We start from the raw sequence: 55,937 nt of genomic DNA, 5'->3' as shown, positions 1-55,937 counted from the left end.
CGAGAGCCGCGCAGAACACCAGCGCGAACATCAGCACCGTGGCCTCGGCAACCGAGGAACTGACGGGATCGATTCAGGAAATCGCCTCGCTGGTCGGCAAGTCGGCCCAGATCGCTCAAACGGCGGTTGGCGAGGCGCAACGGACCAATCAATTGGTTCAGGGTCTTGCCGACGCGGTGGGCAAGATCGGCGACGTGGTCAATCTCATCAACAACATCGCTTCCCAGACCAACCTCCTGGCGCTGAACGCCACCATCGAGGCGGCGCGGGCGGGGGATGCGGGCAAGGGATTCGCCGTGGTGGCCGGCGAGGTGAAGAATCTCGCCAATCAGACCGCCAGGGCGACCAAGGAAATCTCCTCGCAGATCTCGGCGGTTCAAAACGCCACGCATGACGCGGTGAACGCAATTCAAAGCATCGGCAACACGATCGGCGACATTAACGAAATCTCGACCTCCGTCGCCTCGGCGGTGGAACAGCAGAGCGCGGCGACGCAGGAGATCGCGCGCAACATCGAGGGAGCCTCGCAAGGCAGCGTCCAGGTCAATGAGACGATCGTCGCCGTGGGGGGGCTCGCCGGGAAAACCGACACGACGGCGAAGGAACTGTCCTCGGCGGTCGTGATGCTGTCCACTCAAGCAACACGGCTCTCCGATCAGGTGGAGCAGTTCCTTGTGAAAATTCGCGTCGGGTAATTCGTGGAGGAATATCTCGCCCTCGTGGCGATCGCTTGGCGAACGGCACGCAGATCAAGGCGGCAAACGTTAGAATGGCGATCATCGCCCAGGCATCGTTGATGGCTTCGGTCAGCGAGGCTTTTTCGACCAGAACCCGCACGATTTCCTGCGTATCGGCATTGAGCGGTTCGGTCCAATGGGCGGCGAAATATTGAAGCGGAAGACCGACGAACTTGGCCGTCGCCATATCGCCCGCGCGCAATCGTTCGATGATTTCGCCGCTATGCAGGACCGAACGGCTGTAAATGACGGTGTCGATCAAGGCAAGACCGATGGCGCCGCCGAGATTGCGCATCAGGTTGAACAGGCCGCTCGCATCGGGCACGCGGCTCGCCTCCAGGCTGCCGAGGGCCAGCCGGGTCGGCGGCAACAGGCAGAACATGATGGCCAGACCTCGGATGATCTGGGGCCAGAGCATCCCGGCATAGTCGGTTTGCGGCGTTTGCCCCGCGCTGAGCCCGAGACCGGCGGCAAATAACGCAAAGCCGGCCATCGTCAGCAAACGGGCGTCGAGGTGCCGCTCGAGCATGACGGCAACCGGTGCGATCAGGAGCTGCGCCACGCCGGTCACCAGCATGGTCGTGCCGATCTCCAACGCATCATGGTCGCGCACGAAGGCGAGAAAGACCGGCATGAGATAGACCGAGCCGAACAGCCCGATTCCCAGCACGAAACTCAACAGGCAGCCGATGGTGAAACTTCGATCGCCAAAGCTGTGGAGATCGACGATGGGATGGGTCGCGCGGATGGTACGTCGCACGAAGCCGGCCGAACCGGCCAGGCTGAGAACCAGCAACCCCTGCACGAGGCCGGAGGTCCAGCCCCGGTGCGGCGCCTCCTTGAGGGCTATTTCCAGCGCCGTCAAGGTGATCGCGATCAGCATCAGCGACGGAAAATCCAGTGTTCGGGCTTCTCTCAGCCGCCCCGGCGTTTTCGGCAGCAGGAAACCGGCAAGGACGGCAGAGAGGATGCCGGGGACGACATTGATCAGGAACAGCCAATGCCAGGAATAAGTGTCGGTGATCCAACCGCCCACCACCGGACCCACGGTCGGCGCCAGGACCGCCAGCACGCCGGCCAGCATGGTGGCGAGATCCTGGCGCTTTACCGAAAAAAGAAGGAAAACAGCCGAGAAGACGGACGGAATGAGAGTCCCGCCGGAAAATCCCTGCAATACCCGCCAGGAAATCAATAGGGCGAAGCTGTCGCTGGCGGCGCAACCCAGGGAGGCCAGCGAAAAAATGGCGATGGCCAAAACGAACAGCCAGCGCATGCCGAGCAGCCGCGTCAGAAAGCCGGTGAGCGGAATCGCCACCACTTCGGCGATAAGATAGGCGGTCTGGATCCAACTCATCCGGTCCGGCGCGATGGCCAGGGCGCCCTGAATCGTCGGCAGCGACGTCGCCACCACCTGAACGTCGAGAATCGCCATGAACATGCCGATGCACATGGTCGCAAAACCGATCCAGGTTTTCGTCATCGGCCTTGGCGCCAATCCGACATTCCCCACCGGCATCAGGCGCCACGCTCCGACAGCGCGGCATTCTCCGCCCGGATGCGGATGGCCAAAATGACGGCATTCGCCACCGAAAAGACCAGCGCGTACCAGAACAAACCCAGACAGAGCGGCAGGATGGCGATCTCGCCGATCACCACGAGATAATTGGGATGAGACAGAAAGCGATAAGGGCCGCGCGTCACCAGCGGAGCACCGGGAAGAATGATGATGCGCGTCGTCCAGCGCCCCGCCAGGGTCGTCAGCACCCACACCCTCAGCCCCTGCAAGACGACAAAGATTGCCAGCCAGCCGGGATTGAGGGGGCGCGCCCAGCCGAACAGCCATAAACCCGCGAGCCAGGAGGCATGCAGCAGAACGATCAGCGGATAGTGCCCCGATGCGGCCTCGAACGCCCCTCTTGCCACAAGAGCCGCCGTATTGCGCCGGGCGAGCCAAAGTTCGGCCAACCGCTCCGCCGTGACAAGGACCAACAGGAGGGCTGCGGCCGTCATGCGGCCTTCTTGAGAGAGACGCAACTCGCGGTGAAGCCCGGCCCCATCGCGGTCAATAATGTCCGGGCGGGAAGCCCGGCCCGCATGATGCGCTCCAGAACGAAGAATGCGGTCGGGGCCGACATATTGCCATATTCCACCAGGATGTCGCGCTCGTGGTCGAGAGCCCCCTGCCCCAGCGAGAAGGCACGCTCCAACGCGGTGAGGACCTTGGTGCCGCCGGGATGGAAGGCGAAGCGGTCGATATCGCCGAACCCCAACCCGGCCCGGTCGAGAATTCCGTTTACAGCCGGGGCCATATGCTCTTCCGCGAAGGGCGGTATGGCGCGATCGAAAATGACCCCGAATCCTTGAGGATCGATCGACCAGCCCATGATGCCGAGGGTGTCGGGCCAAGTGTGCTGGCCGCTCATTTCAATGTCGGCAATGCCTGTTTCGCCGGCCCGCAGCACGCAGGCCGCGGCACCGTCGCCGAACAGCGCGGTGGCGACGATGTTCGCCTTGGTCAGTTCATCGAGGCGAAACGACAGCGTGCACAGTTCGAGCGCGACCAGCAGCACGGTGCTGCCGGGACGGGATTGAGCGAGGCGGGACGCCAGTGAGAGCCCGGAAACGCCCCCGGCACAACCGAGGCCGAATACCGGCACCCGCTCGACGTCGGCGCGGAAACCCATGCGACCGGCGACCCGGGCTTCGAGGCTGGGCGTCGCGATGCCAGTCGACGAAACCGTGACCACCGTGTCGACCTCCGCCGCGCCGATGCCGGCGGCATCGAGCGCCTTGGTTGCCGCATCGACGAATAAACGGCAGCCACCATCCAGATAGGCTTCGCTTCGCTCGGGCCAACCCAACGGTTCGAAATACCATTCGAGGGGCCGCACCGCGTAGCGCCGCATAATTCGGGCGGTCTTGAATACCTTTGCCAAACGTTCGAAATCATTGAACCGAGCGGCGAATTCCCGCTGCGCCGCGGCGGCGACATCGACCTGCTCGAAGCAAAAAGGCGGCACGGCGGTCGCAACGGATAAAAGCTTGGCGGACTGGGGCATGAACGCACCTGCATGAGAGGACGTTTATTGTTCCGGCGATTGGAGACATTTCCTTAAAACCAGCCTGGCGACGACCCGCCGATGTGACCGCGAGATGGCAGGTCACGGGAGTTCACGAGCTTTCCGATGGAGCACTGTGAATGGACCAGGCTTGGTCGTGATCGGCCGGACAGAACATATGAATGGGAGGCTAGGCGCAGGCGGAGCTTCAGGGGAAGGCTCGGAATCTACTCAGAGGGACGCGGGTGGCGGAAGCTGGGAGACCCTCCTTTGGGCAGGATGACTTTGGCGGTAGAGTGAGCGCGTCGGCCGGCGACAGCGCCCGTTTTGCCCGTCCGCCCCGGCGCGCCGCGCGCGATCATGATTTCCACAGGTAAAGGCGACGACGGGGGAAGACCAAAACCACGAGGAGAGGGATACGCCATGAATTTCGAATTTGCGACGGCCGGCCGGATTGTCTTCGGCATGGGAACCGTCAAAGATGTCGGACGCATGGCGGCGTCCATGGGACGCCGCGCTCTGCTGGTCACCGGCGCCGCGACCGAGCGGACGGCGCCGCTCCTGGCAAGCCTCACCCCGCATGGGATCCAGGCGATTCGCTTTGCCGTGCCCCACGAGCCTTCCATCGAAACGGTCGAGCGGGGCGTCGCCTTGGCCAGGATGGAAGGCTGTGACATGGTGATCGGCTTTGGCGGCGGCAGCCCCCTGGATGCCGGCAAGGCGATCGCCGCCATGCTGAGCAATCCGGGGGAGGTCCTGGATTATCTGGAAATCATCGGAAAAGGACGCGCCCTGTCGCAGGCGCCGCTGCCCTTTATCGCCATCCCGACCACCGCCGGAACCGGGGCCGAGGTGACGAGGAACGCGGTTCTAAGCTCCCCCATCCACAGAATGAAGGTCAGCCTGCGCAGCCCGCTGATGCTGCCCCGTCTGGTCGTCGTCGATCCGGAATTGACCTTGAGCGTCCCGCCGGCCGTCACCGCCGCCACCGGACTGGATGCCCTGACCCAGGTCATCGAGCCGTTCCTCTCGAACGCGGCCAATCCCATCACCGACGGGTTCTGCCGCGAGGGCATGGCCCGGACGGCGCGGTCCCTGCGCAAGGCCTTTGCCGACGGCAGCGACGCCGCCGCCCGCGAGGACATGGCCATGACCAGTCTTTTGGGCGGTCTTGCGCTGGCCAACGCGAAACTGGGCGCCGTGCATGGGTTCGCCGGCACCTTGGGCGGGATGTTTGAAGCGCCGCACGGCGCGGTTTGCGCCGCCCTGCTGCCCCATGCGATGTCGGTGAATGTCAAGGCCCTGCTCACCCGCGATCCTTCCAATCCCGTCTTGGCGCGCCATGACGAGGTGGCCCGGATTCTGACCGGCAAGGCGGGCGCGACCGCCGTCGACGGCGTGGCCTGGATCCGCGAGCTCTGCGCCGACCTGAGGGTGCCCGGCCTGGCCGCCTACGGCCTTCGCTCCGACCATTTCGAGACGGTCATTGCGAAAGCCGCCGGCGCCAGCAGCATGAAGGGCAACCCGATCCTCCTGAACGCGAAGGAAATGGCCGAGATTCTGAGCCGAGCCCTGTGAGCCCCCCGACACGCGGATTAACGTGAAAAATCAGACAGTTGCCCAGCGTTTGCGGCGCTGGTGCGGCATTCGCGCATTGACGACGCCGCACGCCGGTTTCAGGCAGCCCTCGGATGGACCGTGGCCAGCGGCGCGACCTCGCGCACGGTTCGCCACGACGGGGCTTTACTACCCTATCACCTTTCGCAGCGCCTCATTGATCCGCGATTGCCATCCCGGGCCACCGGACCATCATCCATATCCGGGTGCGTTTCATAAAGGATCAGATACGGCCCTTCGACGAGGACGCGCGCAGAAGGGCTGATGTCGCGGCAACGCGGCCCAAGCCGAGGGTGATCAAGCAACTCCTTCGTTCTGGTTTCAATGCGATCATAGACCCTCTCGGCCGCCAACGGATCGTCGAGGCCGATAACCACGTAGATATCGAGCAAATCCCGCTGCGCCTGGGGCGAGCGGAACAATTCAACCGGCAACGTCCGGTTCTTTCCTCGCTTCCTGCAATCGCCGCTGCGCCTCCAGCCTCAGCGCATCAAAACTCAATAGCTCAGCGGGGCCACTGGCCTTCCCCTCACCCCATAACTGACGAAGACGCTTGATATCCTCCTGTCGCAATTCGCGCTTGAATTGCCAGTCCCGGATGGCGTCCCGGACAACCTCGCTGGTCGTCGCATATTCCCCAGCATCGACGGCGGCCCGAATGCAAGCAAGCTGCTCGCCGGTCAGGGCAATACTGACTTTTTGGACATCGGGCATAGCGAATCTCCAAATCTCTAACTTGGGCAAATCTTACTACTTAGTAGCAAGATTTGCCCAAGAAAAGCGCTTGGCCTCCGTCGTCCCGCTGGATTTCGGTGCCCAATGAAATCACCGCAAAGCGATGGCCACGAACGAATTTCACGTCAAATATAACGTTTCCATTTTGGAAAAAAACTATAGTTTATGCTGCTATTTCAACAAATTCCGAGCATCCATCACGTCACCATGCCCCACTCCGACTCCATCACGCGTTTCCAGCGCGATGTCTGCAAGAACCGGTTCATGGCGGGCCAACTGCGTTTGCGACAGGCAGAGACGTGCACTGTCTGCTTCAGAACGATGGGTTCAAAGGGCCTCGTCATCCACCATATGGATTACGCCCACGAGTGCACATGGACGAACACGATTGTCGTCACCGTAGCCAAGGGCAAGAGATCCATCCCGGATTGTCAAAGCTGCCATGCGGATGACATGCGGAGATTCAATTCGTGCCGCCGCCGACTTCAACTTCTGCATGGCCGATGTCATTTCGAATATCACCGAGGCCAGAAGGCCCTGCGTCCTATAACCTAATCAATTCCACCGCCGCCGTTTTCTTCAACGACAGGAACTTTGTTAAAGAGGCGATCGTATTACCCGAAGTTTCGTCGGCAACCTCCTTCTCCTGCCAAATGCGATGCGCCGCGTCCTTGAGATTCTACAACCTCGCGCCATCGTCGCTGGCCTATGACCGATTGCCGGAGGCATTGAGGAAGGGCCAGCCCACCCCGTCACGCAGCGGGCGGCTTCCTGCTCGCGCGGCTCGCCACGGACAAGGATCTTCAGGGGCGAGGCCTTGGCGGCCAGCTCTTGCTCGCCGCTGGAAAACGCTGCCTGCGTGTCGCGGCTGAAAGCGGCGGAATCATGATGGTGATCGATGCCAAAAACGCGCGGGCGGCTGAATGGTATGAGGGTTATGGAGCGCTGCGGCTTGAGGATACGCCGCTGACGCTCGTGCTGTCGCTCAAGACGGTACGAGCGATCCTTGATGAGGTCGGTAAGCTCTGAACGCGGCCCAGCGGCGCGACCTCGCGCGCGGCCGATAGTCGCTCCGGAGCGACCATGCTGCTTGGAAAGGACATTTAATCCCTGCTCCGTTACTGGAAAAACACATTGCCGTCGAGGACAGGCGCCTGCCGTTTCCCGAAAAATCAATGACTTATACATCTCATGGCGCTGGCCGAATTCACCATAGCGCCATAGAACACACAAAAATATGATGTGCAGACAATGACTTAGCGGCATCCCCGGCAGGGATGGCGCCACTGCTTCATCTTGCCTTACACCGGCTTTGATCGATCCACCGCCCCACTCACGCCCCCTTACGCTCTCCTCCCCCTTCCCGGTTTCCTGATTCGTCACCACTCTCCTCGCCTGTTTCCTTCCGACCGGCTTGCCGTTGCTGCCCGTCCAGCCTACATTTATGTCAATCTTTGACATAGGAGATCCCCCTTGGCGACCAATGTCCATCTCACCCCAGAATTGGAACGCTTCGCCCATGAATGCGTCGAGGGCGGACGCTACAACAATGTGAGCGAGGTCGTGCGTTCGGCCTTGCGTCTGCTGCAAGAGGCGGAAGATCGCCGCCGACAGTTCCAGACGATGTTGCAGACCGCCGAGGCGGAAGCCGACCGCGAGGGCACGGTCACCGTCGAGAGCATTCTGGCGGAGGTTGACGGTATCATCGGCGCGGCCGAACAATGAGCGCTGCGGTTCTGTCGCCGGCCGCGCGGCGCGATCTGCTGGCCGCCGTGCGCTGGATCGCCAAGGACAACCCCGCCGCCGCGCGCGCCTTGCGCGACGGGATCGTCAAAGCGGCGGAACGCATCGGCGAGCACATCCATCTCGGCAGTTTGCGGCCCGAACTGGCGGGGGAGCCCTATCGCTTCGTGACGCTGACCGGTTTTCCCTACGTCATCGTCTACAATGCCGCGCGCCAGCCGCCGTTGATCGTACGCATCCTGCACGGCGCCCGCGATCTGCCCGAGATGTTGCGAGGGACGTGACGGACGATTTATTTCGCTACGCTTCAGTATCAGCAACACCGAACCAATCGCCGACAGAACCCGTCCTCGCGCTGCATCCGCGCGCCATCGCGCTCTACTTTATTGATATAGAGCCGGATGATTTTTGACGGTATCGCATAGCGATTCCGTCAAAAATCATCCGGCTCTAAGCGAACGGACCAGTGACGCGCCTATCGCGGCACCAGAGCGGCACCGGTCGATCAACTGGCCGGCGGCCCGGACTCTGCCAACAACCGCGTCACCTCCGCCTTGAGAACCGGAAGATCATGATTCACGACGTCCCACACCAGGATCAAGTCAACGCTCCAATAGCCGTGGATCAGGCGATTGCGAAAGGCAATGATACGTGCTCAAGGGATATGTCCGTTTTCACGAATTGCCGGGGAAAGTCGGGTGGCCGCTTCGCCGATGATTTCGAAATTGCGGATAACCGCATCCTGCACCATTCGCTCCGCCAAGAAAGCGTCCCTGCCGCCCGAAACATAGGCTTCGATCGCAGCGATGCTATCGGCGATATGGGCAAGGTACGGTCGATTGGATTTCACAACAGACGAGCCTCGGCCTCGATATATGGACGGAAATGAGGACTGAGGCCACGCTCGGATACCAAATCGACCCGCCTGCCCAGCAACTGGGGCGAGACCAGGTGGATCCATTCTTTCAGTAGGATCGCCGGCACGCGATCCCACTATTGTTACGGGCAGATGCGGCGGAGGGCGTCGTCATCAAGCAAGTCTATAATCGTCAGCGACTGCACGCCGCGCTCGACGACCAACCGCCGTTCGCATGAAAGCCAAGGATCGTGAACACTTTATTCCTCATCATCACTTGGCTTGCATGGAGGATCCGCTTCCGGGCAGTCACAGTTGTCGGTGGAAGCATCATCGCCATCTTGTTCAAGGAAACGTGGCCAATTCTCCCAACTATCCTCGACCTTCGGAACATGATCAGACCATCGCCGCCAAGACTCTTCGCCAAACTCGTCGGCATCATGATCGTCCTGATCACGCGTTTCGGCATAGTCTTGAAGAAGATCGCAAATTCGCAGGGCCTTCTCCCGAAGTTCGCCCTCAATATCCTCCTCTCGACCTTCCAAAATGGCGCCCACCTCAAAACGATCAAGAATATCGCTTTCGACGGACCTCCCTTTTGCTCCGCCGATTGCCTGGTCCTGGCGTTTCCATGCCGCCAGCAAAACCCCAGTCACGGTCACCGGAATTCCGTCGGACACCGCGCCAGGATGCTCGTCGATCTCCTTCAAAATCGGAGCCAAAGGGGATTTCTTGCCGATCCAGTTCATATAGGCGATCGCCGCGTCATCCTGTATGGAATCATCGCCCAAGAAATCGTCTTTGTCGGCTCCAAACTTGCCGGTCCAGTCAGCGGGATTGTCAATGTCGCCGTCTGGGTCCAATGCTTCAATCTGCCGGAGAGCGGGAGTCCGCATCTGGTAGGCGCCCAGCGCCCGGCCATCCTTATGGACTTTGCGATAGTTGCCCTCGGGACTTCCGGATTCCAAAGCCCGCAACCCCGCAAAAAGGCCGGACGCAAGGATCTCCTCATCAGTTGGCATTCTTTAACTCCCCGACCCCCGATTGGTCCTCGCGTCCGACCCTTTCCTGCCAACCGTCCGTGTCATAAGGGACCAAGGGCTGCCGAGGCCTCCCTTTTGCCTCGGTAACATGTCCCAAAAGACTGCTGACGATTCGCCGAAAGGCATTGCAATTGGGATGTTTCCGATTGTTTGGATGCGATTTGTGCCTTTGAATTTCAAGCATAAAACCCAATTCGATACTGCTATCGAGATCGTCCTGATCCAAGCCTGCCTGGCGGAAAACCTCCGGGAAGATGCGCCGCGCCTCTGCGACGACCTCGCGAAACGTTGCCGGTGGGGCGGCGCATATTTCGGCCATTGCTTCCACAGTCCCCACTTGCATGGCCATCGATTGGGCCTTGTCTCTGGGAGTTCTCTCGTCGGGTTCATTTTCCGCCAACGCCATTGCGGGGAAAGTGACCAGGAAGCCGACAAACAGGCAGGTCCGGGCGGCAAACCAATCTCCCTTAAGGAACGAGCGCATGTCGGGCCTTTATTTGGACGTGACGATTCTCGCACATAATTTTCCATATATTTTCCAATATGGCAACAATTGCGCGAAAAATCAGCCAGCCCCCGCACCGCAACCGACGTTCAATGTCATGAAAAAGCCCGCCAATTCATTGAATCGACGGGCTTAATGATGGTAGCGGAGGAGGGCGCCGGCCAAGGCAGTCCGGTGATGGAGCGATGGTGTTGAACGTTCAGGACAGAGTCGAGAGATCCCGCCGACCGTCTGCAACACGAACGATTTGGTGAAGCCGTCTTCTCGTACACCTTGAAGACACACAATTGACGGAATCGACGGAGTGATGTTATTTTAGACGTGTAGAATTTCGAGAGGAAGCCGCCATGCCCCGCGCCGCCATCGATGACAACAAGAGGATGAGCCTGCGGGTTTCGCCGGAGGTAAAATCGCGGATCGCGCGCGCGGCGGCGCTTAAGCATGCCGATCTGACAAATTTTGTGACGCAGGCAGCGCTTCGTGAAGCCGATGCCGTCATTGCCGAGGCCGAACGCATCACCTTCTCCGAGCGTGACTGGATGCGTGTTATGGACCTGCTGGAAAACCCGCCGCCGCCGAATGACAGGCTCCGCGCCGCGGCCAAGGCGCTGCCGAAGACGATATGACACTTCCCGATTGGCATGAAGAGCCGATCAGCAAATCGCATGATCGGAAGAGTTTCGATTGCGGCGATGCCGATCTAAACGGATTTCTCCAGAAACACGCCCGCCAGAATCACGAAAACGGTAGCGCCAAAACGTTCTGTGCGATTGACGATGCGAACCCGGCGCTGGTACTCGGCTTCTACAGCCTTGCGCCATCGTCGCTGGCCTATGACCGATTGCCGGACGCATTGAGGAAGGGCCAGCCCCGTCACGCCGCGGGCGGCTTCCTGCTTGCGCGGCTCGCCACGGACAAGGATCTTCAGGGGCGAGGCCTTGGCGGCCAGCTCCTGCTCGCCGCTGGAAAACGCTGCCTGCGTGTCGCGGATGAAAGCGGCGGCATCATGATGGTGATCGATGCCAAAAACGCGCGGGCCGCCGAATGGTATGAGGGTTATGGAGCGCTGCGACTTGAGGATACGCCGCTGACGCTCGTGCTGTCGCTTAAGACGGTACGAGCGATCCTTGAGGAGGTCGGTAAGCTCTGAACCGTGGCAGCCGCAACGATAACCTCGCGCGCGGCCGGTAGAGGGCCGCAGCGGCGGGCAGCGAGACGGAATGCCGCCACCTATGGGTGGCAGACCGAGCCGGGCACATGGCCCTCCTGTGCGCCGCCGAGGTGGCTGCCGAGGTGGGGCGAGGTCGGCGAACGAGGCGATGGACCGCCCACCGCCGTGCTGCCTCTGACAGTCTCCGATTCACCCTTCTCGCAATCGGCATCGAGTCGGGCGACGCCGCCCGGACGGTGCGGCGCCTAGTCCGGCGCTATAAAGCCGAGGCCCGGCGGGGCTGGGAGGAAGGGCGATGAGCAGACGGCAATACGAAGCCCGGCGCCAGTTGCTAGGCGGCAGGACAATCGCAATCTAGGTCAAAGACATCACCTGTTCACCCGGCTGGTGCGAGTGGACGCTAGTACTCACTCGCCATTCGGCGTCCCACATCGTGAAAGGCACGGTCATGGTCAATTACAGCGTTCACCCGCTTGATGGCGGTTTCGAGAGAGAATGGCGGGCAGGCGAACACCTTAGAGACTTGGAGATCGAAATCTCTCACGTTTTCGAGCGACAGGCTAATGCCGTCCCCTTCGATCTCGATCCGAATCCGCCGCACCACGTCATAAATGTGTGCCGGCCACCCGAGACTTTTTTCGGGATGCGCATCGGAATTCTCGTGGGGGAAATTTGCTACAATCTTCGAAGCGCCCTGGATTATCTCATTTTTGAGTTGGCCAAACTGGATTCCGGTTCCGTGCAGAGCGGCACGCAGTTTCCGATTATGGACGCGAAAAAGGACTTCGATAGACGCGGCAAAACTGCCTTTCTCAAAGGCATCAACGCCAGCCATATAGCCGCAATCGAGGGTTTGCAGCCGTACATGGGATGCAACTGGACTGGCAGCCTCCGCGACTTCTCCAACGAGGACAAGCATCGGCAATTCGTTGTTGGCGGTGGCCAAACTCGGATTACCGTTTGGTCGGCTCTCGATACCGATTTGTCCAAAATTAGAGGAATGACTTATGACCGTACAGCAGTGCATCCAGCCACCGGCGCGAACGTGCCAGTGAAGGTGCACGTCGCCGGAACGGTAGCGTTCGATAATGGATTGCCGATCCTTGAGACGCTCCAAGAACTTAAACGCAATGTTGCAGACTGTCTTGCTGACTTCAAGCCTGAGTTCTAGCAGAAAGAACGTGGCGCATCTCCGCGCGTCAATCATATTGGGCGCAATCTCAATCTCACATCGCGCCCAACAGAGCTGATGAACCGATCTTAGAAGAGGTGGCTGCAGACTCTCAATTGGCCGCTTCGAGTCATGAGCCGTCACTCACCACGTTTTCAAGTGTGCAACCAAAAGCGGATACGCCGCCGGCTGCCTCACGGCCTCGCTGTAGTTGGCGGCACACAAGCGAATGTGATCTCGTCGACCGATCCCCCAGGCAAAATGACACTGCCGCGCTCGACCTGGATAACCGCGATTTTCTGGTACTTGGCACATATCTCACCGGCCTTGACCTGTACCGCTCTTGCCGAAATGACGACATGGTCATAGCGGATGGCGCCCCCGTTCGCGTCCTCTGACTCGACATTGTACGAGCCTCCCCAAACAGCCACGCAGCCTGAGAGCGCGAAGGACACAATTATCGGGTTGATGACGCCAAACCTGTTGCGCATTTTCACTTCCTCCACAGCCTTTCTATCGCGGCCGTTTTCCTCTGCCCAGCCCGTCTCATCGCCGTCTGGTCGAGGTTGTCGTAGTGGTCCGTCACCTCGAACACGAGGCCCTTAAACAACTCATGTGGGACTAAATTAGCACCGCCTAGCGGCTGCCGTCATCTTTGGCTAGTGGGACAACCGAGCCTCCGTCTCGGCAACAAACTGTATCACGCCTAAACCACCGCCCGGTCCCCGTTCTGACCCGACACTGGGGCACCCAGGCCGTCCAGGACGGTCGTCAACAGCGGCCTATCCCGCTCCGCCGCGAGCGGCGGCAGAGCGCGGCGCATGTAATCCAATGCCGCCGGGTTGGACCGGAGCAGCGCCAGTAGGACGCCGCCGAGGACGATCTTTCGCCGCGCGTCCACCTTCCGATCCGCCGACGCCGTCCGGGCGACGGCGGCCTGCTCGACGGCCTTCTGGCGGCGTTTGACCTCCGCAAGTCGGGCTTCGAGTTTCGCCCGCCGCGCCTCCAGTTCTTCGACCTGCCCCATCGTCGCCTCCCTTGCCTGATCGAGCATTGATGTAGGCCCAACCAGGCGCCGCAAAAGTCGCTTGTGCACTCTCTGTTTTTGTCCACATGAGCCTCAGGGAAAAGGGCTGGCCGACCCAGAGCCGGGCCAGCAAAAAAACCCGAAGGGCGCACACTTAGCATTGCCGGGGCAATGCGTGCGTCGGGGAGACCCCGAACCCCCCGGCGGCCGTGGGCCGCCAATCGGGGGAAACCCCCGAACCCCAGGACGGGAGAACGGACGATGGCAGCGCAGCGGGAACGGTGGCAAGTGGTCAGTGCGATCTACCACTGCAAAGTGCGGAGCCTCAGCAGAGCCGCCGGCCAGTCGGCCGTACCCGCCAGCGCCTACCGGCGCTGCGCCAACATGACGGACGAGAGGACCGGCCAGCCGGCACCCTATGCCCGCAAGCGCGGACACCTGGCGGGCGGCCTGGTCGGCTGGGATGGCGAGGCCGAGGGACTGTGGAACACCGCCGAGGCGGCCGAGAAACGGCGCGACGCCAAAGTGGCGCGCGAGGTCGTCGTCGCCCTCCCGGCCGGCCTGCCGCTCGCCGACCAGGAGGCCCTTGTTCGTGGTTTCGCCGAGGCCCTGGCCCGGCGCCATGGCATCGCCGTCCAATGGGACATCCACGCGCCGTCCAGGGCGGGCGACCAGCGCAATGTGCATGCACACCTCCTCCTCACCACGCGCCGCGTGGTCGCTGGCCGACGGCTCAGCGAGAAGACGCGCGAGTTGGACGTCAAGCAGACCAGCGGACAGCACCTCCGCGCTTGGCGCCGGGACTGGGAGGGGCTTGTCAACGCCGCTTTGGAGCGGGCCGGCTCGACGAAGCGTGTTGATTGTCGCAGCCACGCCCAGCGCCACCAGGACGAGGGCCGAACTGGCCCGGCGCCGGAGCCCATGACGCACCTCGGGCCGGCGCGGACAGCGTTGGAGCGGCGCGGCCGGCGGACCAGGGCCGGCGCCCGCAACGACCGCCTGGCCGAGGCGGCGCGGCTGGAAAAGCAGCTTGCCGGCCTCGACCGCCAGCTTACCCACCTGCGCCGCCAGGACCGGCCGAGCCGGGCACGGTGGCACCTTGGCCGGGCGGCGGGCGCCACAGGCCGCCTTGCTGCCTGGTCGACCGGCGCGACGGTGGCGACGGTCCTGCGCCTGGCCGGGGTCCGTGTCCGCCGGCCCCGGTTGCCGACTAGGGCGGCGGGTACGCTAGTCTCCTCGAGCGCCGGCCTGGCTGCCGAGGCTGGCCGAGCCGTCGCCCGGGCCATCCGCCGTTGGCGGGCCCGGCGCCAAGTGCCTCCGGAGGTGCGCGCCTGGTGGCGTGCTGTCGTCCGCCAGCAGGCGACGGCGGACACGGACGCCCTCCGCCGCGAGGCGTTCCGGGCCCTGGCCTCGCGCTACCCCGACCACGGTGCGCGCATGGGCGCCCTGCGTGCCGCATCGGCAGCGTTGCCCAGACGGTGGCGCCTGCGATTGGCGGAGGCGGATCAGGCGGCCAAGGCCGCCCGGCTGGCCGCCGTGAGCCGGCCGGCGACGGCGGTTGACCGCGCGGCCGATGCCCTGGCCGCCGCCGCGCGGGGTCGCGCGCCGACCATGCCATCGACCGGTCCGACCGTCCCATCGACCGGCCGGACCATGCCGACCGTCCCATCGACCATGCCATCGACCGGTCCGACCGTCCCATCGACCGGCCGGACCATGCCGACCGTCCGACGGCGGGCGGATCGACCAGACGACTGGCCGCGACCGGTCGCGCGGCCGGTCGATGCCGCCCGCCGTCGAGGGAAGACCAAGGCCGACGGCTCCAAGGGCGATGAGGCCCGGTGAGCCGAACCAACATCCACAACAACAGAGGGAGGAAGAAATGATGATCTACAACAGGCGGGGGGCGAGCGCTCCAGAATACGCCGTCCTGCTCGGCTTGGTGCTCGTCGCCGTCGCCGGCGTGGCCGCATCCGTCGGCGGTCGGACGGTCGGCCTGCTCGGAATCGGCGGCTCGCATGTCGCCGTCGCGTCCTCAGTTGCCGATCAGCCGTCCGACCAGGCCGGCGGCAAGACAGCGTTGCGGGCGCCGGTCTGGGACACACCCCAGACGCTCGGCACGATCAGCCAGTATGCGCCGTTCGCACTCGACCAGGGCGCGATCAAAACCCTGGTCGCGACCGATCCACAGGGCGGGGCGATCACCTACGCGGCGCCTGCCATGCCCGCCGCCCTGGCTCTGGCGGCGACCGGCACGATCACCGGGACCCCGACCCAACTCGGGGCCCAGAGCTTTACGGCGACGGCGACGAATGCCGCCGGCCTGTCGGCCAGCCGGTCGTTCACGCTGACGATCTCGAACCCACAGCGATACAACTACGGCTCCTCCGTGCTGACCGACGGCCAGACAGACTACATCTGGTCGTGCAGCAACCAGCAGCCGAGCGTGATCCAGGACAGCATCTTCTACACCGTCGCGCCGTCCGGGGAGGTCCCGGCCACCCTACCGACCTCCGTCGCTGTGGCGCCGTCGTCGGCCGCGCCGTGGGGCTCCTTCCACCTGTGCGACCCCAGCGTGGTCCGGGGGTCGTTCAGCTACTTCGGCACGCCGTACAGGTACGCTATGTTCGCCACCGGGACCCCGCTCAACGCCTCGACCGACAACAGCGTGGGAGTGGCCTACGCCAACGACCCGGCCGGGCCGTGGACCGTCGCCCCGACGCCTGTCGTCGCCAACCCCTACGCGACATCGGCATGGGGCGAGGGTCAGCCAAGCGTGGTCTACGCAAGCGGCAGCAATGTGCTGCTGACATGGACGGACGGCAGCCCGACCCTGACGCGGACGGAGGCGGCATGGATCACGCTGTCCAGCCAGGCCGGCGACAGCGGGCCGGGCTGGTCGATGACGGTGCCATGGGCCATCAGCGGTGGCGGCCTCCGCATGACGACCGCAGCCGGCGACTACTTGCACGACGCCGACATGTCCTATGACCCGGCGTCCGGCCTGGTCTACGCGGCCCGGCCGGTCGGGCCCTATCCGACAGCCGGATCGACGCAAGTCGAGAGCGCCGTCGAGGTGGATAGCCTGCCGCTCGCGAATTTCCTGGCCGGCAACGGCACCTGGAGCAGGGTCGGCGCCACCATCACTTCCGCGCAGTCGGGCGCAGGGCGCAACGACAACCCCGCGCTCGTCCGGAACATGGATGGAACTTTGCCCGCCGGGGCAGTCGGCCTCGTGGACACAACGGCGGCCGACTGTATCAGCCCAGCCATTGCAGGATGCTGGCCGGCCTCGCTGTGGACTTACCGGCTATGGCTGACCAGCGTTTCACGGTGATTGCGAGGACAGGATGCACGACAACGACACGCACGATGACGATGACGGGCAGGCCGGGCCGCCGTGGTCCAGGCCAAAGGCGGCGCTGGCCGAACAAGAGGCAGCCAAACGGGACGAGGCGGCCCGACTGGGCGTCGTAGCGATCAGGGTGGCGGAGATGCGCGACACCCTGTTGCCGGCGGGGAAGCGATTGGAAGCCGCTAGACGCCTCCTGCGGGGCGACCTGGTGGGCCTTCTAACGGCCGACGAGAGGGCCTACGCCGAGGCCGTCGTCGCAAACTTCTGCCGACCGCCCCTGCCCGTGCCGGCGCCTGTTGGACGCAAGAGGCCGAAGGTCTAAAGAGAGACGGCCGGATCGGGTTGGGTCTCGTCGTCCCTCCGATGCACAACCCGCTACGCCGCGCGGTGCCCGCCCGGCCGCCTTCGTGGTCGTCGGCTCGCGCCACGCTGCGGCGCCGCTATACTGAGCCTCCTCTACACGCTCCTCTGCGCCCGCCCCGCGACTTGCACACGGGTCGGGCCGGAATCCCACTATGGCCGCGTCTGGCCTCGCTTTGGCCCCAGGCGGGCGGCAGGCTTCGCGGGTATCCTTCTGCCCGTCCCTGACGGGCCGGGGATTGCTTGGCAGGACGCGAACAACAGCGAGGTGGCCGCGAGGACCATCGCGCGGCGGAAAAGCCTGGATCAGCGGAGGCGGCGGAAAAAGAGGCTTCCGCAGGGCTGTGCCCTGCACCCCTTGACCTGTCAAACATCCCGTCAAAAATTTCCGCATTCGCATTTGACAGGAAAAAAGCCAGCCAACCCATTGGATTGACTGGCTTAATTTGGTAGCGGAGGAGGGACTTGAACCCCCGACACGCGGATTATGATTCCGCTGCTCTAACCAGCTGAGCTACTCCGCCATAAAGTTCGGAAGGCGGTTTTTATCGGTTTGGGGCCGGCAAGTCAAGGCACCTGTTCAGAGATTCTGTGGGTTTCCGTCGCGGCGGATCCACCCGCCCCCCAGCACGCGCTCACCATCGTAGAACACGCAAGCCTGACCGGGGGCGACGCCTTCCTCGGGGTGCAGGAAGCGGACGTCGGCGCTGCCCGCCGGTCCCAGGCGCAGCATGGCCGGCACCGGTTCGCGAGTGGAGCGGATCTTTACCTGGACCGCCCATTCCCTTGCTTCGGCTTCGGCTTCGGCTTCGGCTTCGACTTCGGCCTCGCCCAGCCAGTTGACGCCGGACAAGGCGACGGCGCTCCGGCCCAGGGCCTCCTTGGGGCCGACGACGACGCGGCGGGCGGCGGCTTCCAGGCGGATCACGTAAAGGGGGGGGCCGCCGCCGAGTTTCAGGCCCCGCCGCTGGCCGACCGTATAATGGATGATGCCCTCGTGCCGGCCCAGCACCCGGCCGTCGACATGAACGATGTCGCCGGCTTCGATGGCGCCGGGGCGCAGCCGCTCGACCAAGCCGGCATAATCGCCGTCGGGAACGAAACAGATGTCCTGGCTGTCGGGCTTGACCGCCACCGGCAGCTCGAAGCGCCGGGCGATGGCCCGCGTCTCGTCCTTGCTGCCCATGGATCCCAGGGGAAAGCGCAGGAAGTCGAGCTGGTCGCGGGTGGTGGCGAACAGGAAATAGCTCTGGTCGCGGCCATGGTCGGCGCCGCGCAGCATATGAACGCCGGAGGGCGTCTCCTCGCGGCGGACGTAATGGCCGGTGGCCAGGGCCTCGGCCCCCAGATCGCGGGCAATGCCGAACAGATCGCGGAATTTCACCGTCTGATTGCACAAGACGCAAGGGATCGGCGTTTCGCCGGCGACATAGGAGTCGGCGAAACGCTCGATCACGTCCTGGCGGAAAGTGCTTTCATAATCGACCACGTAATGGGGAATGCCCAGCCGGTCGGCGACCCGGCGGGCGTCGTGAATATCCTTGCCCGCGCAGCAACTGTTGGCGCGGCCGACCGCCTGGCCATGGTCGTAGAGCTGGAGGGTGACGCCGACGACGTCCCAGCCCTCCTCCTTCAGCAGGGCGGCGGTGGCCGAGGAATCGACCCCTCCCGACATGGCGACGACGATGCGCCGGCCCATTACATCTTCTCCATGCGATAAAGGGCGCGCCGGGTCCGGGAATGGAACTCGCGCCGCCATAAAACGGCCACCACGGCCAGGGTCGCCAGGACGAAGGCCAGCGGATGGATGAACCAGCCCAGGCTCGCCAGGGCGAAATAATATCCCCGCAGTCCCTGGTTGAAGCTGCGCGCCCCCAACTGACTGATCCGCGCCGCCCCCGCCGCGAACGACGCCTTTTCCTCGTCCGCCGCGTCGGGACGGGGGGCCGCCCCCAGCAGGATCGTGCAATAGGTGAACTGCCGCAGGCTCCAGGTGAACTTGAAGAAGCTGTATATGAAAATCAACCCCAGCAGCAACAGTTTCGCCTCGAACAGGTCCTTGCTGACCGTCGAGACGAAAGGAATGCCCTCGATGGTGGCGTAGGTATGATCGACCGCGCTGGCCATCGCCGCGACGCCGCCCAGAATCAGCACGGTGGCCGAGGCGAAAAAGGCGACGCTGCGCATCACATTGGCAAGCAGCGTTCCGTCGACGATGCGGTTCTCCCGATCGACCATCCTGCGCATCCAGGCCAGGCGCTGGCCATTGACCGCCCCCGTCAGGCTGATCTTCGAAAGCCTGGAATAATCGACGACGTAACCAAACGCCTGCCACAGGAAGAACGAGAGCACCGGCGCAACCACATCGAGGGTGGAGGCATTCAAGGTCAGGTTCAAAGACATGAGAAAAACGTTCATTGGGCCAAGGTCAGACCCATCTCCCAAAAATCGGTTTCCAGCCGGACGGCCTGGCGGAACACCCTCAACAGGCCCTCATAGCGGCCGGGACCGCCCCGGGCCGCCATCAGACGGTCGATCTGCGCCACCTGCGCGCCGGCCAGGGCCTGATAGTCGGCCCCCGCATAGGCGTCGATCCATTGGCGATAGGGATTTCCGGCCAGACCGGATCCGGCGGCCTTCCTCAGACGCGCTCCGATCTCGGCATAGCCGATGATGCAGGGAGCCAGGGCCACATGCAGATCGAGCAGGTCGCCCGCCACCCCCCTGTCGAGGACGAAACGGGTATAGGCCAGGGTCGCGCGGGCCTCGGCCAGACCTGCCATTTCGGCCTTGGTGATGCCCCAGTCGTGGCAATATTTCACATGCAGGCCCATCTCATCGAGGATGCCGGCCATGCCGGCGGCGGCTTGGCGCATATCCTCCAGGGTCTCGCTTTTATAGACGGCCAGGCCATAGGCCCGGGCGAACTGGATCAGGAACAGATAGTCCTGACCCAGGTAATGCCGGAAACAGTCCTCGGGCAGGGAACCGTCACCCAGGCGGTGCACGAAGCCATGCCCGACGAAGGCCTCCCAATCGACGGCCGCGTCGGAGCGCAAACGGGAGAACAGTGTCTGCCGGGGGGACATGTCGCTAGTCCCGTTCGTCGATCCAGGCCATCTGGATGGCCTCGAGCAATCCTTCATTGGACGCCGCCGGATCGTCGTCAAAGCCGGGCAAGGCGCAAACCCAGCGATGCAGATCGGCGAAACGCAGATTGACGTTGTCCGTCTCGGGATGCGCCTCCTCCAGCGCGATCGCGATGTCCCTGCTATCGGTCCAGCGCATGCCGGGTCTCCCCTTTGCCTGCCGCCCCTACTTGTCGACCATCATGTTGCGCGTCGCCGCGGGAAGAGTCACCTCCAGACCGTCGAACGCCGCCTTCATGATGATCTGACAGCCGAGACGCGAGGTCTGGCTGAGACCGAAGGCCAGGTCGAGCATGTCCTCCTCGTCGTCGCTGGCCGCCGGCAATTTGTCGAACCACTCCGGCGCCACGATGACATGACAGGTCGAACAGGCCAGCGAACCCTCGCAGGCGCCTTCCAATTCGATCTTGTTGCGATGGGCGATCTCGAGAATGGACAAACCTTCCGGCGCCTCCACTTCGTGGCGGGTTCCGTTAGGCTCGATAAAAGTCATCTTCGGCATAAAAGCCTCTCTCCTTAATCCGGCTTCTGTTCCCCGCCCAGGCTTTCGCCGAGACGCTCGATGGTCTGTCCGGCCAGGGCCTCGCGGATACCGCGATCCATGCGGCGTTCCGCAAAGGTCTTGGTCGCGGCCTCAAGCGACGCGGCCGCGGCCTGGACGCTATCGCGGTCGCCGTCCCGAACGGCGGTCTCGACCTCTTCCAAGGCGGTATGAATGACGGCCTGCTCGTCGGCCGACAGCAGTTCGCCGTCGGCGGCCAGGGCGGCGCGCACCGCCAGCAGCGAGCGGACCGCCTCGACGCGGGCCTCGGCCAGCAGGCGGGTCTCCATGTCCTCGCGGGCATGTTCGAGGGAATCGCGCAGCATGGTCGCCATCTCGTCGTCGGTCAGCCCGTAGGAGGGCTTGACCGAAACCTCCTGCTCGATGCCGGTGACGGCTTCCTTCGCGCTCACCGTCAGCAGACCGTCGGCATCCACCGCGAAGGTCACGCGGATGCGCGCGGCCCCCGCCGCCATCGCCGGAATGCCCGACAACACGAAGCGGGCCAGCGACCGGCATTGATCGACCATTTCCCGCTCGCCCTGGACGACATGGATCAGCATGGCGTCCTGGCCGTCCTGATAGGTGGTGAACTCCTGGGCCATCGCCACCGGAATCGAGGTATTGCGGGGAATCACCTTCTCGACGATGCCCCCCATGGTCTCGATCCCCAGGCTGAGCGGCGTGACGTCCAGCAGAAGGGTATCGGATCCGACGGTCAGGGCCTCGGCCTGCAAGGCGGCGCCGACCGCCACCACCTCGTCGGGATTGATGTCGGCCAGGGGTTCGCGGCCGAAGAATTCGGCGACGCGGCGCCGCACCAGCGGCACCCGGGTCGAACCGCCGACCAGCACCACCCCCTTGATATCCTCGACGCCGATGCCGGCATCGACCAGCACGCCGCGGCAGATGGAGATGGTCCGTTCGACGAAGGGCTTGGCCAGGGTTTCGAAGGTGGCCAGATCCAGGCGATGCCGGCTGGTCTTGCCGTCGATCTCGATCATCCATTCGCCCCAGGGGCTGGCCGACAGGCATTCCTTGGCCATGCGGGCCGTCGCCAGCGCCTGTTTCACCTCGGCCGAGGTGATGGTGACATCGCCCAGGGTCTTGGCCCGTTCGGCCAGGAACGCCTCGGCGATGGCATGATCGAAGTCGTCGCCGCCCAAGGCGGCGTCGCCGCCGGTGGCGCGCACCTGGAAGACACCCTTCTCCATGCGCAACAGCGAAATATCGAACGTGCCGCCGCCCAGATCATAGACCGCGTAAAGCCCCTCGGCCTGATTATCCAGGCCATAGGCCAGGGCCGCCGCCGTCGGTTCATTGACCAGGCGCAGCACATCGAGCCCGGCCAGACGGGCGGCATCCTTGGTGGCGCTGCGCGCCGCGTCGTCGAAATAGGCGGGCACTGTGACCACCGCGCGGCCGACCGGCTGGCCCAGCGCCGCTTCGGCGCGATCCTTCACGGCACGCAGAATATCGGCCGATACCTCGACCGGGGTCAGCGTCCGCCCCGACACCTTGAGGCGGACCATGCCGCCGTCGGCGGCCGTGTCCAGTTCGAAGGGCAACGTCCCGGCCAGGGATTTGACGTCGGTGACGCCGCGGCCCATCAAGCGTTTGACGGAGCTGATCACCGTCTGGGGATTGTCCAGCAGTTCGCGGCGCGCCTCGACGCCCACGATCACCGTCCCATCCATGCCATAGGCGACCACCGAGGGAATAAGCCCTCCCCCCTTCTCGTCACGCAGGACCGAGGCTTCCCCCCCTTCCGCGACGGCGACGACCGAATTGGTGGTGCCAAGATCGATCCCGACCGCGGCGCCCTTGTCCTCGGCATGCGGAAACGGCGTTTCTCCCGGTTCGTTGATCTGCAACAGCATCAGATGCCAGGCCTCGTCATACGGATTTTGCGGGAGCGGGCCTCCTCGGCCAGCTTGCCCAGATATTTCATGCGGGTCGTCAGCTTGCCGGCGACGTCCAGGTCCTGCTCGGCGAAGGCGCGGGCCAGATCGGTCTCGCACTGCGCCATTTCACCCTCGGCCTGCGCGGCCAGCACGGCCACCTCGTCCGGGGTGTCGGCCTCGGCCAGGGCTTCGCGCATTTCCATGGCCTCCATCAGCAGCTCCGGATCGGTCACCGTGGCGGCCTGGTCGACGTCGACGACGCGCCCGGCCAGCCGCAGCAGGTAGGCCGCCCGTTTCAACGGGTCCTTCAAGGTCTCGTAGGCGTCGTTGAGCGCCGTCGCCTGGGCCTGCGACAAGGCCCGTTCCTTGGGCGCCCGGGTGGCGAAGCGGTCGGGATGCAAACGCCGCTGGAAACCGAAATACTGACGGTCCAGCTCGGCCGGATCGAGGCTATAGGCGCGGCGAAGGCCCAGCCGGGTGAAATGGTCGACGTCGCCGGGCGGCTGCACCGCCCCGCAGGTCGAACAGAACAGGGCCCGGGGAGAAATCGGTCCCTTGCAGGACCAGCACGGCACGATCGCGCCGGAGGAACTGGATTGGTCGAACTCGTTCATAAAACCTGCCCGCTTTCGGGAGACCGCCGCCAGTCCGGCGGACGCGGCCTGGCGACGGAAAATTTCCTCAAAGGATCAGACGTGGAAGGACTCGCCGCAACCGCATCGGCCCTTTTCGTTGGGATTGCGGAAGACGAAGCCGGATTGCAGCTTTTCCTCGACGAAATCCATCTCGGTGCCCAGGATGAACATGGTGGCCTTGGGGTCGATCAACACGGTCACCCCCCGGGTCTCCACCACTTCGTCCATCGGACCCTTTTCTTCGGCGAATTCAAGGGTATAGGACAACCCAGAGCATCCCTTCGTGCGCACGCCGATGCGGATTCCCAGCGTCGGCTTGTCGCGCCCGGAGACCATCGCCTTGACACGCTCGACGGCGGCATCGCTCAAGGTCAAAGGAGCCATACGTTCAGCCATGCTTCCATCACCTCTTCCAAAAACCGCCCGTCACTGGGCGGCGTCTTCTTCCAGACCGTTCTTCTTCTTATAGTCGGCGATGGCAGCCTTGATAGCATCCTCCGCCAACACCGAACAATGGATTTTGACCGGCGGCAGGGCCAAATGCTGCGCGATCTCCGTGTTCTTGATCTTTGCCGCCTCGTCCAGCGTCTTGCCCTTCACCCATTCGGTGACCAGTGAGGACGACGCGATGGCCGAACCGCAGCCGAAGGTCTTGAACTTGGCATCCTCGATGATGCCCTCGGCGCTCACCTTGATCTGCAGCTTCATCACGTCGCCGCAGGCCGGCGCTCCGACGAGGCCGGTGCCGACGCCGCCGTCGCTCTTCTGAAACGAGCCCACGTTGCGCGGGTGCTCGTAGTGGTCGATGACCTTCTCGCTGTAAGACATGAAGTCCTCCGTCAAAACTCTTGGAAAACCACCGGACGGCGCCCGGAGGCGGCTTTTGTCAATGATCGGCCCACTGGATCGATTTAATGTCGATCCCTTCCTGATGCATCTCCCACAGCGGACTTAATTCGCGCAGGCGGCTCACCGCCTCGACGATGTGTCCGATGGCGTAGTCGATTTCCTTCTCGGTGGTGAAGCGCCCGATGCCGATCCGGAGGCTGGTATGGGCCATTTCGGCGTCCAGCCCCAAGGCGCGCAGCACATAGGACGGCTCCAGCGATGCCGAGGTGCAGGCCGAACCCGATGACACCGCGATGTCCTTGACCCCCATCATCAGGCCCTCGCCTTCGACGAAGGCGAAGCTGATGTTGAGATTGCCGGGAATGCGCAGTTCCGCGTCACCGTTCAGATAGACCTCGGGCAGGCGTTCGCGCACGCCCTTCAGCAGGCGCTCGCGCAGGGCCGTGAGGCGCTTGGCCTCGGCCGGCATCTCCTCGCGGGCGATGCGGCAAGCCTCGCCGAAACCGACGCAGAGCGGCGTGGCCAGGGTGCCCGAGCGCATGCCGCGCTCCTGCCCGCCGCCGTCGATCAGTGACTGCAGGCGAACGCGGGGCCGGCGGCGCACGTAGAGCGCGCCGATACCCTTGGGTCCGTAGATCTTATGCGCCGAAATGCTCATCAGATCGATGTTCATCGCATTGACGTCGAGCGGGATCTTGCCCACCGCCTGCGCCCCGTCGGTGTGGAAGAAGACGCCCTTCTTGCGGCAGATCGCGCCGATTTCGGCCAGCGGCTGGATGACACCGATCTCGTTGTTGACGGCCATCACCGAGACCATCACCGTCTTGTCGGTGATCGCGGCCTCCAACTCGTCGAGCCTGATCAGGCCGTTCTTCTGCACCGGCAGATAGGTCACCTGGAACCCATCCTGCTCAAGATGGCGGCAGGAATCCAGCACGCATTTGTGCTCGGTCACCACGGTGACGATGTGGTTCTTCTTTTCGCGGTAGAAATAGGCCACGCCCTTGAGGGCGAGATTGTTCGATTCCGTCGCCCCCGAGGTGAAGACGATCTCCTTCGGATCGGCCCCGATGATGGTGGCGATCTCTTCCCGCGCCTTCTCGACCGCCTCTTCGGCTTCCCAACCGTAATAATGGTTGCGGGAGTGGGGATTGCCGAAACGTTCCGTGAAATAGGGCAGCATCGCCTCGACGACGCGCGGATCACATGGAGTCGTCGCCTGGTAATCGAGATAAATCGGCTGCGTCAACCCGCTGTTCTGCGTGCCCTGAATTGCCGTCATGTCACTCATCCTCGCCTCTCCGGCGGCATGGAACGCCGCCAATCATTCCCGTGTGTCTCATGCGACCCTCGCTTGCCGATCCCCCGCCCCGAGGCGCTGGATCATCGAACCAAAGGCTTCCAGGAAACAATCCACATCCTGTTCCTCGCTGGCCCAGCCCAGACTGACCCGGATCGCCGAGCCGGCCAGATCGTCCTCGCCCATCGCCGTCAGCACATGGCTGGGCGCCACCTTGCCCGAACTGCAGGCCGAACCGGTGCTGACCGCGACACCGGCCAGATCGAGCCCCATCAGAAGCGTCTGCGCCGACACTCCCCGCACCGCCAGGCAGGCGGTATTGGGAAGCCTGGGCGCTCCGGCACCGATCACCACCAGTCCCGGCGCCTGCTCGCCGGCAGCTTTTTCCAATCGGTCCCGCAAGCGGGCCAGCCGCCCGGCCTCGTCCGTCTCGGCCATGACCGCCTGGGCGGCCGCGCCGAAACCGGCGATGCCCGGCAGATTTTCAGTCCCCGAGCGCCGCCGCCCCTCCTGACCGCCACCGGCGAGCAGAGGCCGCAATTCGGCGTCCGGATCGGCCAGGAGCAAGGCCCCCACCCCTGTCGGACCACCCAGCTTATGGGCCGACAGGGCAAGGGAATCGACCCCCAGCGCGCCAATGTCCACGGACGTCTTGCCCACCGCCTGCACCGCGTCGCAATGGACGAGGGCGCCATGGGCCCTGGCCAGACGCACGACTTCGGCGATCGGCTGGACCACCCCGGTTTCGTTGTTGGCCAGCATCACCGCGACCAGGGCGGGCTCGGAATCGGCCGCCAGGGCACGCTCGAGAGCGGCCAGATCGATCACCCCGGAACGCAGCACGCCGACCGTCTCGCCGGGCCGGGCCTTCAATACCGAAGGATGTTCGATGGCGGAGGCCAGAAACCGCCGCCGGTTCCAGCCGGTGATCGCCAGGGCGTTGGCCTCGGTCCCACCGGAGGTGAAAATCACACCGCGCGGGTCCGCCTCCAGAAGGGCGGCCACCGTTTCCCGGGCTTCCTCGACCAGACCGCGGGCGGCCCGGCCGAAGGCATGCACCGAAGAGGGATTGCCCGGAACGCCCATGGCACGCAACGCCGCCTCGCTGGCGCAGGCCCTCACCGGCGCCGTGGCGTTGTAGTCCAAATAGGCGGCGAGAGAAGTCATCCGTCTGGTCCGTCCCTCTTCCAAGTCCCCGCGGGGGGCTTACTGCGCCGCGGCGATGCTGCCGCCGGCGGCCGGCGTCCCGTGGAATACGCCGCTGCTGCCCAGAAGGCGGCGGTCGACCACATCGCCCAGGGAGACCGAACTCAGATAGAGATAGATCTGGTTACCCAGTTCCTCCCACAGATCATGAGTGAGGCAGCGGCCCTTGTGGTTGTGGCAACCGGCCGGCGAACCGGGGGTGCAGCGGGTCGTCTGGATCGGCTCGTCGACGGCCAGGATGATGTCCGACACGCGGGTCTGCGGGGCCGGACGAGCCAGCAGGTAACCGCCGCCGGGTCCGCGCACGCTCTTGACCAGACCGCCCTTGCGCAGCTTTCCGAAAAGCTGTTCCAGGTAGGACAGGGAAATTTCCTGGCGATCGGCGATATCGGCAAGAGCCACCGGGCTGCCATTGCTGTTGCAAGCCAGATCGACCATTGCCATGACGGCATAGCGTCCTTTGGTGCTCAGTTTCACGTCATTTCACTCCCACAGATCAAGTTAAACTACGCGCACTCTTGCGCGGCGAATCGGTCGTATCGCGCAATTTCTCCGAAGGCGGCAAAGCCGGTGCGGACTTCCGCCCCGGCTTGGTCTTCTGACCCTCCAAGGCGTTAATCTGGCTGCGCAGCCCAACGATTTCCTGATGCAAGCCGTCGATGATCCTCAGCAGCGGATCGGGAAGCTCGGCGTCGCATCCATATGCCAGAAACTCGTGTTCCTTGCCGCGGGGCTCGACCATCCGCGCCGGAATGCCCACCATGGTCACTCCCGCCGGCACGTCGTTCAACACCACGGCATTGGCGCCGATCCGGGCCCCTTCGCCGACGACGATCGGCCCAAGAACCTGAGCCCCCGAACCGACGATCACGCCGTCGGCCAGAGTCGGATGGCGCTTGCCCTTGTGCAGCGAGGTGCCGCCCAGGGTCACCCCCTGATAAAGAGTGACGTCGCTGCCGACAACGGCCGTCTCGCCGATGACCACTCCCGTCCCGTGATCGATGAAAAGCCGCTCGCCGATCTCGGCGCCGGGATGGATCTCGATCCCGCTCAGCATTTTCCCGACATGGGAGGTAAAGCGACCGAAAAGATGAAGCCCTCGCCTCCAGAACCAATGCGCCACGCGATGAAACAACAGCGCATGCAACCCGGGATAGCAGAGTAAAATCTCAAGGTTCGAGCGCGCCGCGGGATCACGGAGACGAATAGATGCAATTTCTTCCCGAAGTCTCTTGAAAACCATAGTCATCAATATGTTATTGTACGCGGCATACGCACAGGGGGTTCCGGGGCATCCGCTCCGGGTGACCAGCGCTCGACGGTGAATATAAGATGCCCGACAATGCTGGTCAAGATTGACCAAGCGCGAAGGTCAGTTTGTTTTACATTAATTCATACCGGGTTGGTCAGGTTTGGCCAAGACGGTCAAAGATGGATCCGACACAACACAATGCCCGAAGTCATTTTTAACGGACCGGATGGACGGCTGGAAGGCCGCTACCACCACGGCAAGCAGCCCAATGCGCCCATCGCGCTGCTGCTTCACCCCCAGCCCCAGCATGGCGGCACCATGAACAACAAGGTTGTTTATGCCATGTACCATGCCTTCGTGCGCCGGGGATTTTCGACTCTGCGCTTCAATTTCCGAGGTGTCGGTCGGTCACAAGGCCGTTTCGACAACGGTCAGGGCGAACTTTCCGACGCCGCCTCCGCCCTGGATTGGATGCAGTCCTTCAACCCCAACGCCGCGAGCTGCTGGGTCGGCGGTTTTTCGTTCGGCGCCTGGATCGGCATGCAATTGCTGATGCGCCGGCCGGAAATCGACGGATTCGTCTCGGTGGCCCCGCCGGCCAACGTCTACGATTTCACCTTCCTGGCGCCCTGCCCGTCGTCCGGCCTGATCGTTCACGGCACCCAGGACGATCTGGTGCCCGAGGCCAGCGTCGCCAAGCTTGCCACCAAATTGTCGAGCCAGCGCAACATCACGGTCAATTATCGGACCATCGCGGGTGCCAACCATACCTTCGGCACCAAGCTCGATGAATTGAACGTGACGCTCGACGACTATCTGGCCGGCATCTCGCTCGAACGCAGTCTGGCCGCCGCCGGTTAAACCGCACCCGGCCGGTGCAGGCGGCCGCCGCCCAGAGGCCGGGCGGCTCCGGTGGTGCCCGGCCAGGTCAAGGGCAGGCCTTTCAGGCTGCGCACCGCCAGGAAGGCGAAGGCCTGCGCCTCGAGCGCGTCGCCGTCCCAGCCGACCGCATCGACCGGCTTGACCGGAGCCGGCAGGCATCGGCGCAACCCGGCCATGATAACGGGATTGTGCCGGCCGCCGCCGCAGACCAGCCATGTCGCCGGGGGCGCCGGGAAATGCGCCTGGGCCAGTTCCACCGCTGCCACGCTGAAGGCGCTCAAGGTCGCCGCCCCGTCGCTTGCCGACAGACCCTCGACCAGGGCTCCGGCGATTTTCGCGAAATCATCGCGGTCCAGGGACTTGGGCGGCAGCCTGGTGAAATAGGGATGCGCGCGGAACGCCCGCAGGGCTTCCTCGTCGACCGTTCCATCCGCCGCCAGCGCCCCGTCCACATCCACCGCCCGCCCGGTATGGCGCAAAGCCCAATCGTCGATCAAGGCGTTGCCCGGTCCGGTATCGAAAGCCAGCAGGCCGCCATCCACGCCGATCCAGGTCACATTGCCGACCCCTCCCAGATTGAGCACGGCCAGCGGACGGGCCAACCCCTCCGCCAGAGCGGCGTGGTAGACCGGCACCAGGGGCGCCCCCTGCCCGCCGGCCGCCACATCCTCCGAGCGGAAATCGTTGACGACGGAGAGCTCCAACCGCTCGGCCAGCAGGGCGCCGTCCCCGATCTGCCAGGTCCGCCCCTGCTCCGGCCGGTGCAGGATGGTATGGCCATGGAATCCGACCACCGCCACCTCGGCGCGGGAGGTTCCGCTTTCGGCCAGCAGATCCCGGACGACCTCGGCATGAAACAGGGTCACGTCCCGCTCGACCTCGGCCACCGGACCGACGCCCCCCAGTATCCCCCGCAAGCGTTGGCGCAAGGGTGCCGGATAAGGACGGGTCAGGCTGGGGCCGAACTCAGCGACACGCTCGCCGTCGGTGCGGATCAAAGCGGCATCGACCCCATCGAGAGACGTGCCGGACATCAGGCCGAGACTGAGCAGAAGCGACGACAACGAGCGGACCTCCGGAGCGAAAATCAATGCGTTTTCTCATGACAAAAGGTGCTCCCGTTGTACGTCAATGGCAATCGTGCTAAACGGGCCACCCCGGCATCAAAGACCCGGAAACCGAATATCAGCTCAGGCGATTTCCCATGACGACCCTTCGCTCCGATTTCCTGCACACCATCACCGAGCGCGGATTTTTCAATCAATGCACCGATCTCGATGGGCTCGACAGCCGGTTGAGCGCGGGAACGGTGACCGCCTATATCGGTTTCGACTGTACCGCCGATTCCCTGCATGTGGGCAGCCTGCTTCCCATCATGCTGCTCCGCCATTTGCAGAAGAGCGGGCACAAGCCGATCGTATTGATGGGCGGCGGCACGACCCGGGTCGGCGATCCCTCCGGCAAGGACGAGGCGCGCAAGCTGCTCTCCGACGACGATATCGCCCGCAACATGGCCGGTATCAAACAGGTGTTCGGCAAGTTCCTGACCTTTGGCGATGGCCCGACCGATGCCGTGATGGTCAATAATGCCGATTGGCTCGACCAGATCAACTACATCGCCTTCCTGCGCGATTTCGGCCGGCATTTCTCGGTCAATCGCATGATGAGCTTCGATTCGGTGAAATTGCGCCTTGAACGCGAGCAGCCGCTCAGCTTCCTCGAATTCAATTACATGATCCTGCAGGCTTACGATTTCCTTGAACTGTCGCGCCGGCTGGGATGCGCCCTGCAGATGGGCGGCTCGGACCAGTGGGGCAACATCGTCAATGGGGTGGAATTGGGCCGCCGCGTCGACGCCCGCGATCTGTTCGGGCTCACCGTGCCGCTGATGACCACGGCCTCGGGCGCCAAGATGGGCAAAACCGCGCAAGGCGCCGTCTGGCTCAACGCCGAACGCCTGTCGGCCTGGGATTACTGGCAATTCTGGCGCAATACCGAGGACGCCGACGTCGGCCGTTTCCTGAAATTGTTCACCGAACTGCCGATCGACGAGATCAACCGGTTGGCCGACCTGGAAGGCGCCGAGATCAACGAGGCGAAGAAGATCCTGGCCAATGAGGCGACGCGTCTGGCCCATGGCGCCGCCGCCGCCGCCCAGGCCGCGGAAACCGCGAAACGCACCTTCGAGGAAGGCGCCGCGGCCGACAGCCTGCCGACGGTCGCCATCCCCGCGGCGGAGTTGACGACGGGCATTCCGGCCTTCGCCCTGTTTGCCCGCGCCGGGCTTGCCGCATCGAACGGCGAAGCCCGGCGTCTGATCAAGGGCGGCGGCGCCAAGATCAACGACGACGCCGTCGGTAGTGAAACCGACCTGATCGGGACGCCCCATCTGAAGGACGGGGTAATCAAGCTGTCGGCGGGCAAGAAACGCCACGTCCTGATCAAGGCCGAATAATACCAAGTCTCGATGAGGATGCCTCATCGAGACTTGGTCTGGCCCATTAAGGGCCCGCGAGCTTATGCGAGCGAAAGCCCAGGGTTTCGGAGAAACCCGCCCGGCGATTGAGGGCTCGGTGATCGGGGCCGATCACCGAGAGTTGGTATAAGACTCTATTTGAGGTCGAGATGCGCGCCGTCGCAGAACGGCGGCTTCGACGTCTGCTTACAGGCGCAGAAGCGGACCTTCATCGCGCCACTGGGCGTATAGGCCATCGGCGTCAGACCCGTCCCGGCATGGGAGCCGTCGCAAAGCGGCTGGGTTTTACTGCGCCCGCACCGGCACCAGTAATAGGTTTCCCCGGCGGTGAGCTCCATGACGATGGGCCCCTTTCCCGCGACGATCGGCTTTTCCACCATAACGGCACCTCCTTGTCATTCAACCGCGGACGCTCCCGCGCCGTCCGGTCAGCTTGCCCCTGCAAGACGCCGCAAAGCCAAGATAAAATCTTAATATTTCAAATAATTGGCATTGACGGGGAACGAGCGGGTCGCAGGGCCGGGGCCGGCTTAAGCGCCTATTTGTCCTTGGGACGGACTTCCGTCTCGCTGCCGTTGTCGAAGATGTCGAACAGCTTGCGCAGCATCCCCGGCGTCAGGGCGGACAGGGGATTGACGACGACGGTGGGATCCTTGGACGGACCGTTCATCGAATAATTCATCGCGAAGACCCCGCCCCCCTTCTCGCCCGAGAACAGCGACCCCAGCACGGGGATATTGCCCAACGCGCTGTTGAGCGCGTAGATCGGCACCACGGTGCCCTCGAGGGCCATCATATCGGCGTCGAGATCGACCTGACCCTTGACGGTCAGTCCGAGGGCCGTCCCGGCGGCGCGGGCGTCATGCAGGGCCAGAACCCCGTCGGTGAGGGTAAAGGGTAAATCCAGCGTGGAAAAAGGGATGCCGCTTCCCTGCAGCAGATCGACGATTCCCGTCAGCGCCGCCACGGTCAGCAGCCTGGCCAGGGCCGGGGCCTTGACCAGTTGGAAATCGCTGACCGTCAACACCCCTTTGAGAGGCTGGCGGGGATCGGCATCGTCGTAGGACCCTTCGACCAACAGTTGCCCGCCCAGCATATTATCGAAGATGTCGAAATTCTTGAACACCGCCCCGGCATCGCCGCTGGTCATCTTGAGCGAGCGGCGATTGGCGCCGGCCGGCTGGATTTCCACGTGCAGGGGCTGTCCGCCCCCAACCGTGCCATCGATGCGAATCCGGCGCCAGTCGCGGCGGTCGCGCGTCATCGCGGCCGAAACGTTCCTGAGCACCCCCTCGTCGGAGACCCACACCTGGGCGAACTTGGCCTGAATGGCCAACGGCAACTGGTCTTCCCGCAGGGGCTGCTCGCGATGCTGCTTGGGGGTCGTCACTTTCTTGTCGGTCTGATGGTCGGACGGATCGCCAGACACGATCTCCCGCGCGTCGAAACTGTTTCCCGACAGGTCGAAAGCGGGACCTTCGCCCTGGCGCAGCGTCACCGTCGCCTGCACATCGGTGCGCGCGAATTTCACCTTGTCGAGGAAAATCTTGCGCAACTGCCCCTTTTCGAAACTACCCTGCCCGGACACGTCGAGGCCGTTGGAACTGCCCAGAGAAAAATGCGGCATGTCGCTCAAGAGACCATCGGTCAGGCGCAATTGCGCCGATGCGTGCCCCCCGACAAAAGCCTTCTTTTCCCAGTTCAATCCCGTCAATTGCATGGTCGCTTCGGTCAGGTTGGCCTGCACCTCGATGTCGCCGCGCCCCGATTCGTACATGATCGCGGTGAGGTCCACCGGCACCGGTCCGGCCAGGAAGGGCGGCTGGAACGGATCGGCGTCCAACCCGACGAGGCGCCGCTCGGCGTCCCCAAGCACCGCCGAGACCTGATAGCGGCTGCGGAAAGGCGAGCCCCTGCTGAAATTTTCCCGCCACCGGATATCGGCGGGCATTCCGCCCAGCAGGGCCTTGCCGGAAACGTCCATCCCCTTGGGATCGATGTCGAGAGAAAGCGCCCCCTCGCTGAGGTCGAGGCCGAGGGCGACGTCGGGCAGGCCGAAATGGCTGGTCTGCGCCTGCGCCCTCACCTTCATCTGATCGAAGGTCAGCTTCTCCAGCAGAGGAAATTTAAGAGCCAGCGACGTCATCGCGTCGCCTTTCACTTTGGTGGGCTGGACGCCCAGCGCCTGAGCCCAGGACAGCGGCTTGCTATCGATCAGGCGCAGCGCGTCCTCCACCGGCCCGGTCACCTTGAGCGAGATATCGGCGAACTGGTCCGGGGCCGACAGCCCTCCCAGGATGACCTTGCCCTCCGGCACCTTGAGGCCGAACACCTCACCGCTTTTGACGTCGATGGTGAAGGTATCGGCGTTGAAAGTGGCATGGGCGTTGACGTTGGCGATCGGCGGCATGGGATGCAGGTACTGCACCGTCACCCCTTCGGGCACCACTTCACCGTCCAGACGATCGATGCTGAGATCATCGAAACTTTGGCCGGCCAGGCGGTGGGCGCTCAGATTGGCGGAGGCGACACGGACACGGCCCCGCGACAGATTGGCCAGGATCCAAGTGCGGGGATTGGGCGCGACCACAGGCGGCCAGGCGCCCTTCAGCGTGTCGAGCGGCATGTCGTCGACATGCGCCTGCGCCTCGACGCGGCTGGCGCCCCCGATATCGTCGACCCGGCCGGTCAAACTGATCAGCGGCCCGCCCATGTCGACCCGCAGTTCGTCCAGCACCAGGGAATTCAAGCCGTCGACCAGGGCTCCCTTGAAGGCGACGGATTGGACCGGCCAGGAAACCCCCAACTGGGAGGAAGCGTCGATCACCCCCTCGCCGCCGACCAGATCGAAGCGGATGTCGCGCAAACCCTGATCGATGGAGTACCGCAAGGCGACCGTGCCGCCGGTGGGCAGGTGCAAACCGGCAATCGGCTGGAGGGCGGGCGCCAGAGACGCCAGCAGGGAGGGCCGGATGCCGCCGAAGGACAAGGTGGCGTCGACGGCCTGATCGGTTGCGTTGAAAAAACCGTCGGCGTCGAACCTCGCCTGGTCACCGGCCAATTGCAGATCGATCCGGGCATGGCCCGCGATACCCCGCTGGTCGCGGTTGAAGCGCAGATCGGCCCGCGGCGCATGCCAGCGGACTCCGAGAATCTCGTCATCGACGGCAAGGTCGCCGTCAACGACTTCGATTCGTTGAAGCTGCCCGCCGGGATCGCTGCCGCCCGGCGGCTCCAGCAGGACATGGAAGGCTTCGAGGATCGCCGGAGACGATTTGGTGCCGGTCTCCTCGTCATCGCCCATGCCGAACTGAATCTGCCCCTGTGCGTCGCGCCGCAGGCGGATGACGGGATGGCGCAGGCGCACCCAGCGCGGCGCGATCTGGCCGCGCATCAGCGAAGGGCCGGAGAGCGAGACCTGCAATTCCGGGACGGCGGCGATCACTTCCCGCTCTCCCGAGATGGCGCGCACGTTCACGGCGCGGATCTCGATGGTCCGCGTCTCCTTGTTCCAGGCAAGGACGGTCTTTTCCAGCTTGACGGCGAAACCGCCGTCGGGGGCGCTCAACGCATCCTCGATATAAGGTGTGAGAAGCGAGAGATTGAGGGGAGCTTCGGACAGCCGGTAACCGAACCAGGCCACGAAGACCACGACGGACGCACCGACGGCGCCGAGAAGCTGGAATAGACTTCTAACGGTGCCGTGCACCACCCTTCGCGACCTCCCCGGAGTAAGCTTGACGTTTGGCCGAGCTTTGCACCAGTCTGGGAAAAAATACAATGTTTGGATGACGCCCGTTGCCTTTCATCATCAAATCAGAGCGCCTGCCCGATCCCGCCGATCCAGCGATGGCTGAACGCAACCGGGAACGTTGGCTGGAAGACGCCGCCCAATGGGAGGACGCGGCGCTCGTCGCCTTCGCCAGAAACCTCGCCGACGATCCGGCCCGGCGGCGCCTGCTGGATGCCGTTTTCGGCAACAGTCCCTACCTCACCCAAAGCCTGATCCGGGAACCGGATGTCCTGCGCCGTTTCCTGTCCGACGGGCCGGATCCCACGTTCGAAGCCGTTCTCGGCACCTTGACGGCGGACAACGAAGGCGCGGAGGATACGCCAGCGGTAATGGATCGCCTGCGTATCGCCAAACGGCGCGCGGCACTGATCATCGGGCTCGCCGACATCTGCGAGCTATGGCCGCTGGAGGCCATCACCGGCGCCCTGACCCGGTTGGCCGACGCCACCCTGTCCCATGCCACCCGCCATCTGCTGGGCCGGGCCCATGGCGCCGGCGAAATCGTCCTGCCCCATCCGGACGCGCCCGACCGGGACTGCGGACTGGTGATCCTGGGCATGGGGAAGCTGGGAGCGGGCGAGCTCAATTATTCGAGCGACGTCGATCTGATCATCCTCTACGAGGAAGGCAAGGTCGCCTACCAGGGCCGCCGCACGGTGCAGGAGTTCTTCGTAAGGCTGTCGCGGGATCTGGTCCGCCTGATGGAGGAACTCACCGGCGAGGGCTACGTCTTCCGTACGGATCTGCGTCTGCGCCCCGATCCCGGATCGACCCCGCTTGCCATTTCCTTGGAGGCCGCGGAAACCTACTACGAGGGATTCGGCCAGAACTGGGAGCGGGCGGCGATGATCAAGGCCCGGCCCGTCGCCGGCGACCTGGAGATGGGCCGCGAATTCGTCAAATTCCTTCGCCCGTTCATCTGGCGCCGACATCTCGATTTCGCCGCCATCCAGGACATCCATTCGATCAAACGGCAGATCAACGCCCACAAAGGCGGCGGACGAATCGCCGTGGCCGGCCATAACATCAAACTGGGCCGCGGCGGGATCCGTGAAATCGAATTCTTCGCGCAAACCCAGCAATTGATTTGGGGTGGCCGCCAATCCGACCTCAGGACGCCCAAAACCACCGACGCGCTCACCGCTCTCGCCGCGGCTGGCCATGTCGACCCGGCCGCCGCCGGTGAACTGATCGAAGCCTACGGATTTCTGCGCCGATTGGAACACCGGCTGCAGATGATCGACGATCAGCAGACCCAAACCCTGCCGGAAGATCGCGAAAAACTGCGGGCTCTCGGTGTTTTCCTGGGTTTTGGCGGATTTGAGGGCTTCGCCGAGGCACTGACCGGAACCTTGCGCACGGTGGAAAGCCATTATGCCCACCTGTTCGAGGACGCGCCGCCCTTGTCAGCCGAGGGCAATCTGGTCTTCACCGGTGGGGAAAGCGATCCGGAAACGCTGAAAACCATCACCGGCCTCGGCTTCACCCAGTCGGAAGCGATCTGTTCCGTCATCCGGGGCTGGCATCATGGACGGGTGCGGGCGACCCGCAGCACCCGGGCGCGTGAAATGCTGACCGAACTGACGCCGGCCCTGCTGGCGGCGCTCGCCCGCACGGCGGACCCGGACGCCGCCTTTCACCGCTTCGACGGCTTCCTGTCGCGCCTGCCCGCCGGGGTGCCCCTCTTCGCCCTGTTCTCCGCCAATCCCAGCCTGCTCGATCTGGTGGCCGAGATCATGGGCGATGCGCCTCGCCTGGCCGAATGGCTGTCGGCCAACACCACCCTGCTCGACAGCGTGCTCACCAGCGGCTTCTTCGATGCGCCTCCGCCCCGCGCGATCCTCGTCGAGGAGGCGTCCCGGGTTTTCGACCAGTCTGCGGACTATCAGGAAATGCTCGACGTGGCGCGGCGCTGGGTCAACGAGCAGAAATTCCGCATCGGCGTCCAGACCCTGCGCAATCTCCTCGATCCCCAGCAGGCCGGACGCCATCTGTCCGATCTGGCGGACGCCGCCCTGGCCACCATACAGCCCCGCGTCGAAGCGGAATTCGCCCTGCAATACGGCCGCGTCCCCGGCCGCGGCATGGCCATCGTCGCCATGGGCAAGATGGGCAGCCGGGAAATGACCGCGACATCGGATCTCGATCTGATCCTGGTCTATGACATGGAAGACGATCTGGACCAGTCGGACGGCGTCAAGCAACTCACGCCCAGCGCCTATTACGCCCGCCTGACCCAGCGGATCATCAACGCGCTGACCGCCAAGACCGGTGAAGGCGCCCTGTACGAAGTCGATATGCGGCTGCGTCCCTCCGGCAACGCCGGCCCCATCGCCACCAGCCTCTCCGCCTTCGCCCAATACCACGCCAACATGGCCTGGACGTGGGAGCATCTGGCACTGACCCGCGCACGGGTGATCACGGGCAACGATTCCCTGCGCGGCGCCATCGAGGAGGTCATCCGCCAGACGCTGGAAAGCCGCCGAGATCCGGTCAAGCTGCTGGTCGATGTGGCGGATATGCGCCTGCGGATCGCCCGCGAACACAAGGCGGATTCGCCCTGGGAGGTCAAACATCTGCGGGGCGGCCTGGTCGATATCGAATTCATCGCCCAATATCTTCAACTGCGCTGGGGCGCCGATCATCCCTCCCTGATCCGCACCAACACGGACGACGTGCTGGCCGAAGCGTTGCGCTTAAATCTCCTGCCCCGGGACCAGGGCGAGCTGCTGCGCGACGCGCTCCGTCTGTGGTCGGCCATCCAGCAAGTCCTGCGCCAAAGCATCGAAGGTCGTTTCGACGAGGAAAAGGCCCCGGGTCGTTTGAAGGAAGTACTGGTACGGGCGACCGGGAGCACCCATTTCGAGGGTCTGCGCGTTCTCATGGACGAGCGGGCCCGGCAGGTTATGGGCCTTTACGAACAACTGATCGATACTCCCGTCGGGGCCTTGCGCACGGCCCTGGGGGAGAATGCGGACCTGAAGGACAAGGAGTCTTCATAAAATGACCATCGACGTCGGTTCCAACGCCCCGGATTTCACCCTACCCACCGACGGCGGCGGCAGCCTCGCCTTGTCGGCTCTGCGGGGCCGGAAGGTCATTCTTTATTTCTATCCGAAGGACGATACGCCGGGCTGCACCAAGGAGGCCTGCGCCTTTCAATCGGCGCAACCCGATTTCTCCGGCGCCAACGCCGTTGTCGTCGGCATCTCCAAGGACGACCAGAAGAGCCACGACAAATTCAAGACCAAATACAGCCTGGCCTTCACCCTGGTTTCCGACACCGAAGGCAAGGTCTGCGAGGACTTCGGCGTCTGGGTCGAAAAAACAAACTACGGCAAGAAATACATGGGCATCGAGCGTTCCACCTTCCTGATCGATGAAAAAGGCGTGGTGCGCAAGATCTGGCGCAAGGTCAAGGTCGACGGACATGCCGAGCAGGTGCTGGCCGAAGCCAAGGCACTGTGACCTGGACGAGCCTTGCCGAAGCCGCCGTGGCCGTGCTGGCCACGGCGGAACCGGCGGGAAAAGTCGAACTGACGGAAATGGCGGCGACGGCATGGCGGGCGGAGACGATCCGATCCTTGGGAGCCGTTCGTCCACCCGATCGGCCCGCCCGGCCGGCCCGGCCGCAGACCCTGCCGCCGAACCGCATGCCCAAGCGGCGTCTGGGCGGCGCCGGGGGCAGGATCGCCATGCTGCATGCCCTGGCCCATATCGAACTGAACGCCATCGACTTGGCTTGGGATATCATCGCCCGTTTCGCCACCCCCGATCTTCCCAGGGCGTTCCTTGACGACTGGGTCGTCGTCGCCCAGGAAGAAGCAAGGCATTTCACCGCCCTCGACGAGCTTCTTGGTGAATTGGGGTCCGCCTATGGAGCCCTGCCCGCCCATGACGGCCTCTGGGAGGCGGCGCAAAAGACATCCGATGATCTGCTCGCCCGGCTGGCGATCGTTCCGATGACATTGGAGGCCAGGGCGCTGGACACGGCGCCGGCCACCATCGCCCGTCTCGCCGCGGCGGGGGAGACGGCCATCGTCTCCGTGCTGGAAAAGATCCTGGAAGACGAGATATCCCACGTGGAAGCGGGCGTCCGGTGGTTCCGCCACCTGTGCGAAACCACCGGATTGGATCCGGCCCGTCATTACCAGGCCATCGCCGGAGCCCATTTCACCAAGGGCCTGAAGGCCCCCTTCAACCGTGCCGCCTGCGACCGGGCCGGGTTTCCGCCGGCCTATTACGAACCGCTGGCCGTGGATTGAGCGTGGTTCGTCACGGCACCTTGAATTCGAATTTGTGGCATTGGCTGCAGTAATTTTCCGACTTTTCATGCTCGTGATGGCAGATATTGCAATCGCTGTTCTTGCCATAGTGCGGCGAATTATGGGGATTCGTCGGCTTGAGCTGAGCCGTGGCCGCTGAAACCGTTTCGCCGTCATGGCATGTCAGACATTTCTTCGCGCTGACCTCTTCCGGCTTTTTCGGATCGGCGTGGCACTTCGCGCAGGTCACGCCATTCAATTGATGAATGTGCGACAACGGAAGCTTTCCGCTCAGACTTTCCGGAGTCTTCTGTTCATGACACTTCAGGCAATCGGCCATTTTCTGACCGGTCGTCGATTTGTGCCTGGCCGGTAATGGATTGGTCGCGCCATGGCAGGCCTGACAGTCGGCCGCCGCCGCTCCGGGGAGCTGCTTCGGCGCGGCGGCGTTTTGGGCCGAGGCCGGGGACGCGGCCAGGACACCGATGAGCCCCGCCAGCAGGATGGCCGCAAAACCGGCGAGCCAGCGGCTCCGGCTCTTGGAAACAATCTCGTTCATTGAATTTCTCGCGCAGAATGGGGGCCGGTCCCGGAAGGCAGAGACACCCCCTGCCTTCCTTTCGGAAACGGAACCGCCGGGGGACTTTCATCACCCGGCATCAGCCTTCCGAATGGTCAGGACCAGGGTTTCTCGGCCGCCGCGTTCCGGCCGGCGATACGGCCAAAAACAAGGCAGGTCGGTCCGGAGACCGTGCCCAATCGAACGGCGCCATGGACGCCGCCGACCGACTCACCCGCCGCATAAAAGCCAGGGATGGGCTGGTCGCTGGCGATATCGGTGACCTGCGACAGGGCGTTCACATTGACGCCGCCCATGGTGTAGTGAACCTTCGGCAGCAGGCGCTGCACATAAAGCGGGGCCGTGCCGAGCGGTTTGGCTTCCTTGTTGAGGTAACGGTTGAATTCCTCGTCCTTTCCCTGGGCAAGGTAGCGGTTGTAGTCCTCGATGGTTTTCTTGAGCGCATCGGCTGGGATGCTGTAGGCCTGGGCGATTTCATCCCAGGTGTTGAATTGACGGACCACCCCGCGCTCGATCAAGGCCGGCAGCAGGTTCTTCACGCCGCCCTGCAGATTGGCGTCGGCGATGGCGATGCAATTCTGCCCCTTGTTGATGAAGCTCATGATGATGTCGGCCCGGAGCTTGCGGTTGGCCAACTCGCTGATGAACCGCTTGCCCGTCGTGGTATTGACCCAAACGCCGAACATCGCGGCACCTTCCTGGGCGAAATGCGGTCCCAGGCCAAAGCCCTTTTCGTCGGGGCTGCCCCAGGGGCCCACTTGAATCCAGCTCAACTGGATCGGCGTGGCCCCGATCCGCAGCGCCTCGCGCAGCAATTCCGAGGTGGCGCCGGGATGGTTGGTGCAATCCATGCTGCCGGTCAGTTTCGGATCCTGCATCAGACGGAAAGGCACATCCTGGCCGAAGCCTCCATGCGCTAGGACAACCGCCTTTCTCGCCCGGATGGTCACGACCTTGCCGCTGTTCGCGTTGGGGAACGAATATCCCGTCCGCACTTCAAGCCCCTTGACCCGGCCGTCCACGCCGTCGCGCAGGATCTTCTGCACATAGACCCGCGTGCGGACGGGCACGCCGATGCCGTCGAGCTTCGCCAACATCGCCTTGATGACATCGGCGCCGCTTTCCGACGGGGTCATGTAGGTACGGGGAACCGAATGTCCGCCTTCCTGCATGAGGTGGTCGGTATATTGGACACCGAATTCGTCGATAGTCCATTTCACGACCGGCCATGATTGTTCCGCGACGATCTTGACCAGTTCCGGATGGTTGAGGCCCAGCCCTTCGCGCACCATGTCGGTGGCCAGCAATTCCGGCGAATCGGTCAACCCCTGCGCCTGCTGAAGCGGCGAGCCGGCAGCGGCGAAGCCGCCGCCATTGATGATCGAATTGCCGCCCGGGGTCCGCATCTTCTCGAGAATGACCACCGAGGACCCGGCGTTCTTCGCCTCGTAGGCCGCGGCCAAACCGGCGAAGCCGCTGCCGATGACCACCACGTCGTAAGTCTCGTCCCATTTCTGGGAAGACGTCGCGTTCCAACAAGACAGCGGGGCTTCTTTGGCAACCGCGGAAGCCGCCAAACCGCCGACCGCGGCGCCACCGGCGACCACCTTTCCCGCCGCCGCCAAAAACCCTCTTCTGCTCGTTTTTTTCATATCGTCGCTCATAAGACGCCTCTCCATTTCTGATGAACACCCGGCCCGCGTTCCGTTCTCGGAGGAAATGGCTCCATCAGCGCCCTCGAAGGGCCCGAGTGCGCCAGGCCACCCCCGGCCACAAATAAAAAACAGACAAGCAATCTATATTTAAAAAAGATATCGACGCCCGATCTGCTGTTTTAAATAATTATATGTTTTGAGTATTCGAATAATCAGCCACGCGCATGACCTCGCTTTTCTCTACCTTCACCCTGGCACGAGAATAGCCATTCGAAAATTGTGTATTTTCCGGCGAAGTGATCGGTATTCCCGATGAAGGCCTTGCCGATTTCCGAAATAGGAGGGGCCCCCTCATGTCGGAGGGGCGGCGGCGCTTCCTTTCGATCGATCAAATCATGACAGGAAGGCTGCCCCATCGGGGTTTCCGATGAATCAATCGGAAAATACCTGGTTTCGTCCCAAAATCGTTCATGCCATTATACACATATAATAATTATGGCTATTCGTCGGGCCGCTTGGGGAAGAGGCGTGACGAAATAGAAACAGGGGGGTGGGAAACTATGTCCAAGACAGCGATTCTCGCGATTTCATCTAATAATAGAAAATCATTAGATGAACGTGCCAATACGAGAAATTTTCGTTATTCTGCTCCGCCCTGTTATAATTTGCGGAGACACCATACGAAAACTGATGCCCCTTAAAAGGTACGGCCTCTTCCATCGTGCCCCGGCCATCTGACGATCCGATCGGCTGCCGACACGCATCCTTGGATTTTCTGAGGATGCATTTGAAAGAAACCCGTCTGACGCTGCACCGCCGCTTTCCGCCGCGGTGCCGAAATCTCGTCGGTCATGGAGCGCATCCATGGAACCCAGAGTCCTGCTACCTCGATTGTCCTTGAGAAAGATCGCCTGCTTCGTGGCGACCGCCGACGCGGGCAGCGTAAGCGCCGCCGCCCAACGGCTCGGTCTTTCGCAAGCTGGATTGTCGGAAGCGCTGAGCGATCTTGAAAAGGATCTCGGCATCAACCTGTTCATTCGCCAAAAGGCGAAGGGCGTGACGATCACCTGCGCCGGCCAGCAGATCCTGCCGGAAGCCAGGCAGCTCGTCCGTCAAGTCGAGGAATTCCAGGCCCTGACGCGGGGATCCGGCACGCATTTGAGCGGCGAGTTGACCATCGGCTGCTTCCACACCTTCCTGCCGATCCTGGCCCCCGCTTTGCTGACGGAATTTACCGCCCGGCATCCCAATGTGAAGGTTCGCTTCGTCGAAGATACACAGCGCAACCTCGAACATTCGATGCTGGCGGGAACCATCGACATGTCGATCCTCTACGACATCGATGTCGGACCGGATTTCGAACGGCAGCATCTTTATTATTCGGAAGCATACGTTCTTCTCTCCCCTCAGCACCGCCTGGCGAATTCGACCGATCCGGTCGATCTATCGCTTCTGGTGGACGACCCCTACATCCAACTCGACGGATTGCCGGGACGCAACGATCACGTCTTTTCCACCCTGGGCATGAAACCGCAAATCGCCCATCGCTCGACCAATTTCGAAATGATCCGCGCCCTCGTCGCCCGCAACCACGGCTATGCCGTGCTCATTCAACGACCGAAGCACTGTTGCACCTACGAGGGACTCCCCCTGGTCATCAGGCCGATCGCCAATCCGGTCCCTCCGATCGCGGCGATTCTCGGCTGGCCCAGCAATATTCACCTCCCCCGTCGAGGCCGGGCCTTTATTAATTTTTGCCTGGAGTTCTTCAAAGAAAAAGAACATCGATAACTCCGATGAAGTAATCGGAAAATACTATATTTTACAATATAGACATACATGTCATCGTTCTCAGACAATAACACTCAAGTCATTAGAAGGTGATTTGAGGTATACGTCAGGGAGCAATGCCTCACATGCATAAACTAAAAACATTATTAATTGGAAGCACCGCAATCACGTGCATCCTTTCCTTGCCGGCAATGGCGAGTGAAGCCGATTTGCTGAAGAAGATCGATGCGCTGGAAGCGCATATTCAGGAAATGCAGAACACCCAACGCCAACTGAGAAAGGAACTCGTCGAGCAGTCTGAAGCAAACGCCGCCGCCCGGGCCGCCGTCGGCAGGATCGAGGCGATCGAAAAGAAGGCCGCCAACGATCAGGCAACAGCCTCGGCGGAAGTCAAGGCCGCCGTCGCCAAGGCGGAAGCCGTCCAGAAGACATCGTTCGCCGGTGACATTCCCGGCTCCTTCAAAATCCCGGGAACCGAGACGTCGATCAAGCTGGGCGGCGCCGTGAAGATCGATATCGCCGACGACCTGTCGAACAGCCTGGGCGGCTCTGCCACCGACTGGAACGGCATCGGTTTCAAGGGCTCATCGACGTCGCATCGCGGCGGACAGGTGCAGTTCACCGCGCGGCAATCCAGACTGTCACTGGAAACCTATACGCCGAGCGAAGTCCTGGGGCCGGTCAAGGCCTTCTTCGAAAGCGACTTCTACGGCGGCGGCGGCTCCTATCAGGGCACCGTCGTCGGCCCCAACCGCAGGGACACCAATTCGGCCTATTTCCGCATCCGCCAAGCCTATGTCGAGGCCAGCGACGTCCTGGTCGGGCAAACCTGGTCGACCTTCATGGATATGGCCTCCAGTCCGGAAACCCTGGATATCGGCGGCCCGCCCGGCTTCAACAACGGCATCCGCCAACCCATGGTCCGCTATTCGAAAAAGGCCGGGCCGGGCAAGCTTTATCTGGCCGTCGAAAGCCCCGACGGCGACTTCCAGGGCGCCAATCAGGCTCAGTTCGCCACGGGTGCCAGCGTCCCCAGCACCAATAGCATCGATGTGGCGCCCGACGTGGTGGTGAAATACGAATACAAAGCCGACTGGGGTCAGTTGACCACCTCGGCGGTCGGACGTTGGCAGACCGCGAGCGCCGGCGGTGGAACCGTGGTCGGCTCCTTCAACGGTCGCGCCGACGCCTTTGGATACGGCGCCCTGTTCGGCGGCCTGGTGCGGCCGGTCGAAGGCGCAAAGAGCGGCGTTCAGTTCCAGGTGCTGGGCGGCAACGGAATCGGCCGCTATATGGCGCCGACGACGTCGACCAATTACGAATATGGCGCGGTGGTCGACCAGAAGAACAAATCCCTCGAATCCCTGTTCGCCTGGGGCGCGGGCGGCGGACCGAAGATCTACTGGGCCGACCAATGGCGCAGTTCGTTCATCTATGGACACTCCCACGTCAGCAATTATCACGGATTGCTGCCGACCTCGTCGCTCAAGAATCTGGACGGATTTGTCGCCAACCTTTTGTGGAGCCCGTTCCGCAATCCGGCGTCCTACATCGGCCTGGAATACACCTACGCCCACGTGGAGAACTATACGATCCCCACGGCGGCCCTCAGCAACAAGGGGGATGCCAACCGCTTGCAGGTCAGCGTTCAGTACGCCTTCTAGCATCCGAGAACATACATTTTCTCCTCTCCCGCCAGAGGCGGGAGAGGAGCTCATCTGAATGTCCACGGACCCTATCAGATTGAATCGCGCTCGTTAGCGTTTGAGCGACAGGACCTGACCTCGGCCGACACCGGAGATGGCACCGCATGGATCCTGCCGGGACATGTCATTTCAGATGACATGTCCCGGTGGCGTCGCGACGAAAAAATCTTCACGGCAATCGGGCGTTGCCGCGATGCAGGATCATGGTCTTGGCTCCGCCCAGTTGATCGACGATCAGCAAGACCTTCTCCTCCGGCTGGGATTGCCCGCAGCCCAGAGCCTTGCGGATATTCCTGCTGAAATAGTCGAGCCCGGCCGGCAGATAGATGCAGGGCTGGTTGATCGCATCGACCAGCGCTTCCCGGGCAACGGCGTCGTCCAGGATTTCGGTACTGGTGCGCAAGGCCGGACAAGGTTTCAGGTAGGGAAGGAAAAAGGGCACGTACAGCACCCATTGACGGCATACCGATGTGCTGTTGACACCGAGCGCCACACTGCACTCACCGGCAGCCACCGGCGAAGCCAGTTCGCGGGCGGTGCATAACCGGGGGGCGCCGCGAGGAATCCCCCCCTCTTCGGCGGCGACCAGAGAATGCCCCGTCTTCAGCCAATGCTGCAGGAAGGCGTTCCGGACGCTTTCCTCCATTCCGACCTGCTCGGCAATGAACAGATCGGCCACGCCATCGGCGAGCAGACCGACACAGGTTCCCCAGAATCCGACGAGACAGGCCGCGAAAAACACCACACGCCGCCGGCTTTCCCGGACCTTCAAGACATAGGCGAGACTGAAACTGGCGCTCCCCAGAAGCAGGGCCATCACCATGGAGAAGAAAACGACCGACGTCATTCGCCCTCCCTTCACCCACAAAGTCGAGGGTCAAATTCCACCTTAAATAGAATAACCCAAACCGGCTTTCAGGTCACGAGACTCGATTGCCCCGCCGATTTCCTTTCCGGCATTCTCAGGCGCGGGACCGCTGGCAGGACCTCCATGAATTAGGTGGCGACGGAGGGGTCTTGCCCCCCTTCAAGCGAGAGTATCCTGTACCAGCCATTCTCCGCGCAGAGTTTCGCGGAGTGCCTGCTTGATGATCGCGGCCAGATGCATGGCCGTAGGACCGATATCTTTGTCGGCCCGGTAGAGCACAAGACCGAGCGACGGCAATTCCGGAAGCCCGTAAGATCGCGGATCGAGCAACCGCACGGATGGCGGCGGCCCGACCGGCGTTCGCAGCGCGATGCCGAGACCGGCGGCGGTCGCGGCCCAAAGCCCGCCAAGACTCGGGCTGACGAAGGCGATACGCCAGGCAAGGCTTTGCCGGTCGAGATGTTCGCAAGCGATGGTGCGCAGAAGGCATGGCGCCTCAAGCGCGGCGAGCGGCAGCGGTTCTCCGCTCTCCCGTCGCCATACCGGATCGCCGTCCGCCGCGCCCAGCCAGCATAGCGGCAAGGCCGCGATCCGTTCGACCGTAGCGGGTGCGCCGCCGCCGTCCCAGGCGAGCGCGAGATCGAGATGCCCGGAGGCGATCTTGTCTTTGAGTTCACTGTTGCGCGCGATCCTCCCCTCGATCCTGACCTTGGGATGGGCACGGGCGAAACGGCCGAGCACCTGGGGCAGCACCGTTTCGCCGAAATCCTCCTGGAGCCCGAGCCGAATCCAGCCTTCAAGCTCGACGCCTCGCAAGGCGCTCACCGCCTCGTCGTTCAGTTCCAGCAGGCGCCGGGCATAGGACAGCAGCGCTTCTCCACCATCGGTCAGCGTCAGTCCGCGACCCAATCTGCGCACCAAGGCCACACCGGTCTGTTCCTCCAGCTTCTTGAGTTGCGCGCTCACCGCCGAGGTGGAGCGGCCCAGCCGATCGGCGGCACGGGCGAACGATCCGGCGTCCATGCCGGTGACGAAGCTGCGCAGAGCGTCCATGTCGAGGTTGGTCAGGCGCATCACAATTATCCAAAATATCAGGACTAATAATCCTGAATAATCTGATTTTCAGGACAATGGTGCCGTTCCATCATGGGCGTGTCAATCAGGTTCATGGAGGCCATCATGCCTTTCACCCGAGTATCCCTGCTCGCAGGGAAGTCTCCCGACTATCTCGCCGCCGTTTCCGATAGTCTCGATCGCGCCCTCGTTGAGGGTTTCGAGGTACCGGAAAAGGATCGGTTCGCCGTCATTCATCAACACCGGCCCGAAGAGCTGATTTTTGACCGCACCTACCGAGGCGGGCCGCGTTCGGACGATTTCGTCCTTTTCCACGTGACGACGGGCAAAGCACGATCGGATGAAGCCAAGCGGGGGTTCTACCGACGACTGGTCGAACGCCTTGCCCAAGCGCCGGGTATCAGGCCGGAGGATGTGATGGTGGTGATCGCCAACTCGACCTTCGAGGACTGGTCCTTCGCCTCCGGCATTTCCGCGGCGGTGTCGGTGGAGGAGAACGGCCGATGAGCAATCCTTTCGAGATGAGCTCGGCCTGCCCGTCGCGCATGACCATAAAGCGTGCCGGAGACGGCATCGCACGCGCACCGGAGGGCTTGGCGAGTGGCCCATTCCTCGTGCAGATGCTGCTGTCGAGCCGTACCGAGGGCGAGATGACCGCCATGCGCGCCTTCATCGAACCCGGAGTGGCCACGCATTGGCACAGCCATCCGCTCGGGCAGCTGCTGTTCGTGCTGGATGGCGTCGGTCTCGTCCAGCACGACGGCGGCGACGTGATCGAAGTCCGTGCCGGAGACTGTGTCTGGTTCCCTGCGGGCGAACGCCATTGGCACGGCGCGAGCCTGATCAGCCCCTTCAGCTATGTCAGCGTCCAACCGGTGAAAGATGGTACCGCAGTGACCTGGTTCGAGCCGGTTGATACCACGGGAGATCACCCATGATCGCCATGCAATACAGCTTCGTGCTGCCGGCCGACTACGACATGGCGATCATCGAGCGGCGCATTCGCGACAAGGGGCACCTGCTCGACAGGTTCCCGCGATTGCGTTTCAAGGCGTACCTCTCCGCCCGCAAGCGGGACGACGGCTTCACCAGCGCGGAAAACCTCTACGCACCGTTCTATCTTTGGAACGAACCGGAAGGACTCAACGCGTTTCTGACGAGCCCCGGCTTTGCCGTGCTGGCCCGGGATTTCGGCTGGCCAGTCGTCCGGACATGGGTGGTTTCGCACGCCGAACTCGGCCCCGAGCTTGGCGAAGCACGGTTCGCAAGCCGGGAGATCGTGCCGATCCCGCCCTATTCCGATCTGGCGTCATTCCAGAGAAACGCCGTCACCGATGCCCAAACGGCGGTTCGGGCCGGCGCGCTCGCGGCGGTCGCGGCCTTCGACCCCACGGCCTGGACGATGGTGCGATTTCGGCTTTGGCGTGCCTTGCCGGAAGGACAGGAACATCGGAGTCAAGACCACCAGACTTATCGGGTAGGGCACGTCTCCTTGCCCTGAGGCCCTTAGGCTCTGGGCCGAAACAATCGCTCCAGAGCCTAAGGGTTTATATGATGCCTGCGCCTCCGGCTTCGGCCGGCTCATGCGCCGCTCGGGCTGGCGCATTGAGCGCCCGCGCCATCGTTGGCGCGAAGCCAAGGGTTTCGGAGAAACCCGCCCGGCGATTGAGGGCTCGGTGATCGGTTACGATCACCGAGAGTTGGTATTAGTATCCGTCCGCCGGGCAGACCGACGCCACTCCCTGCTCCAGGCCGTCGATGCTGTCGGCGATCAGACGCGCCAACTGGCTGGTTCCATCCGACAGGGCGGCGGTCGCGGCGTCCGCGGTGAGAGCGGGCAGCGCCACGGTGATTCCGGCCCGGCAGGTGGCCGATGCCCCCTGGGGCAGACGGCGGGCCGTCCATGATCCCTCGACCACGGCGGAACGCCCGGGCACAGCCTCGAATCGCTCGATCTGCAAGGCCAGACGATATTGCGGCACGCCGCCGGCCCCGGGTGAAACGGGAGCCTGATAAACGTCGGCGGCGCGCAGCCGCCGCCACAGGGCGTCGGTGAGGATATGCCGGATCTCGTCGGGCAATGGCGCCGCCCAATGATCACCGTCACGGACATCGAGTTGACCACCGGCTCCGGTCAGCACCACCTCCTCGCGGTTGAGGCGCTCCGGCACCGCCACCGGCAGGATTTCCACCAGCCTTCGCGCGCTGCCGGAAGCCGGGGCCGGCTGAACCAGACCGAGGGCGTGATAGCGCGGCGGCGCCGACGTTCCACAGCCGCCCAGCGCGGCAACCAGGATCGTAGCCATGAGGCCGCTCCGCAAGAACGTCATTGATCCTCTCCCTTCCTGCCGCGCACCAGGGATTCGGGGTGCCGGTTCAAGCTGTCGGACAGCGCCTTCAACGAGCGGGTGGCCTCCGCCACGCCGCGCAAGGCCTGCCGGGTATCCTGTTGCAGCGGGGAATCGCCGGCCAGCGAAGCCCGTGTCGTCTCCATGGTCCGGCGGACCTCCTGAAGGCTGTCGCGGATCTCGGGCAGGATATCGCTGTCGGTCCGCCCGACCAGCGTATCGATCCGCTTCAAGGTGGTATTCACGCTGACCAGGGCGTGATGGGCATCCTGGCCCAGGGTATCGAATGGCACCTTATCCAGTTTGCGCAGGATCGATTGCACCTGCTGCTGCAACTCCTGCATATCGCTGGGAACGGTGGGAAGTTCCATCGGCTGGGCGCCGGCGTCGAAACGCACCCCCGGCGCGTCGGGAAAGAAATCCGCCGCCACATAAAGCTGACCGGTCAGAAAGCTGCCGGTACGCAGTTGCGCCCTCAATCCCCGACGCACCAGTTCGGCGAGGCGGGAGGCGCGGAACTTGCGATCCGTGCTTTTCATGACGGCCTGGGGGGCCAGCCGGTCGGGGTAGATGTCCACCATGACGGGCGCCGAAAAATCCCCGGCGTCAGGATCGAATGTCAGACCGATGGAACGGACCACGCCGATTTCGATGCCCCGAAAATCGACCGGAGCCCCCACCGCCAATCCCCGGACCGATTGTCGGAAGCGCATGACCACCGCCTCGGGTTCGCCATCGGGCGTCTTCATGGCGTCGGCATGACTGGCGGCGAGGGAAAACACCGCTCCATCCTGGGCCGGCTGGTCGGTACTTCCTGCCGTTTCGAAGGCGATGCCACCCATGAGAATCGAGGCCAGCGATTGGGTTTCCAGCCGCACCCCGGCGGAATCCAATCGCAAATCGACACCGCTGGCGTGCCAGAAACGGGTCTCGGTGGTGACAAAGCGGTCATAGGGGGATTTGACGAAAACACCAAGAGCGATGCGATGCCCATCCGGTTCCAGGGTGAAGCTTTCGACATGCCCCACTTCGATGCGGCGGAAATAGACCGGCGAGCCCATATCGACGGATCCGATATCCTCGGCCAGCAATTTGAAGCGATGCCCGGGAACGTCCGAGGCGACCACCGGCGGCGTGTCGAGGCCGACGAAATCAGTCCTGTCGTCCGAGGAATGGCCGGCATCGACGCCGATGTAGGATCCCGACAGCAGCGTTCCCAGGCCCGACACGCCCGATCCGGCGAACCGGGGACGGACGACCCAGAACCGGCTGTCGGCAACGGCCAGTTGGCCGGCCTCCTTCACCAGTTCGATGGTGACGACCACCCGCGCGCGGTCCTGGCTCAGCCGGACCGTCTTGACCTCGCCGATATCGACGTCCTTGAATTTGACCTTGGTCTTGCCCGGCTCGATCCCTTCGGCCGAGGAAAAAGTGACGGTAATGGTCGGCCCCCGCTGCATGATGGCCTGGACCACCAACGACAGGCCGATCACGGCGGCCAGCAGGGGAATGATCCACACCATCGAAAACCGCCATCGCCGGGGCGGCTCGATCACCGGCTCGGGCAAGGCGTGAAACGGCGGATTGGGGGAATCAATCATGGTTTTCCTTAGAAACCGGAGGATCCCAGATCAGACGGGGATCGAAACTTCTGGCGGCCAACATGGTAAGGACCACAACGGCACCGAAGGCGGCCGCCCCCGAGCCGGCCTGGATCACCGCCAAACCCTGAAAATGCACCAACCCCACCATCAGCGCGACCACGAAGACATCCAGCATCGACCAGCGACCGACCATCTCGATGATGCGGAAGAGCACGGCCCGCTGACGCCGGTTATAAACCGACCGCCGACGGACCGTCCAGGCCAGGACGCTCAAGCTTCCCAGCTTCAGCATCGGGACCAGGATGCTGACGAAAAAAATCAAGGCCGCCAGCCCCTGGGAGCCCGACGTCCAGAAATAGACGATGCCGCTTAAGATCGTGTCCTTTTCGGCGCCGAACATGGACGAGGTTTCCATCACCGGCAGCATATTGGCCGGGATATAAAGGATGGCGGCGGCCATCAGATAGGCGCAGCTCCGCGACAGGCTGTCGGGCTTTCGCGGATGCAGTTCGGCCCGGCAGCGCGGGCAGCGAATGCCGGTTTCCTCCGCTGCGTCACGGCAAAGCAAACCGCAATGGGTACAGGCGACAAGACCGGCATCGCGAGCCGACATCACCGTCATCGAAAGGCACCCTCGGGATCATCCCACAGCGCGCGGGGGTCGAAGGTCAGAATTGCCGCCATCAACAGGGTGAGGGCGGCGAAGGCCCACAGCGCCACCCCGGGCAGAACATGGGCGAGATGGGAGAGCTTCACCAGGGCGACCAGCATGCCGAGCATGAAGACCTCGATCATACCCCACGGACGCAACCCTTCGACGAAGCGCCAGAGCGTCGCCGGCCGCCCCCGCCGGAACGTCAGAAGCAAGACCAGCATGGCCAGAAGATCGACCAGCGGAAAGAGGAGCGTGGTGGCGAAGACCAGAACGGCGACCAACTCTCGCCCTTCCCGCCACAAGGCGAGAATGCTGCCGTAAAGCGTGGCGCTGTTGGTCTGCCCCTGGATCTGCAGATCGACGATGGGAAATACATTGGCGATCACATAGGTCAGCAAGGCGCAGACGACCAGCGGCAACAGTTGATCGGGGTGCAGATGGGGATGACGGTAAAGCACGGCACCGCAACGGACGCACCGGGCCTTGGCGCCGCGTCTCAACGCCCGGCGGCGATGCAGGGCATCGCATTCCGGACAGGCCACCAGATGCCCAGTCATGATGCCCTTGCCCGCAGTTCACCCATCGGGGAGGCGGCGGAATTGATCGGCGTCACCGTGCGTCCTCCCGTCCAGCCACCCGCCTCGAAACGACAGATCATCATCCGAAAATAGCCTGAAACCCTAGAGGATTCAGAAAATCCCGCAAACGGCGACGGAAAGCAATTTCCACGATCGGCCTTTTTTCACATGCCCCTCGAACCCGAGGCCGTTCCATTCCGAACGGACGGAGCCCGACCCCAAGTCCGAGCGGCGTTAAGTGAGCCGGGATGATCACGGCGATTTGATGGCGCCATCCGGGCGGCGCCGTCGGCGTTGAAACATCAGATGCAGCAAATGCCGAACCTCGGCGGGCGGCATTTGCTCGACACGCCGGTATTGGCTGCCGTCCGGCGTGCGTATGAGCAGTCCATGGTCGACCAATTCCCGGCGGAGCAGCACGTGATCGCCAACGCGCTCGCCCGCCTGGATGACCTGGTTGACCTGGCGTTCGTTCAGCACCCGTCGCGCCGGAATGCCGGCCCAGATCACCCACAGACAGGGAAGACGGCAGGAATATTTCCCGGGCCACCGGATCAGATGCCCCTCGGAGTCGAAATATCGCAGCAATCGTTTGACGTCACTGGTCAGCGCCCCCTCGTCCGGCGCCGTTTCCGGTTTTGCCGCCATCGGCGGGATCGGACCTGCGTCGACCTGGGTGCGGAAATGCTGGAAATTCCGATAACCCGATGCCCGGACCAGCATATTGAGCATCTGCACATGCCCCGGCGCCTTGGCCTGGTCGCTCCACTGCTTGACCAGCGAACGCGCCAAAACCGAAATATCCTGGGCATGGAATGGGTAAAGAGACCGCGACATGGTCGAATCCTTCTGAAACGTGCCGAGCCGGAAAGGCTTGCCATTGGTCGCCGTTACGGCCTGGCACGGGAATTCGAGCCAAGCGGCGCTGTTTGCGCCGAAAAGGAAAAGCAGGTTTAGCGTTCCCGGAAAAGGGATGGCGACGCCTGGGTGAACTGCCGACCGGGGCGAAGAATAGCCCTGGAGGAGGTCGGGAATCAAGCCGGGAGCGTCAAGGACACGGCAACCTGCTCAGGTTAACGGGCGGGACTATCTGGCCAAGCGTCGTAAGAGGCGCCAGCTCACCGCGGCTCAGATCAACCCTGTCCGTAGTTTCTTGTCTCAGACATGGGGGGCAGTCCAGGGCCTGCCCTTATCTGCGCCTATCTGTGTTTATCTGTGCTCCTTTTGACAAGGCCCCGGTCCCGGACCGGGCCTTCGGGAGCAGCCCAACTGGCCCCGGGATAACCCGCTGGAATCGATCATAAGGAAACACAGATCAGCACAGATGAACGCAGATGAGCACAGATGGGCCCGAAGCGCGACTGGCGGCCGGGGCTCCGAACTCGGGTTCCGCTTTTGTTAACATCGGCGCCAAGGGCGATGCCGGCCGCCCGGCCGGCATCGCTTCACGAACCTTAGCGGACGAGGCAGGGCTTCTTGTTGTCGAAGCGCCAACCGGGAATCAGATATTGCATCGCCACGGCGTCGTCACGGGCACCCAGGCCATGTTTGAGATAAAGCGCGTGCGCCTTTTCGACCTCCGCCATGTCGATCTCGACGCCCAGGCCGCCCCGCTTCGGCACATCGACCCAGCCGCCCTTGATCAGGAAGGGCTCCTTGGTCAGGCGCTGGCCGTCCTGCCAGATCCAATGGGTATCGATGGCGGTGATCTTGCCGGGCGCGGCGGCGGCCACATGGGTGAACATGGCCAGCGACACGTCGAAATGGTTATTGGAATGCGAGCCCCAGGTGCGCCCCCATTCATGACACATCTGGGCAACCCGCACCGAGCCCTGCATCGTCCAGAAATGGGGGTCGGCCAGGGGGATATCGACGGAGTTCAACTGGATGGCGTGTCCCATCTGGCGCCAGTCGGTGGCGATCATGTTGGTCGCCGTCGGCAATCCGGTGGCCCGGCGGAATTCGGCCATCACCTCGCGGCCCGAATAGCCGTTCTCCGCCCCGCACGGGTCCTCGGCATAGGCCAGCACGTCATGACGGCCCCGACACAGGGCGATGGCCTCGGCCAGCGGCCAGGCGCCGTTCGGGTCCAGCGTGATCCGGGCTTCCGGGAAATGCTTGGCGAGAAGACTGACGGCCTCCATCTCCGCTTCGCCCGACAGCACGCCGCCCTTCAGCTTGAAATCGTCGAAGCCGTAACGGGCGTGGGTGGCTTCGGCCAGACGCAGCACCGAGGCGGGCGTCAAGGCCTCTTCATGGCGCAGCCGGAACCAGTCGTCCTTGACGTCGGGAGCGGACAGATAGGGAAGATCGGTCTTGCGGCGGTCGCCGACATAGAACAGATATCCCAGCATCTTGACCCGTTCGCGCTGTTGGCCTTCGCCCAGCAGGGCGGCAACCGGCACATCCAGGAACTGCCCCAGCAGATCGAGCAGGGCGGCCTCGACGGCGGTCACCGCGTGAATGGTGATCCGCTGATCGAACGTCTGTTGGCCGCGTCCGCCGCTGTCACGGTCGGCGAAGCGTCCGCGCATGGCGTTCAGTACCCCGTGATAGGCGCCGAGCGGCTGGCCGACCACCAGCGGAATCGAATCCTCCAGGGTTTTGCGGATTGCCTCGCCGCCCGGCACCTCTCCTACTCCGGTATGGCCGGCATTATCCGTCAGGATGACGAGATTGCGGGTGAAGAAGGGACCGTGCGCGCCGCTCAGATTGAGCAGCATGCTGTCATGTCCGGCCACCGGAATGACACGCATTTCCGTGACTTTCGGCGCCGCCGAGAAACTGTTTTGCGAAGAGATCTTAGTCATTTTTGGAGTCCTCCCAGAGACGGCGTGTTCCGCTGCAACACGAACCGTTTGATTTCGCCGACGACCAGAAGATAGCAGCCAATGGCGCCGAGGGCGTTGGCGGCGACAAATACGAGGGCGGCGTCGAAGTTACCCGTCCCCTGCACGAGATAGCCGATGACGATCGGCGTGGTGATGCCGGCGGTATTGCCGAAGGTATTGAACAGACCGGCGCTCAAGCCCCCGATTTCCTTGGGCGAGGTGTCCGAGACCACGGCCCAGCCCAAAGCCCCGACGCCCTTTCCGAAGAAGGCGAGCGCCATGACGCTGACGACGATCCAGTCGACGTTGATGTAGTTGCAAGCGATCATGCTCATCGACATCAGCATGCCGACGACGATCGGCACTTTGCGGGCCAGGGACAGTGAGCCGCTTTTACGCAGCAGCAGATCGGAGATGACGCCGCCCAGGACGCCACCCGTGAAGCCGCAGAGAGCCGGCAGCGAAGCGACGAAACCGGCCTTCAGAATGGTCATGCCGCGTCCCTGGACCAGATAGACGGGAAACCAGGTGATGAAAAAGTAGGTGAGCGTGGTGATGCAATACTGGCCGATATAGACGCCCATCAGCATGCGGCTTTTCAGAAGCTGTTTGATAA

The 55,937-nt window shown here is 63.2% G+C and carries 54 protein-coding genes, 1 tRNA gene and 4 pseudogenes (2 of these 59 running past the window's edge); 21 read left to right on the top strand and 38 right to left on the bottom strand.

Going from position 1 to position 55,937, the window contains the following annotated elements; translation table 11 throughout:
* A protein-coding gene (locus CWS72_RS08000; RefSeq protein WP_101250058.1) for a globin-coupled sensor protein crosses the window boundary here: on the top strand, positions 1 to 695 show its 3' portion. It extends 643 nt beyond the left edge of the window; the window shows 695 of its 1,338 coding nt (coding positions 644-1,338); its start codon lies beyond the left edge, outside the window; its stop codon occupies positions 693 to 695.
* A 49-nt stretch (positions 696 to 744) separates the two neighbouring features.
* On the opposite strand, the pseudogene CWS72_RS07995 reads toward CWS72_RS08000, so the two are convergent.
* The 3 genes and pseudogenes from CWS72_RS07995 to CWS72_RS07985 form a co-directional block, all read right to left on the bottom strand.
* Positions 745 to 2,217: pseudogene (locus tag CWS72_RS07995) on the bottom strand (DHA2 family efflux MFS transporter permease subunit); the annotation flags it as partial.
* Between the two features lie 35 nt (positions 2,218 to 2,252).
* Positions 2,253 to 2,747 carry an isoprenylcysteine carboxyl methyltransferase family protein gene (locus CWS72_RS07990; RefSeq protein ID WP_101250057.1) on the bottom strand — a complete coding sequence of 165 codons (495 nt, stop codon included), beginning with the start codon at positions 2,745 to 2,747 and terminating at the stop codon, positions 2,253 to 2,255.
* Entirely contained in the window at positions 2,744 to 3,796 is a 1,053-nt protein-coding gene (locus CWS72_RS07985; protein ID WP_101250056.1) for a type III polyketide synthase, read from the bottom strand. Before CWS72_RS07985 ends, CWS72_RS07990 begins: the two co-directional genes overlap by 4 nt.
* 423 nt (positions 3,797 to 4,219) lie before the next feature.
* On the opposite strand from CWS72_RS07985, the gene CWS72_RS07980 reads away from it, so the two are divergent.
* Positions 4,220 to 5,374, top strand: coding sequence for an iron-containing alcohol dehydrogenase (locus CWS72_RS07980; protein ID WP_101250055.1), 1,155 nt, complete (start codon positions 4,220 to 4,222; stop codon positions 5,372 to 5,374).
* A 257-nt stretch (positions 5,375 to 5,631) separates the two neighbouring features.
* On the opposite strand, the pseudogene CWS72_RS07975 reads toward CWS72_RS07980, so the two are convergent.
* Both CWS72_RS07975 and CWS72_RS07970 read right to left on the bottom strand, forming a co-directional pair.
* A pseudogene (locus tag CWS72_RS07975) lies at positions 5,632 to 5,835 on the bottom strand (type II toxin-antitoxin system RelE/ParE family toxin); the annotation flags it as partial.
* A 1-nt stretch (position 5,836) separates the two neighbouring features.
* Positions 5,837 to 6,127: a ribbon-helix-helix domain-containing protein gene (locus CWS72_RS07970; protein WP_101250144.1), complete on the bottom strand. Its 291-nt coding sequence runs from the start codon at positions 6,125 to 6,127 to the stop codon at positions 5,837 to 5,839.
* A gap of 792 nt (positions 6,128 to 6,919) precedes the next feature.
* Here CWS72_RS07970 and CWS72_RS28710 point away from each other — a divergent pair.
* The 3 genes from CWS72_RS28710 to CWS72_RS07950 all read left to right on the top strand — a co-directional run bounded on the left by CWS72_RS28710 (position 6,920) and on the right by CWS72_RS07950 (position 8,175).
* The gene (locus tag CWS72_RS28710; RefSeq protein WP_199175591.1) at positions 6,920 to 7,177 is read left to right on the top strand and encodes a hypothetical protein; all 258 of its coding nucleotides are present in this window, start codon (positions 6,920 to 6,922) and stop codon (positions 7,175 to 7,177) included.
* Between the two features lie 444 nt (positions 7,178 to 7,621).
* A complete protein-coding gene (locus tag CWS72_RS07955) occupies positions 7,622 to 7,873 on the top strand; it encodes a type II toxin-antitoxin system ParD family antitoxin (RefSeq protein WP_101250051.1) in 252 nt (83 codons plus the stop codon).
* Positions 7,870 to 8,175, top strand: a complete 306-nt coding sequence (locus CWS72_RS07950) for a type II toxin-antitoxin system RelE/ParE family toxin (RefSeq protein WP_101250050.1) — start codon at positions 7,870 to 7,872, stop codon at positions 8,173 to 8,175. The genes CWS72_RS07955 and CWS72_RS07950 overlap by 4 nt, the downstream gene beginning before the upstream one ends.
* A gap of 221 nt (positions 8,176 to 8,396) precedes the next feature.
* Here CWS72_RS07950 and CWS72_RS28315 read toward each other — a convergent pair.
* The 3 genes and pseudogenes from CWS72_RS28315 to CWS72_RS07930 form a co-directional block, all read right to left on the bottom strand.
* Positions 8,397 to 8,741: pseudogene (locus CWS72_RS28315) on the bottom strand (HepT-like ribonuclease domain-containing protein).
* Positions 8,742 to 9,007: 266 nt separating this feature from the next.
* Positions 9,008 to 9,769: a hypothetical protein gene (locus CWS72_RS07935; RefSeq protein ID WP_146002675.1), complete on the bottom strand. Its 762-nt coding sequence runs from the start codon at positions 9,767 to 9,769 to the stop codon at positions 9,008 to 9,010.
* A complete protein-coding gene (locus CWS72_RS07930) occupies positions 9,759 to 10,274 on the bottom strand; it encodes a hypothetical protein (protein ID WP_101250046.1) in 516 nt (171 codons plus the stop codon). Before CWS72_RS07930 ends, CWS72_RS07935 begins: the two co-directional genes overlap by 11 nt.
* Positions 10,275 to 10,639: 365 nt before the next feature.
* On the opposite strand from CWS72_RS07930, the pseudogene CWS72_RS07925 reads away from it, so the two are divergent.
* From CWS72_RS07925 to CWS72_RS07915, 3 genes and pseudogenes are all read left to right on the top strand, one after another.
* A pseudogene (locus tag CWS72_RS07925) lies at positions 10,640 to 10,921 on the top strand (type II toxin-antitoxin system TacA family antitoxin); the annotation flags it as partial.
* On the top strand, positions 10,918 to 11,445 hold the full coding sequence (locus tag CWS72_RS07920) for a GNAT family N-acetyltransferase (protein WP_101250044.1): 528 nt from the start codon (positions 10,918 to 10,920) through the stop codon (positions 11,443 to 11,445). The pseudogene CWS72_RS07925 and the gene CWS72_RS07920, both read left to right, overlap by 4 nt.
* 469 nt (positions 11,446 to 11,914) lie before the next feature.
* Positions 11,915 to 12,637, top strand: a complete 723-nt coding sequence (locus CWS72_RS07915) for a hypothetical protein (RefSeq protein WP_101250043.1) — start codon at positions 11,915 to 11,917, stop codon at positions 12,635 to 12,637.
* Between the two features lie 194 nt (positions 12,638 to 12,831).
* Here CWS72_RS07915 and CWS72_RS07910 read toward each other — a convergent pair whose 3' ends face one another.
* Positions 12,832 to 13,128, bottom strand: coding sequence for a hypothetical protein (locus CWS72_RS07910; protein WP_101250042.1), 297 nt, complete (start codon positions 13,126 to 13,128; stop codon positions 12,832 to 12,834).
* A gap of 215 nt (positions 13,129 to 13,343) precedes the next feature.
* Positions 13,344 to 13,664 carry a hypothetical protein gene (locus CWS72_RS07905; RefSeq protein ID WP_146002674.1) on the bottom strand — a complete coding sequence of 107 codons (321 nt, stop codon included), beginning with the start codon at positions 13,662 to 13,664 and terminating at the stop codon, positions 13,344 to 13,346.
* Positions 13,665 to 13,835: 171 nt separating this feature from the next.
* Here CWS72_RS07905 and CWS72_RS28585 point away from each other — a divergent pair, with 171 nt between their 5' ends.
* Genes CWS72_RS28585 through CWS72_RS07890 form a run of 3 tightly spaced genes read left to right on the top strand, consistent with a single transcriptional unit; the run spans position 13,836 to position 17,341 of the window.
* Entirely contained in the window at positions 13,836 to 15,509 is a 1,674-nt protein-coding gene (locus tag CWS72_RS28585; RefSeq protein ID WP_101250040.1) for a MobA/MobL family protein, read from the top strand.
* A 37-nt stretch (positions 15,510 to 15,546) separates the two neighbouring features.
* Positions 15,547 to 17,001: a putative Ig domain-containing protein gene (locus CWS72_RS07895; protein WP_101250039.1), complete on the top strand. Its 1,455-nt coding sequence runs from the start codon at positions 15,547 to 15,549 to the stop codon at positions 16,999 to 17,001.
* 13 nt (positions 17,002 to 17,014) lie between these two features.
* Positions 17,015 to 17,341 (top strand): hypothetical protein, encoded by a 327-nt coding sequence (locus CWS72_RS07890; RefSeq protein WP_101250038.1) that lies wholly within the window; start codon positions 17,015 to 17,017, stop codon positions 17,339 to 17,341.
* A gap of 485 nt (positions 17,342 to 17,826) precedes the next feature.
* Here CWS72_RS07890 and CWS72_RS07885 read toward each other — a convergent pair.
* From CWS72_RS07885 to cysE, 14 genes are all read right to left on the bottom strand, one after another.
* Positions 17,827 to 17,903, bottom strand: a tRNA-Met gene (locus CWS72_RS07885).
* A gap of 56 nt (positions 17,904 to 17,959) precedes the next feature.
* On the bottom strand, positions 17,960 to 19,078 hold the full coding sequence (gene mnmA, locus CWS72_RS07880; RefSeq protein ID WP_241911633.1) for a tRNA 2-thiouridine(34) synthase MnmA: 1,119 nt from the start codon (positions 19,076 to 19,078) through the stop codon (positions 17,960 to 17,962).
* The gene (locus CWS72_RS07875) at positions 19,078 to 19,782 is read right to left on the bottom strand and encodes a DUF599 domain-containing protein (protein WP_158240549.1); all 705 of its coding nucleotides are present in this window, start codon (positions 19,780 to 19,782) and stop codon (positions 19,078 to 19,080) included. The genes mnmA and CWS72_RS07875 overlap by 1 nt, the downstream gene beginning before the upstream one ends.
* Positions 19,783 to 19,793: 11 nt before the next feature.
* Entirely contained in the window at positions 19,794 to 20,468 is a 675-nt protein-coding gene (locus CWS72_RS07870) for a TenA family protein (RefSeq protein ID WP_101250035.1), read from the bottom strand.
* 4 nt (positions 20,469 to 20,472) lie between these two features.
* Positions 20,473 to 20,667, bottom strand: a complete 195-nt coding sequence (gene iscX / locus CWS72_RS07865; RefSeq protein ID WP_101250034.1) for a Fe-S cluster assembly protein IscX — start codon at positions 20,665 to 20,667, stop codon at positions 20,473 to 20,475.
* 27 nt (positions 20,668 to 20,694) lie between these two features.
* Positions 20,695 to 21,030, bottom strand: coding sequence for a ferredoxin family 2Fe-2S iron-sulfur cluster binding protein (locus tag CWS72_RS07860; RefSeq protein ID WP_101250033.1), 336 nt, complete (start codon positions 21,028 to 21,030; stop codon positions 20,695 to 20,697).
* 14 nt (positions 21,031 to 21,044) lie between these two features.
* Positions 21,045 to 22,949 carry a Fe-S protein assembly chaperone HscA gene (gene hscA, locus CWS72_RS07855; RefSeq protein WP_199175580.1) on the bottom strand — a complete coding sequence of 635 codons (1,905 nt, stop codon included), beginning with the start codon at positions 22,947 to 22,949 and terminating at the stop codon, positions 21,045 to 21,047.
* Positions 22,949 to 23,587 (bottom strand): Fe-S protein assembly co-chaperone HscB, encoded by a 639-nt coding sequence (gene hscB, locus CWS72_RS07850; RefSeq protein ID WP_101250032.1) that lies wholly within the window; start codon positions 23,585 to 23,587, stop codon positions 22,949 to 22,951. The genes hscA and hscB overlap by 1 nt, the downstream gene beginning before the upstream one ends.
* 75 nt (positions 23,588 to 23,662) lie before the next feature.
* Entirely contained in the window at positions 23,663 to 24,004 is a 342-nt protein-coding gene (locus tag CWS72_RS07845) for a HesB/IscA family protein (protein WP_199175579.1), read from the bottom strand.
* A 30-nt stretch (positions 24,005 to 24,034) separates the two neighbouring features.
* A complete protein-coding gene (iscU, locus tag CWS72_RS07840) occupies positions 24,035 to 24,436 on the bottom strand; it encodes a Fe-S cluster assembly scaffold IscU (RefSeq protein ID WP_101250030.1) in 402 nt (133 codons plus the stop codon).
* 58 nt (positions 24,437 to 24,494) lie between these two features.
* Positions 24,495 to 25,739 carry an IscS subfamily cysteine desulfurase gene (locus tag CWS72_RS07835; protein ID WP_101250142.1) on the bottom strand — a complete coding sequence of 415 codons (1,245 nt, stop codon included), beginning with the start codon at positions 25,737 to 25,739 and terminating at the stop codon, positions 24,495 to 24,497.
* A 57-nt stretch (positions 25,740 to 25,796) separates the two neighbouring features.
* Entirely contained in the window at positions 25,797 to 26,924 is a 1,128-nt protein-coding gene (locus CWS72_RS07830; RefSeq protein ID WP_101250029.1) for a cysteine desulfurase family protein, read from the bottom strand.
* Positions 26,925 to 26,963: 39 nt separating this feature from the next.
* On the bottom strand, positions 26,964 to 27,440 hold the full coding sequence (locus tag CWS72_RS07825) for an Rrf2 family transcriptional regulator (RefSeq protein ID WP_101250028.1): 477 nt from the start codon (positions 27,438 to 27,440) through the stop codon (positions 26,964 to 26,966).
* Between the two features lie 19 nt (positions 27,441 to 27,459).
* Positions 27,460 to 28,206, bottom strand: a complete 747-nt coding sequence (gene cysE / locus CWS72_RS07820) for a serine O-acetyltransferase (RefSeq protein WP_101250027.1) — start codon at positions 28,204 to 28,206, stop codon at positions 27,460 to 27,462.
* A gap of 207 nt (positions 28,207 to 28,413) precedes the next feature.
* On the opposite strand from cysE, the gene CWS72_RS07815 reads away from it, so the two are divergent.
* Positions 28,414 to 29,076, top strand: coding sequence for an alpha/beta hydrolase (locus tag CWS72_RS07815; protein ID WP_101250026.1), 663 nt, complete (start codon positions 28,414 to 28,416; stop codon positions 29,074 to 29,076).
* Here the strand turns inward: CWS72_RS07815 and CWS72_RS07810 are convergent.
* The gene (locus CWS72_RS07810; RefSeq protein ID WP_101250141.1) at positions 29,073 to 30,131 is read right to left on the bottom strand and encodes an anhydro-N-acetylmuramic acid kinase; all 1,059 of its coding nucleotides are present in this window, start codon (positions 30,129 to 30,131) and stop codon (positions 29,073 to 29,075) included. The genes CWS72_RS07815 and CWS72_RS07810 overlap by 4 nt on opposite strands.
* 170 nt (positions 30,132 to 30,301) lie before the next feature.
* On the opposite strand from CWS72_RS07810, the gene tyrS reads away from it, so the two are divergent.
* A complete protein-coding gene (tyrS, locus tag CWS72_RS07805) occupies positions 30,302 to 31,552 on the top strand; it encodes a tyrosine--tRNA ligase (protein ID WP_101250025.1) in 1,251 nt (416 codons plus the stop codon).
* A 155-nt stretch (positions 31,553 to 31,707) separates the two neighbouring features.
* Here the strand turns inward: tyrS and CWS72_RS07800 are convergent, their stop codons facing one another.
* Both CWS72_RS07800 and CWS72_RS07795 read right to left on the bottom strand, forming a co-directional pair.
* Positions 31,708 to 31,953, bottom strand: a complete 246-nt coding sequence (locus CWS72_RS07800; RefSeq protein ID WP_199175578.1) for a CDGSH iron-sulfur domain-containing protein — start codon at positions 31,951 to 31,953, stop codon at positions 31,708 to 31,710.
* A 158-nt stretch (positions 31,954 to 32,111) separates the two neighbouring features.
* Positions 32,112 to 35,282 (bottom strand): YhdP family protein, encoded by a 3,171-nt coding sequence (locus CWS72_RS07795; RefSeq protein WP_146002673.1) that lies wholly within the window; start codon positions 35,280 to 35,282, stop codon positions 32,112 to 32,114.
* Positions 35,283 to 35,371: 89 nt separating this feature from the next.
* Between CWS72_RS07795 and CWS72_RS07790 the strand changes: the two genes are divergently transcribed.
* The 3 genes from CWS72_RS07790 to CWS72_RS07780 are packed head-to-tail and all read left to right on the top strand — an operon-like array spanning position 35,372 to position 39,631.
* Positions 35,372 to 38,368, top strand: coding sequence for a bifunctional [glutamine synthetase] adenylyltransferase/[glutamine synthetase]-adenylyl-L-tyrosine phosphorylase (locus CWS72_RS07790; protein ID WP_241911632.1), 2,997 nt, complete (start codon positions 35,372 to 35,374; stop codon positions 38,366 to 38,368).
* 1 nt (position 38,369) lies between these two features.
* Complete coding sequence (gene bcp / locus CWS72_RS07785; protein ID WP_101250023.1) at positions 38,370 to 38,834, top strand: thioredoxin-dependent thiol peroxidase; 465 nt, start codon at positions 38,370 to 38,372, stop codon at positions 38,832 to 38,834.
* Positions 38,831 to 39,631, top strand: coding sequence for a ferritin-like domain-containing protein (locus CWS72_RS07780; protein ID WP_241911631.1), 801 nt, complete (start codon positions 38,831 to 38,833; stop codon positions 39,629 to 39,631). Before bcp ends, CWS72_RS07780 begins: the two co-directional genes overlap by 4 nt.
* 10 nt (positions 39,632 to 39,641) lie before the next feature.
* Here CWS72_RS07780 and CWS72_RS07775 read toward each other — a convergent pair whose 3' ends face one another.
* Positions 39,642 to 40,190, bottom strand: a complete 549-nt coding sequence (locus CWS72_RS07775) for a cytochrome c3 family protein (protein ID WP_101250022.1) — start codon at positions 40,188 to 40,190, stop codon at positions 39,642 to 39,644.
* A 116-nt stretch (positions 40,191 to 40,306) separates the two neighbouring features.
* Entirely contained in the window at positions 40,307 to 41,875 is a 1,569-nt protein-coding gene (locus tag CWS72_RS07770) for a flavocytochrome c (protein ID WP_101250021.1), read from the bottom strand.
* An 855-nt stretch (positions 41,876 to 42,730) separates the two neighbouring features.
* Here CWS72_RS07770 and CWS72_RS07765 point away from each other — a divergent pair.
* Positions 42,731 to 43,657 (top strand): LysR substrate-binding domain-containing protein, encoded by a 927-nt coding sequence (locus CWS72_RS07765; RefSeq protein ID WP_101250020.1) that lies wholly within the window; start codon positions 42,731 to 42,733, stop codon positions 43,655 to 43,657.
* A gap of 209 nt (positions 43,658 to 43,866) precedes the next feature.
* Complete coding sequence (locus CWS72_RS07760) at positions 43,867 to 45,321, top strand: DcaP family trimeric outer membrane transporter (RefSeq protein WP_158240548.1); 1,455 nt, start codon at positions 43,867 to 43,869, stop codon at positions 45,319 to 45,321.
* A gap of 211 nt (positions 45,322 to 45,532) precedes the next feature.
* Here CWS72_RS07760 and CWS72_RS07755 read toward each other — a convergent pair whose 3' ends face one another.
* Together CWS72_RS07755 and CWS72_RS07750 are read right to left on the bottom strand one after the other, a co-directional pair.
* Positions 45,533 to 46,210, bottom strand: a complete 678-nt coding sequence (locus tag CWS72_RS07755; RefSeq protein WP_101250018.1) for a hypothetical protein — start codon at positions 46,208 to 46,210, stop codon at positions 45,533 to 45,535.
* Between the two features lie 180 nt (positions 46,211 to 46,390).
* Positions 46,391 to 47,305: a LysR family transcriptional regulator gene (locus CWS72_RS07750; protein ID WP_101250017.1), complete on the bottom strand. Its 915-nt coding sequence runs from the start codon at positions 47,303 to 47,305 to the stop codon at positions 46,391 to 46,393.
* Positions 47,306 to 47,410: 105 nt separating this feature from the next.
* Here CWS72_RS07750 and CWS72_RS07745 point away from each other — a divergent pair, with 105 nt between their 5' ends.
* Genes CWS72_RS07745 through CWS72_RS07735 form a run of 3 tightly spaced genes read left to right on the top strand, consistent with a single transcriptional unit; the run spans position 47,411 to position 48,806 of the window.
* Positions 47,411 to 47,812, top strand: a complete 402-nt coding sequence (locus tag CWS72_RS07745; protein WP_101250137.1) for a tautomerase family protein — start codon at positions 47,411 to 47,413, stop codon at positions 47,810 to 47,812.
* Complete coding sequence (locus CWS72_RS07740; RefSeq protein WP_101250016.1) at positions 47,809 to 48,243, top strand: cupin domain-containing protein; 435 nt, start codon at positions 47,809 to 47,811, stop codon at positions 48,241 to 48,243. Before CWS72_RS07745 ends, CWS72_RS07740 begins: the two co-directional genes overlap by 4 nt.
* Positions 48,240 to 48,806 carry a DUF4865 family protein gene (locus CWS72_RS07735; protein ID WP_101250015.1) on the top strand — a complete coding sequence of 189 codons (567 nt, stop codon included), beginning with the start codon at positions 48,240 to 48,242 and terminating at the stop codon, positions 48,804 to 48,806. Before CWS72_RS07740 ends, CWS72_RS07735 begins: the two co-directional genes overlap by 4 nt.
* A gap of 205 nt (positions 48,807 to 49,011) precedes the next feature.
* Here the strand turns inward: CWS72_RS07735 and CWS72_RS07730 are convergent, their stop codons facing one another.
* From CWS72_RS07730 to CWS72_RS07705, 7 genes are all read right to left on the bottom strand, one after another.
* Positions 49,012 to 49,635 (bottom strand): PqiC family protein, encoded by a 624-nt coding sequence (locus tag CWS72_RS07730; protein ID WP_101250014.1) that lies wholly within the window; start codon positions 49,633 to 49,635, stop codon positions 49,012 to 49,014.
* Positions 49,632 to 51,254 (bottom strand): PqiB family protein, encoded by a 1,623-nt coding sequence (locus CWS72_RS07725; RefSeq protein WP_101250013.1) that lies wholly within the window; start codon positions 51,252 to 51,254, stop codon positions 49,632 to 49,634. The genes CWS72_RS07730 and CWS72_RS07725 overlap by 4 nt, the downstream gene beginning before the upstream one ends.
* Positions 51,247 to 51,879 carry a paraquat-inducible protein A gene (locus CWS72_RS28060; protein WP_241911630.1) on the bottom strand — a complete coding sequence of 211 codons (633 nt, stop codon included), beginning with the start codon at positions 51,877 to 51,879 and terminating at the stop codon, positions 51,247 to 51,249. Before CWS72_RS28060 ends, CWS72_RS07725 begins: the two co-directional genes overlap by 8 nt.
* A complete protein-coding gene (locus CWS72_RS28055) occupies positions 51,876 to 52,469 on the bottom strand; it encodes a paraquat-inducible protein A (RefSeq protein ID WP_199175577.1) in 594 nt (197 codons plus the stop codon). The genes CWS72_RS28060 and CWS72_RS28055 overlap by 4 nt, the downstream gene beginning before the upstream one ends.
* A 273-nt stretch (positions 52,470 to 52,742) precedes the next feature.
* The gene (locus CWS72_RS07715; RefSeq protein ID WP_101250136.1) at positions 52,743 to 53,327 is read right to left on the bottom strand and encodes a DUF2087 domain-containing protein; all 585 of its coding nucleotides are present in this window, start codon (positions 53,325 to 53,327) and stop codon (positions 52,743 to 52,745) included.
* Between the two features lie 617 nt (positions 53,328 to 53,944).
* A complete protein-coding gene (gene gudD, locus CWS72_RS07710; RefSeq protein ID WP_101250012.1) occupies positions 53,945 to 55,300 on the bottom strand; it encodes a glucarate dehydratase in 1,356 nt (451 codons plus the stop codon).
* On the bottom strand, positions 55,297 to 55,937 hold the 3' end of the coding sequence (locus tag CWS72_RS07705) for an MFS transporter (protein ID WP_101250135.1). 721 nt of this gene lie beyond the right edge of the window; the window shows 641 of its 1,362 coding nt (coding positions 722-1,362); its start codon lies beyond the right edge, outside the window; the stop codon is at positions 55,297 to 55,299. The genes gudD and CWS72_RS07705 overlap by 4 nt, the downstream gene beginning before the upstream one ends.

Source organism: Telmatospirillum siberiense, assembly GCF_002845745.1.
GTDB classification, from domain to species: Bacteria; Pseudomonadota; Alphaproteobacteria; order Rhodospirillales; family Magnetospirillaceae; genus Telmatospirillum; species Telmatospirillum siberiense.
This window is presented reverse-complemented; position numbering and strand designations above follow the sequence as displayed.

Coding starts and splice junctions, on each gene's coding strand:
- CWS72_RS07910 (WP_101250042.1), bottom strand. CDS start 13,128: ATGCGCAACAGGTTTGGCGTCATCAACCCGATAATTGTGTCCTTCGCG.
- CWS72_RS07715 (WP_101250136.1), bottom strand. CDS start 53,327: ATGTCGCGGTCTCTTTACCCATTCCATGCCCAGGATATTTCGGTTTTG.
- CWS72_RS07890 (WP_101250038.1), top strand. CDS start 17,015: ATGCACGACAACGACACGCACGATGACGATGACGGGCAGGCCGGGCCG.
- CWS72_RS07950 (WP_101250050.1), top strand. CDS start 7,870: ATGAGCGCTGCGGTTCTGTCGCCGGCCGCGCGGCGCGATCTGCTGGCC.
- CWS72_RS07930 (WP_101250046.1), bottom strand. CDS start 10,274: ATGCGCTCGTTCCTTAAGGGAGATTGGTTTGCCGCCCGGACCTGCCTG.
- CWS72_RS28055 (WP_199175577.1), bottom strand. CDS start 52,469: ATGACTGGGCATCTGGTGGCCTGTCCGGAATGCGATGCCCTGCATCGC.
- iscX (WP_101250034.1), bottom strand. CDS start 20,667: ATGCGCTGGACCGATAGCAGGGACATCGCGATCGCGCTGGAGGAGGCG.
- CWS72_RS07935 (WP_146002675.1), bottom strand. CDS start 9,769: ATGCCAACTGATGAGGAGATCCTTGCGTCCGGCCTTTTTGCGGGGTTG.
- CWS72_RS07750 (WP_101250017.1), bottom strand. CDS start 47,305: ATGCGCCTGACCAACCTCGACATGGACGCTCTGCGCAGCTTCGTCACC.
- cysE (WP_101250027.1), bottom strand. CDS start 28,206: ATGGTTTTCAAGAGACTTCGGGAAGAAATTGCATCTATTCGTCTCCGT.
- hscA (WP_199175580.1), bottom strand. CDS start 22,949: ATGCTGTTGCAGATCAACGAACCGGGAGAAACGCCGTTTCCGCATGCC.
- CWS72_RS07745 (WP_101250137.1), top strand. CDS start 47,411: ATGCCTTTCACCCGAGTATCCCTGCTCGCAGGGAAGTCTCCCGACTAT.
- CWS72_RS07870 (WP_101250035.1), bottom strand. CDS start 20,468: ATGTCCCCCCGGCAGACACTGTTCTCCCGTTTGCGCTCCGACGCGGCC.
- CWS72_RS07970 (WP_101250144.1), bottom strand. CDS start 6,127: ATGCCCGATGTCCAAAAAGTCAGTATTGCCCTGACCGGCGAGCAGCTT.
- CWS72_RS28585 (WP_101250040.1), top strand. CDS start 13,836: ATGCGTGCGTCGGGGAGACCCCGAACCCCCCGGCGGCCGTGGGCCGCC.
- CWS72_RS07725 (WP_101250013.1), bottom strand. CDS start 51,254: ATGATTGATTCCCCCAATCCGCCGTTTCACGCCTTGCCCGAGCCGGTG.
- bcp (WP_101250023.1), top strand. CDS start 38,370: ATGACCATCGACGTCGGTTCCAACGCCCCGGATTTCACCCTACCCACC.
- CWS72_RS07830 (WP_101250029.1), bottom strand. CDS start 26,924: ATGACTTCTCTCGCCGCCTATTTGGACTACAACGCCACGGCGCCGGTG.
- CWS72_RS07755 (WP_101250018.1), bottom strand. CDS start 46,210: ATGACGTCGGTCGTTTTCTTCTCCATGGTGATGGCCCTGCTTCTGGGG.
- gudD (WP_101250012.1), bottom strand. CDS start 55,300: ATGACTAAGATCTCTTCGCAAAACAGTTTCTCGGCGGCGCCGAAAGTC.
- CWS72_RS07775 (WP_101250022.1), bottom strand. CDS start 40,190: ATGAACGAGATTGTTTCCAAGAGCCGGAGCCGCTGGCTCGCCGGTTTT.
- CWS72_RS07800 (WP_199175578.1), bottom strand. CDS start 31,953: ATGGTGGAAAAGCCGATCGTCGCGGGAAAGGGGCCCATCGTCATGGAG.
- CWS72_RS07815 (WP_101250026.1), top strand. CDS start 28,414: ATGCCCGAAGTCATTTTTAACGGACCGGATGGACGGCTGGAAGGCCGC.
- CWS72_RS07990 (WP_101250057.1), bottom strand. CDS start 2,747: ATGACGGCCGCAGCCCTCCTGTTGGTCCTTGTCACGGCGGAGCGGTTG.
- tyrS (WP_101250025.1), top strand. CDS start 30,302: ATGACGACCCTTCGCTCCGATTTCCTGCACACCATCACCGAGCGCGGA.
- CWS72_RS07985 (WP_101250056.1), bottom strand. CDS start 3,796: ATGCCCCAGTCCGCCAAGCTTTTATCCGTTGCGACCGCCGTGCCGCCT.
- iscU (WP_101250030.1), bottom strand. CDS start 24,436: ATGTCTTACAGCGAGAAGGTCATCGACCACTACGAGCACCCGCGCAAC.
- CWS72_RS07730 (WP_101250014.1), bottom strand. CDS start 49,635: ATGACGTTCTTGCGGAGCGGCCTCATGGCTACGATCCTGGTTGCCGCG.
- CWS72_RS07845 (WP_199175579.1), bottom strand. CDS start 24,004: ATGGCTGAACGTATGGCTCCTTTGACCTTGAGCGATGCCGCCGTCGAG.
- CWS72_RS07980 (WP_101250055.1), top strand. CDS start 4,220: ATGAATTTCGAATTTGCGACGGCCGGCCGGATTGTCTTCGGCATGGGA.
- CWS72_RS28060 (WP_241911630.1), bottom strand. CDS start 51,879: ATGACGGTGATGTCGGCTCGCGATGCCGGTCTTGTCGCCTGTACCCAT.
- mnmA (WP_241911633.1), bottom strand. CDS start 19,078: ATGGGCCGGCGCATCGTCGTCGCCATGTCGGGAGGGGTCGATTCCTCG.
- hscB (WP_101250032.1), bottom strand. CDS start 23,587: ATGAACGAGTTCGACCAATCCAGTTCCTCCGGCGCGATCGTGCCGTGC.
- CWS72_RS07810 (WP_101250141.1), bottom strand. CDS start 30,131: ATGTCCGGCACGTCTCTCGATGGGGTCGATGCCGCTTTGATCCGCACC.
- CWS72_RS07835 (WP_101250142.1), bottom strand. CDS start 25,739: ATGACGGCAATTCAGGGCACGCAGAACAGCGGGTTGACGCAGCCGATT.
- CWS72_RS07915 (WP_101250043.1), top strand. CDS start 11,915: ATGGTCAATTACAGCGTTCACCCGCTTGATGGCGGTTTCGAGAGAGAA.
- CWS72_RS07765 (WP_101250020.1), top strand. CDS start 42,731: ATGGAACCCAGAGTCCTGCTACCTCGATTGTCCTTGAGAAAGATCGCC.
- CWS72_RS07905 (WP_146002674.1), bottom strand. CDS start 13,664: ATGGGGCAGGTCGAAGAACTGGAGGCGCGGCGGGCGAAACTCGAAGCC.
- CWS72_RS07875 (WP_158240549.1), bottom strand. CDS start 19,782: ATGTCTTTGAACCTGACCTTGAATGCCTCCACCCTCGATGTGGTTGCG.
- CWS72_RS07920 (WP_101250044.1), top strand. CDS start 10,918: ATGACACTTCCCGATTGGCATGAAGAGCCGATCAGCAAATCGCATGAT.
- CWS72_RS07860 (WP_101250033.1), bottom strand. CDS start 21,030: ATGCCGAAGATGACTTTTATCGAGCCTAACGGAACCCGCCACGAAGTG.
- CWS72_RS07770 (WP_101250021.1), bottom strand. CDS start 41,875: ATGAGCGACGATATGAAAAAAACGAGCAGAAGAGGGTTTTTGGCGGCG.
- CWS72_RS07895 (WP_101250039.1), top strand. CDS start 15,547: ATGATGATCTACAACAGGCGGGGGGCGAGCGCTCCAGAATACGCCGTC.
- CWS72_RS07735 (WP_101250015.1), top strand. CDS start 48,240: ATGATCGCCATGCAATACAGCTTCGTGCTGCCGGCCGACTACGACATG.
- CWS72_RS07740 (WP_101250016.1), top strand. CDS start 47,809: ATGAGCAATCCTTTCGAGATGAGCTCGGCCTGCCCGTCGCGCATGACC.